Source organism: Actinomadura violacea (genome assembly GCF_017573465.1).
Taxonomy (GTDB): Bacteria; Actinomycetota; Actinomycetes; order Streptosporangiales; family Streptosporangiaceae; genus Spirillospora; species Spirillospora violacea.
On the sequence record NZ_JAGEPF010000011.1, the window covers coordinates 227,551 to 284,446 of the forward strand.

Annotated in this window: 50 protein-coding genes (2 of these 50 running past the window's edge); 24 read left to right on the top strand and 26 right to left on the bottom strand. The window is 72.7% G+C overall.

Annotated features, from left to right (window positions below):
- The 4 genes from J4709_RS19210 to J4709_RS19225 form a co-directional block, all read left to right on the top strand.
- On the top strand, window positions 1-129 hold the 3' end of the coding sequence (locus tag J4709_RS19210) for an FAD-linked oxidase C-terminal domain-containing protein (protein ID WP_208242602.1). 1,320 nt of this gene lie to the left of the window's left edge; only the last 129 of its 1,449 coding nucleotides appear in the window; the start codon falls outside the window, past its left edge; the stop codon is at window positions 127-129.
- Window positions 129-1,334, top strand: coding sequence for an FAD-binding oxidoreductase (locus J4709_RS19215; RefSeq protein ID WP_208242604.1), 1,206 nt, complete (start codon window positions 129-131; stop codon window positions 1,332-1,334). Before J4709_RS19210 ends, J4709_RS19215 begins: the two co-directional genes overlap by 1 nt.
- Window positions 1,334-2,620, top strand: a complete 1,287-nt coding sequence (locus J4709_RS19220) for a (Fe-S)-binding protein (protein ID WP_208242605.1) — start codon at window positions 1,334-1,336, stop codon at window positions 2,618-2,620. Before J4709_RS19215 ends, J4709_RS19220 begins: the two co-directional genes overlap by 1 nt.
- A 141-nt stretch (window positions 2,621-2,761) precedes the next feature.
- Complete coding sequence (locus J4709_RS19225) at window positions 2,762-3,469, top strand: hypothetical protein (RefSeq protein WP_208242607.1); 708 nt, start codon at window positions 2,762-2,764, stop codon at window positions 3,467-3,469.
- A gap of 14 nt (window positions 3,470-3,483) precedes the next feature.
- On the opposite strand, the gene J4709_RS19230 is transcribed toward J4709_RS19225, so the two are convergent.
- The 4 genes from J4709_RS19230 to J4709_RS19245 are packed head-to-tail and all read right to left on the bottom strand — an operon-like array spanning window position 3,484 to window position 9,180.
- Window positions 3,484-5,166: an ABC transporter family substrate-binding protein gene (locus tag J4709_RS19230; protein WP_307801363.1), complete on the bottom strand. Its 1,683-nt coding sequence runs from the start codon at window positions 5,164-5,166 to the stop codon at window positions 3,484-3,486.
- A complete protein-coding gene (locus J4709_RS19235) occupies window positions 5,163-7,283 on the bottom strand; it encodes a dipeptide ABC transporter ATP-binding protein (RefSeq protein WP_208242611.1) in 2,121 nt (706 codons plus the stop codon). Before J4709_RS19235 ends, J4709_RS19230 begins: the two co-directional genes overlap by 4 nt.
- On the bottom strand, window positions 7,280-8,182 hold the full coding sequence (locus tag J4709_RS19240; RefSeq protein ID WP_208242613.1) for an ABC transporter permease: 903 nt from the start codon (window positions 8,180-8,182) through the stop codon (window positions 7,280-7,282). Before J4709_RS19240 ends, J4709_RS19235 begins: the two co-directional genes overlap by 4 nt.
- Window positions 8,179-9,180, bottom strand: coding sequence for an ABC transporter permease (locus tag J4709_RS19245; RefSeq protein ID WP_208242616.1), 1,002 nt, complete (start codon window positions 9,178-9,180; stop codon window positions 8,179-8,181). Before J4709_RS19245 ends, J4709_RS19240 begins: the two co-directional genes overlap by 4 nt.
- A 340-nt stretch (window positions 9,181-9,520) precedes the next feature.
- Between J4709_RS19245 and J4709_RS19250 the strand changes: the two genes are divergently transcribed.
- Window positions 9,521-11,485, top strand: a complete 1,965-nt coding sequence (locus J4709_RS19250) for a sensor histidine kinase (protein ID WP_208242618.1) — start codon at window positions 9,521-9,523, stop codon at window positions 11,483-11,485.
- A gap of 247 nt (window positions 11,486-11,732) precedes the next feature.
- On the opposite strand, the gene dapF is transcribed toward J4709_RS19250, so the two are convergent.
- On the bottom strand, window positions 11,733-12,545 hold the full coding sequence (dapF, locus tag J4709_RS19255) for a diaminopimelate epimerase (protein WP_208242619.1): 813 nt from the start codon (window positions 12,543-12,545) through the stop codon (window positions 11,733-11,735).
- Window positions 12,546-12,575: 30 nt separating this feature from the next.
- Window positions 12,576-13,466, bottom strand: coding sequence for a tRNA (adenosine(37)-N6)-dimethylallyltransferase MiaA (gene miaA / locus J4709_RS19260; RefSeq protein ID WP_208242776.1), 891 nt, complete (start codon window positions 13,464-13,466; stop codon window positions 12,576-12,578).
- Between the two features lie 135 nt (window positions 13,467-13,601).
- On the opposite strand from miaA, the gene J4709_RS19265 reads away from it, so the two are divergent.
- On the top strand, window positions 13,602-13,811 hold the full coding sequence (locus J4709_RS19265) for an antitoxin (protein ID WP_208242620.1): 210 nt from the start codon (window positions 13,602-13,604) through the stop codon (window positions 13,809-13,811).
- On the opposite strand, the gene J4709_RS19270 is transcribed toward J4709_RS19265, so the two are convergent.
- Window positions 13,808-14,566: a class III extradiol ring-cleavage dioxygenase family protein gene (locus J4709_RS19270; protein WP_208242621.1), complete on the bottom strand. Its 759-nt coding sequence runs from the start codon at window positions 14,564-14,566 to the stop codon at window positions 13,808-13,810. The genes J4709_RS19265 and J4709_RS19270 overlap by 4 nt on opposite strands.
- Window positions 14,563-16,098 (bottom strand): tRNA (N6-isopentenyl adenosine(37)-C2)-methylthiotransferase MiaB, encoded by a 1,536-nt coding sequence (gene miaB, locus J4709_RS19275; protein WP_232383712.1) that lies wholly within the window; start codon window positions 16,096-16,098, stop codon window positions 14,563-14,565. Before miaB ends, J4709_RS19270 begins: the two co-directional genes overlap by 4 nt.
- Before the next feature lie 261 nt (window positions 16,099-16,359).
- On the opposite strand from miaB, the gene J4709_RS19280 reads away from it, so the two are divergent.
- The 5 genes from J4709_RS19280 to J4709_RS19300 all read left to right on the top strand — a co-directional run bounded on the left by J4709_RS19280 (window position 16,360) and on the right by J4709_RS19300 (window position 21,942).
- Complete coding sequence (locus J4709_RS19280) at window positions 16,360-17,082, top strand: amino acid ABC transporter ATP-binding protein (RefSeq protein WP_443608458.1); 723 nt, start codon at window positions 16,360-16,362, stop codon at window positions 17,080-17,082.
- A gap of 39 nt (window positions 17,083-17,121) precedes the next feature.
- Entirely contained in the window at window positions 17,122-17,991 is an 870-nt protein-coding gene (locus tag J4709_RS19285; protein WP_208242624.1) for a glutamate ABC transporter substrate-binding protein, read from the top strand.
- A gap of 105 nt (window positions 17,992-18,096) precedes the next feature.
- Window positions 18,097-18,780 carry an amino acid ABC transporter permease gene (locus J4709_RS19290; protein ID WP_208242625.1) on the top strand — a complete coding sequence of 228 codons (684 nt, stop codon included), beginning with the start codon at window positions 18,097-18,099 and terminating at the stop codon, window positions 18,778-18,780.
- Window positions 18,777-19,784 (top strand): amino acid ABC transporter permease, encoded by a 1,008-nt coding sequence (locus J4709_RS19295; RefSeq protein WP_208242627.1) that lies wholly within the window; start codon window positions 18,777-18,779, stop codon window positions 19,782-19,784. The genes J4709_RS19290 and J4709_RS19295 overlap by 4 nt, the downstream gene beginning before the upstream one ends.
- Window positions 19,785-19,950: 166 nt before the next feature.
- Entirely contained in the window at window positions 19,951-21,942 is a 1,992-nt protein-coding gene (locus tag J4709_RS19300) for a S9 family peptidase (RefSeq protein WP_208242629.1), read from the top strand.
- Window positions 21,943-22,027: 85 nt separating this feature from the next.
- On the opposite strand, the gene J4709_RS19305 is transcribed toward J4709_RS19300, so the two are convergent.
- From J4709_RS19305 to recA, 4 genes are all read right to left on the bottom strand, one after another.
- Window positions 22,028-22,966 (bottom strand): trypsin-like serine peptidase, encoded by a 939-nt coding sequence (locus J4709_RS19305; protein ID WP_208242631.1) that lies wholly within the window; start codon window positions 22,964-22,966, stop codon window positions 22,028-22,030.
- A gap of 53 nt (window positions 22,967-23,019) precedes the next feature.
- Window positions 23,020-24,591: a ribonuclease Y gene (rny, locus tag J4709_RS19310; RefSeq protein ID WP_208242633.1), complete on the bottom strand. Its 1,572-nt coding sequence runs from the start codon at window positions 24,589-24,591 to the stop codon at window positions 23,020-23,022.
- 440 nt (window positions 24,592-25,031) lie between these two features.
- Window positions 25,032-25,637, bottom strand: coding sequence for a regulatory protein RecX (locus J4709_RS19315; protein WP_307801364.1), 606 nt, complete (start codon window positions 25,635-25,637; stop codon window positions 25,032-25,034).
- A 405-nt stretch (window positions 25,638-26,042) separates the two neighbouring features.
- A complete protein-coding gene (recA, locus tag J4709_RS19320; protein WP_208242635.1) occupies window positions 26,043-27,185 on the bottom strand; it encodes a recombinase RecA in 1,143 nt (380 codons plus the stop codon).
- A gap of 245 nt (window positions 27,186-27,430) precedes the next feature.
- Between recA and J4709_RS19325 the strand changes: the two genes are divergently transcribed.
- From J4709_RS19325 to J4709_RS19335, 3 genes are all read left to right on the top strand, one after another.
- The gene (locus tag J4709_RS19325) at window positions 27,431-28,300 is read left to right on the top strand and encodes an ATP-grasp domain-containing protein (protein ID WP_208242637.1); all 870 of its coding nucleotides are present in this window, start codon (window positions 27,431-27,433) and stop codon (window positions 28,298-28,300) included.
- Between the two features lie 169 nt (window positions 28,301-28,469).
- On the top strand, window positions 28,470-28,787 hold the full coding sequence (locus J4709_RS19330; protein ID WP_208242638.1) for a hypothetical protein: 318 nt from the start codon (window positions 28,470-28,472) through the stop codon (window positions 28,785-28,787).
- A gap of 2 nt (window positions 28,788-28,789) precedes the next feature.
- Complete coding sequence (locus J4709_RS19335; RefSeq protein WP_208242639.1) at window positions 28,790-29,947, top strand: glutathionylspermidine synthase family protein; 1,158 nt, start codon at window positions 28,790-28,792, stop codon at window positions 29,945-29,947.
- A 30-nt stretch (window positions 29,948-29,977) separates the two neighbouring features.
- Here the strand turns inward: J4709_RS19335 and J4709_RS19340 are convergent, their stop codons facing one another.
- Together J4709_RS19340 and J4709_RS19345 are read right to left on the bottom strand one after the other, a co-directional pair.
- A complete protein-coding gene (locus J4709_RS19340; RefSeq protein WP_208242640.1) occupies window positions 29,978-30,172 on the bottom strand; it encodes a DUF3046 domain-containing protein in 195 nt (64 codons plus the stop codon).
- A gap of 9 nt (window positions 30,173-30,181) precedes the next feature.
- Window positions 30,182-31,459, bottom strand: coding sequence for an alpha/beta hydrolase (locus tag J4709_RS19345; protein WP_208242641.1), 1,278 nt, complete (start codon window positions 31,457-31,459; stop codon window positions 30,182-30,184).
- A 120-nt stretch (window positions 31,460-31,579) separates the two neighbouring features.
- Here J4709_RS19345 and J4709_RS19350 point away from each other — a divergent pair, with 120 nt between their 5' ends.
- Window positions 31,580-36,376, top strand: a complete 4,797-nt coding sequence (locus J4709_RS19350; protein WP_208242642.1) for an Lhr family helicase — start codon at window positions 31,580-31,582, stop codon at window positions 36,374-36,376.
- 6 nt (window positions 36,377-36,382) lie between these two features.
- Here J4709_RS19350 and secA2 read toward each other — a convergent pair whose 3' ends face one another.
- Window positions 36,383-38,719, bottom strand: a complete 2,337-nt coding sequence (gene secA2, locus J4709_RS19355) for an accessory Sec system translocase SecA2 (protein ID WP_208242643.1) — start codon at window positions 38,717-38,719, stop codon at window positions 36,383-36,385.
- Window positions 38,720-38,953: 234 nt separating this feature from the next.
- On the opposite strand from secA2, the gene J4709_RS54780 reads away from it, so the two are divergent.
- On the top strand, window positions 38,954-39,088 hold the full coding sequence (locus tag J4709_RS54780) for a hypothetical protein (protein WP_269757346.1): 135 nt from the start codon (window positions 38,954-38,956) through the stop codon (window positions 39,086-39,088).
- 85 nt (window positions 39,089-39,173) lie between these two features.
- On the opposite strand, the gene J4709_RS19360 is transcribed toward J4709_RS54780, so the two are convergent.
- Window positions 39,174-40,397 (bottom strand): ROK family transcriptional regulator, encoded by a 1,224-nt coding sequence (locus tag J4709_RS19360; protein WP_208242644.1) that lies wholly within the window; start codon window positions 40,395-40,397, stop codon window positions 39,174-39,176.
- Window positions 40,398-40,649: 252 nt separating this feature from the next.
- Here J4709_RS19360 and J4709_RS19365 point away from each other — a divergent pair, with 252 nt between their 5' ends.
- From J4709_RS19365 to J4709_RS55635, 6 genes are all read left to right on the top strand, one after another.
- Entirely contained in the window at window positions 40,650-41,921 is a 1,272-nt protein-coding gene (locus J4709_RS19365) for an extracellular solute-binding protein (protein WP_208242649.1), read from the top strand.
- A 157-nt stretch (window positions 41,922-42,078) separates the two neighbouring features.
- Window positions 42,079-43,050 (top strand): carbohydrate ABC transporter permease, encoded by a 972-nt coding sequence (locus J4709_RS19370; RefSeq protein WP_208242651.1) that lies wholly within the window; start codon window positions 42,079-42,081, stop codon window positions 43,048-43,050.
- Complete coding sequence (locus J4709_RS19375; protein ID WP_208242653.1) at window positions 43,047-43,937, top strand: carbohydrate ABC transporter permease; 891 nt, start codon at window positions 43,047-43,049, stop codon at window positions 43,935-43,937. The genes J4709_RS19370 and J4709_RS19375 overlap by 4 nt, the downstream gene beginning before the upstream one ends.
- Window positions 43,934-45,400 carry a glycoside hydrolase family 3 protein gene (locus tag J4709_RS19380; protein WP_307801367.1) on the top strand — a complete coding sequence of 489 codons (1,467 nt, stop codon included), beginning with the start codon at window positions 43,934-43,936 and terminating at the stop codon, window positions 45,398-45,400. The genes J4709_RS19375 and J4709_RS19380 overlap by 4 nt, the downstream gene beginning before the upstream one ends.
- Window positions 45,401-45,529: 129 nt before the next feature.
- Complete coding sequence (locus J4709_RS19385; RefSeq protein WP_208242655.1) at window positions 45,530-45,994, top strand: RrF2 family transcriptional regulator; 465 nt, start codon at window positions 45,530-45,532, stop codon at window positions 45,992-45,994.
- Between the two features lie 16 nt (window positions 45,995-46,010).
- Window positions 46,011-46,844 carry a DNA-formamidopyrimidine glycosylase family protein gene (locus J4709_RS55635; protein ID WP_208242657.1) on the top strand — a complete coding sequence of 278 codons (834 nt, stop codon included), beginning with the start codon at window positions 46,011-46,013 and terminating at the stop codon, window positions 46,842-46,844.
- On the opposite strand, the gene J4709_RS19395 is transcribed toward J4709_RS55635, so the two are convergent.
- Together J4709_RS19395 and J4709_RS19400 are read right to left on the bottom strand one after the other, a co-directional pair.
- Window positions 46,841-47,422 (bottom strand): hypothetical protein, encoded by a 582-nt coding sequence (locus J4709_RS19395; protein ID WP_208242659.1) that lies wholly within the window; start codon window positions 47,420-47,422, stop codon window positions 46,841-46,843. The genes J4709_RS55635 and J4709_RS19395 overlap by 4 nt on opposite strands.
- Complete coding sequence (locus J4709_RS19400) at window positions 47,419-47,997, bottom strand: TetR/AcrR family transcriptional regulator (RefSeq protein WP_208242661.1); 579 nt, start codon at window positions 47,995-47,997, stop codon at window positions 47,419-47,421. Before J4709_RS19400 ends, J4709_RS19395 begins: the two co-directional genes overlap by 4 nt.
- 201 nt (window positions 47,998-48,198) lie before the next feature.
- Here J4709_RS19400 and J4709_RS19405 point away from each other — a divergent pair, with 201 nt between their 5' ends.
- Entirely contained in the window at window positions 48,199-49,083 is an 885-nt protein-coding gene (locus tag J4709_RS19405; RefSeq protein ID WP_208242663.1) for a LysR family transcriptional regulator, read from the top strand.
- A 133-nt stretch (window positions 49,084-49,216) separates the two neighbouring features.
- Here the strand turns inward: J4709_RS19405 and J4709_RS19410 are convergent, their stop codons facing one another.
- The 4 genes from J4709_RS19410 to J4709_RS19425 all read right to left on the bottom strand — a co-directional run bounded on the left by J4709_RS19410 (window position 49,217) and on the right by J4709_RS19425 (window position 52,704).
- A complete protein-coding gene (locus J4709_RS19410) occupies window positions 49,217-49,684 on the bottom strand; it encodes a Dps family protein (protein ID WP_208242665.1) in 468 nt (155 codons plus the stop codon).
- Window positions 49,685-49,882: 198 nt separating this feature from the next.
- Complete coding sequence (locus J4709_RS19415; RefSeq protein ID WP_151538353.1) at window positions 49,883-50,236, bottom strand: helix-turn-helix domain-containing protein; 354 nt, start codon at window positions 50,234-50,236, stop codon at window positions 49,883-49,885.
- Between the two features lie 111 nt (window positions 50,237-50,347).
- On the bottom strand, window positions 50,348-51,643 hold the full coding sequence (locus tag J4709_RS19420; protein ID WP_208242667.1) for a CinA family nicotinamide mononucleotide deamidase-related protein: 1,296 nt from the start codon (window positions 51,641-51,643) through the stop codon (window positions 50,348-50,350).
- 548 nt (window positions 51,644-52,191) lie between these two features.
- Complete coding sequence (locus J4709_RS19425) at window positions 52,192-52,704, bottom strand: DUF1990 domain-containing protein (RefSeq protein WP_208242669.1); 513 nt, start codon at window positions 52,702-52,704, stop codon at window positions 52,192-52,194.
- Between the two features lie 87 nt (window positions 52,705-52,791).
- Here J4709_RS19425 and J4709_RS19430 point away from each other — a divergent pair, with 87 nt between their 5' ends.
- Complete coding sequence (locus J4709_RS19430; protein ID WP_208242671.1) at window positions 52,792-53,577, top strand: MOSC domain-containing protein; 786 nt, start codon at window positions 52,792-52,794, stop codon at window positions 53,575-53,577.
- Between the two features lie 13 nt (window positions 53,578-53,590).
- On the opposite strand, the gene J4709_RS19435 is transcribed toward J4709_RS19430, so the two are convergent.
- From J4709_RS19435 to J4709_RS19450, 4 genes are all read right to left on the bottom strand, one after another.
- Window positions 53,591-54,178: a CDP-alcohol phosphatidyltransferase family protein gene (locus J4709_RS19435; protein ID WP_208242673.1), complete on the bottom strand. Its 588-nt coding sequence runs from the start codon at window positions 54,176-54,178 to the stop codon at window positions 53,591-53,593.
- A complete protein-coding gene (gene rimO / locus J4709_RS19440; RefSeq protein WP_208242675.1) occupies window positions 54,175-55,590 on the bottom strand; it encodes a 30S ribosomal protein S12 methylthiotransferase RimO in 1,416 nt (471 codons plus the stop codon). Before rimO ends, J4709_RS19435 begins: the two co-directional genes overlap by 4 nt.
- A 98-nt stretch (window positions 55,591-55,688) precedes the next feature.
- The gene (locus tag J4709_RS19445; protein ID WP_208242677.1) at window positions 55,689-56,444 is read right to left on the bottom strand and encodes a helix-turn-helix domain-containing protein; all 756 of its coding nucleotides are present in this window, start codon (window positions 56,442-56,444) and stop codon (window positions 55,689-55,691) included.
- 218 nt (window positions 56,445-56,662) lie between these two features.
- Window positions 56,663-56,896, bottom strand: the 3' portion of a protein-coding gene (locus tag J4709_RS19450) for an FtsK/SpoIIIE family DNA translocase (protein ID WP_208242684.1). It continues 2,454 nt past the right edge of the window; only the last 234 of its 2,688 coding nucleotides appear in the window; its start codon lies beyond the right edge, outside the window — the gene reads right to left on this strand; its stop codon occupies window positions 56,663-56,665.

Genomic DNA, 56,896 nt, shown 5'->3' on the forward strand with positions numbered 1-56,896 from the left:
CGCTGCGGGTTCGATCCCGCGGGATTGTGCAACCCCGGGAAGGTCTTCCCTACACCGCGGTTGTGCGGCGAGGTCCCGGGCGTGCGGAAGGGCCCGCACCCGTATGAGGGAAAGGCGGACATCTTCTGATGCAGCCGTTGGACGCCCTGGCGAAGGTCTGCGGCGACGTCCGTACAGGTGAGCCCGCGGAGGGCGTGCTGGGCGTGCAGCCCGCGCTCGTCGCGGCGCCCGCGTCCGCGGCGGAGGCCGCGGAGGTGATGCGCGTCGCCGCCGAGCACGGCCTGTCCGTGGTGCCCCGCGGCGCCGAGACGCGACTCGACTGGGGGACGCCTCCAGACCGCTGCGACCTCCTGGTGGACACCCACCGGCTGAACAGGCTGGTCGAGCACGCCTCCGGCGACCTCGTCGCCACGGCGGAGGCGGGGCTGCCGCTCGAAACGCTCGCCGACAGGCTCGCGGAGAAGGGCCAACGGCTGTCCCTGGACGTTCCACTGCCCGGTTCCACGGTCGGCGGGACGATCGCCACCGCGGCCTCCGGCCCGCTCCGGACGCTGTACGGGACGCCGCGCAACCTCGTCATCGGGCTCACGGTCGTCCGGGCGGACGGGAAGATCGCGCGGTCCGGCGGGAAGGTCGTCAAGAACGTCGCGGGGTATGACCTGGGGCGGCTGTTCTCCGGCTCGTACGGCACCCTCGGGCTCATCGTGGAGGCGACGTTCCGCCTCCATCCGGTGCCCGCCGCGACCGCGTGGGTCACCTGCCCGGTCAGCGGGCCGGAGGAGGCGCACGAGGCCGTTCAGACGGTCCTGCACTCCCCCGTGGCGCCCAGCGCCCTCGAATTCATCGGTCCGGGGACGGTCGCGGCGCTGCTGGAGGGCGTTCCGGACGGTGTCGCCGCGCGCGCTGGGCAGTTGGTAAAGCTGCTCGGTGACGAGGCCGAGATCACCGAGCAGGCACCGGACGACTGGGGCCGCTATCCGGACGGCACCACGCTCATCGACGTCGCCGCACCACCGCCTTCACTCCGCGAACTGATCGGCGTCGTCAACGGCATACAGCACGGCGTGGCGATGACATGGAGCGGCAGCGGACACGGACAGATCGGTCTCCCCTCCGGCCTGACCGCCGAGGAGGTCTCCGCGGCCCTCGGTGCGCTACGCGACGTCCTAGGCCGTCACAAGGGCGGCGCCGTCGTCCGCTATGCGCCGGAAGAAGTGCGCAATGAGATCGACCTGTGGGGGCCGGTGCCGGCCCTCGCGCTGATGCGCCGGGTCAAGGACCAGTTCGATCCCGATCACCGGCTGTCCCCCGGCCGCTTCGTGGGAGGAGTTTGATGAGCGCCCAGGACGACCTCCCCAAGCTCCTCGGCGACTGCGTGCACTGCGGTTTCTGCCTGCCGACATGCCCCACCTATGTCCTGTGGGGCGAGGAGATGGACTCCCCGCGCGGCCGTATCCACCTCATGCAGCAGCATGCGGAGGGCGCTCCGCTCAACGCCCCGATGGTGCAGCACTTCGACCAGTGCCTCGGATGCATGGCGTGCGTGACGGCGTGCCCGTCCGGTGTGCAGTACGACCGGCTCATCGAGACGACCCGCGCGCAGGTGGAACGCGAGCATCCCCGCTCGCTCAAGGAGCGGGCCGTGCGCGAGGCGATTTTCCGCCTGTTTCCGTACAGGCGTCGTCTCCGCGCGCTGCGCGGCCCACTGCGCGCGTACCAGAAGTCAGGTCTGGACCGGCTGGTGCGGCGCAGCGGCGTACTGGAACGCATCTCGCCGTCGATCGCGGCGATGGAACGTCTCGCGCCGCCCCTCGGCAAGGCGCCGCGCCTGCCCGAGTTCGTCGCCGCGCGCGGGAAGCGCCGCGCGACGGTCGGGATGCTGACGGGCTGCGTGCAGGGCGAGTTCTTCCCCGGCGTCAACGCGGCCACGGCGCGCGTCCTGGCGCTCGAAGGCTGCGACGTGGCCATCCCGAAGGGGCAGGGCTGCTGCGGGGCGCTGTCGCTGCACTCCGGCCGCGAGGACGAGGCGCGCGCCTTCGCCCGCCGGACGGTCGAGACCTTCGAGTCCGCCGACGTCATCGTGGTGAACTCGGCGGGCTGCGGCTCGGCGATGAAGGAGTACCGGACGCTGCTCGCGGACGACCCCGCGTGGGCCGCGCGCGCGGAGGCGCTGTCGGCCAAGACCAGGGACCTCGCCGAGTTCCTCGTGGAACTCGGGCCCCAGTCGGAACGGCGGCCACTTCCGGTCACCCTCGCCTACCACGACGCCTGCCATCTGTCCCACGCGCAGGGCGTCCGCTCCCAGCCGCGCGCCCTGCTGGACGGCATCCCGGAACTGACCGTCCGGGAGATCGCCGAACCCGATCTCTGCTGCGGGTCCGCCGGCACCTACAATCTCCTCCAGCCGGAGGCCGCCTCCGAGTTGGGCGACCGCAAGGCGGTGAACGTGGACGCCACCGGAGCCGAACTCCTCGTCGCCGCCAACCCCGGCTGCTCCATGCAGATCGCCACCGCGCTGCAACGCCGCGGCGCCCACATCGCGGTCGCGCACACCGCGCAGGTGCTGGACGCCTCGCTGCGGGGGCTCGGCCGCGACGCCCTTGTCGGACGCACTTCGTAAGGCCCTGACCAGGTCGTTCCGCCGCTTCCCCGGCAGGGGAGGCCCGGCCGCCGTGGTTCCGGTCGTCCTGTATCGTGTCTGGCCCCTGCAGGCAGGACGCGCTTACTGGGCCCGGAGCAGGCCCGAGGGAGCACGAGAAACGTGTCGAACAGCTACAACTCACACCGCCGAAGAAAGAAGCGCGGCGCGGGCCGGCTCGGCCTCGCCGGCGCCGTCACGGGCGTCGTCGGCATCGCCGCCGTCGCCGCCGGGATCGTCTACTTCCGCCCGGACGGCGACGCGGGCGGCGGCACCGGCCGGCCCTCGCTCGCCAGCCAGGGCGAGACGGGGGCGCAGAGCAGCGCCCCGCTGCCGAAGACCGGGGCGCCCGTCAACTTCACCACCCCCGAGGGCTACGGCTACGGCCTCGCCGCGGTGAAGGCCGGGACGGACCGGCAGCCTCTCGGCGCGACGGAGGCGCCGCCGTCCGGGACGACGTACGCCTACGCCGACTACGTCCTCACCAACAGCCAGCGCAGGCCCGTCCTGCTGGACTTCCCGGCCGACCTGTTCATGCCGAAGTCGCAGGTCCCGGCGGACGCCCAGGACCGCTGCATGCCGCAGCCGGGCATCCCCGACGACCTGTGCACGCTGCCCAACCACAGCAAGATCACCGCCCGTCTCGGCGGGTCGAAGGCGCCGGTCAACGACGACGGCGACCAGATGATGCCCGCGGGCGCCACCTACCTGGTGCGGATCGCGACCGATCTGCCGGTGAAGGACGGCCTGTCCGCCGGCGACCTGAAGATGTACGTGTGGAACGCCCGCTACACCAGCGACCGCAAGGGCGTCGAGATCGCCTTCCCGTAGCAGGGCGCTCGGGATCACCCCGGGCTCGTGAAGCCGATGTCCTGGTAGCCCGGCTCGTAGAAGCCGCGGGCGCCGATGTTGGCCAGGTCAGCGCGGACCGCCACGAGCTGCGGACGCTGGTACAGGGGCAGGACGACGGCCTCCTGCCAGACGAGCCGGTCCGCCTCGTTCACAAGGACGTGAATCCTCGCAGGATCGATCTCCGCGATCGCGCGGTCCATGGCCGCGTCGATGGCGGACGTTCCCGTGCGCGAATAGTTCTGCTGCACGCGGTCGCCGTGGGGTTGGGCGAAGACGGCCTGCATGGGCGACACCGGGAACGAGGTGCCGAGCCACGAGAAGGGGATGATGTCGAAGTTCCCTGGGGTGACGTAGTGGTCGAACACGTCGTCGGCGGGGACCGCGTCGATGTCGACGCGGACGCCGATGCGCCGCAGTAGCGCGCGCGTGAGCTCCCCTTCCTGCTCGCTGATCGGGACACCGGCGGGGATGACGAACCGCAGCGCGAGCGTCCGGCCGCCCTTCTCGCGGTACCTCCCGTGCAGGGCCCACCCGGCCTGGTCCAGGATCCGGCGCGCGGCGGCGGGGTCGTAGCCGCCCAGTTCCGCGGAGTCGTCCTGGTACCCGTCCTGGGTGTTGACGTAGAAGTGGTTGCCGAGGGTCTGGATCGGCACTCCGAGTCCGGACAGGTCGGAGCGCGCGATGGCGCGGCGGTCGATGCCGAGCATGACGGCGCGCCGAACCCGCAGGTCGGACAGGATCGGACCCGCGGCGTTGAACGTGAAGTGCCGCCAGTCGGGGCCGCCCGCCCTGCGGACGACGGCTCCGGGGACGGCCTCGGCGCGGTGCAGGGCGCCCGCGTCCATGCCGACGTCCATCAGGTCGATCTCGTTGCTGGCGAACGCGCCGGGCATCGCGCTGGTGTCCATCGCCCGGTAGACGATCCGGTCGAGCTTGGCGGGCGGGCCCCACCAGCCGGGGTCGCGCACCATCGTGACGGTCTTCGCCGTCTGGTCGATCTTCTGGAGCTTGAACGGGCCGGCGGTGACCGGCATACGGTCGACCCAGCCGGTGTTGAACTGCTTAGGCGTCGAGTACGCCACTGCCGGATAGAGCGGGCTGAAGAGGCTCCGCCAGTCCGCGTACGTGTCCGCGAAGGTCACCTTGACGGTGTGGACGTCCGCGCCTTGCTCGATGCTCCGGATCTGCTTGTATCCGGTGACGGTCGAGACCTCGTAGCGCGGGTCGCTGCCGGACAGCGCGCGCGCCTGCGCGGCGAAGTCGCGGTAGCTGATCGGCCTTCCGTCGGACCAGTGCGCCTCCGGGTTGAGCCGGTACGTGACGACCTGGCCATGGCCGCTGCGTTGCAGATCGGCCGAGCGGAGGTACTCGGGCACCGGGTGCGGGACGGCCTTCTCGTCGGCGCGCATGAGATGCGGCAGCGCGCCCTGCATCACCTGCTCGACCGACCCCTTCGTCCCGTTGACGTCGTTGAAGTTCCACTGCGAAGGGAACTCCGGGAGAGGCCAGCGGAGCGTGCCGCCGTTGCGGACGTGGTCGCGCGGGGTCGGGTTGACGTCCGAGGCCGGCAGCCCACCGGCCGCCCGGGTCGTCGCCTCGCCCGGCCCCGGGCCGCCGCATCCACCGGCGACCGTGGTCGCGGAAACGAGGAGAAGGGCACCCAGCAGGCGCTTCACAGGACGGCTCGGGCTTCGGCGAGGGGATGATGGCAGGCGGCCCATTGGTCGCTTTCTCGGTCGGTGCTCATGGGACGGGGCATGGGGTCGTGCTCTTGGCATCGGCGGGCCTCCACCGCGCCCAGTTCGGCGTACCGGGGGCAGCGCGAACGGAAGCGGCAGCCCGGTGGAGGGGCCGTGGGGTCGGGAAGGTCCCCGCGCAGGGGGACGCGACGGCGACGGCGTTCCAGGCGGGGATCCGGTAGCGGCACCGCGTCCAGCAGCGCGCGCGTGTAGGGGTGGGCGGGATGGCCGTACACCTCGTCCACGGAGCCGATCTCCACGATGCGGCCCATGTACATGACGGCGACGCGGTCGGCGATGCGGTGGACGACCGCCAGATCGTGCGCGACGAACAGGTACGCGATGCCGAGCCGGGCGCGCAGACCTTCGAGCAGGTCCATGACGCCGGCCTGCACGGACACGTCGAGCGCGGCCACGGGCTCGTCCAGCAGCAGGAGCCGCGGCTCCAGCGCGAGCGCCCGGGCGATGCCGACGCGCTGCCGCTGCCCGCCCGACAGCCCGTGCGGATACCGCGCGGCATGCACGGGCTCCAGCCCGACCAGGTCGAGCAGTTCCCGGACGCGGCCGCCCGGCGCGCGCACGCCGTGCGCGGCGAGCGGCTCGGCGATGATGTCCGCGACCCGCATCCGGGGGTCGAGCGAGGTGAACGGGTCCTGGAAGACGACCTGGACGTCGCGCCGCAGCGCCTTGCGGCGCGACCGGCGCAGTGCGGCGGTGTCCTGCCCGAGCACGGCGACGCGCCCGCGCTGCGGGCGGGCCAGCCGCAGGATCTCCATCAGCGCCGTCGTCTTGCCGCAGCCCGACTCGCCCACGAGCGCGAGCGTCTCGGCCTCCCGGACGTCGAACCCGATGCCGTCCACGGCGTGCACGGTGCCCGCGCGCCGCCGGAACAGCGTCCCGCGGTAGAGCGGATGGTGCCGGACCAGGCCGTCGACCTCCAGGACGGCGGGGCGCTCGCGGCGCGGCGGGCGGACGGGCGGGAGCACCGGGTCCGGCAGCGGGAAGACCTCGTCGGGGTCGGCCGTCGCCTCGGTGTTGACGCACGCGGCGGTGTGCCTGGCCGGCCCGACCAGGGCCGGCTCCGGGTCGCCGTCGGCGCAGGCGTCCACCGCGACCGGGCAGCGCGCCCGGAACGCGCACCCGCCGCCGGGCGCGGACGCGACGACCGGCCCTGCTCCCTCGACCGCCGCGAGCGGTGCTCCCTCGACCGCCGCGAGCGGTGCTCCCTCGACCGCCGCGAGCGGTGCCCCGTCGATCGGCGCGGGACGGGCGCCCCCGGCCACGCCCATCCGCGGCAGCGACTGCAGCAGCCCGATCGTGTACGGCATCCGCGGGCGCCGGTAGACCTCCTCCACCGGCCCCGACTCCACCGCCCGGCCCGCGTACATCACCATGATCCGGTCGGCGAACCCGGCGACGACCCCGAGGTCGTGGGTGATCAGCACGATGGCGGCGCCGGTCGCCTCCTTCGCCGCCCTCAGCACGTCGAGGACCTGCGCCTGCACGGTGACGTCCAGCGCCGTCGTCGGCTCGTCCGCGACGATCGCGACCGGGTCGTTCGCGATCGCCATCGCGATCATCACGCGCTGCCGCATCCCGCCGGAGAACTCGTGCGGGTGGGCGCGAGCCCGCCGCGCCGCCCCGGGGATGCCGACGAGGTCCAGCAGTTCCACGGCCCGCGCGCGCGCTGCCGGCCACGTAGCGCCCGAGTGGATCCGGACCGCCTCCGCGATCTGGTCGCCGACCGGGTGGACGGGCGTCAGCGCGGACAGCGGATCCTGGAACACCATCGCCAGGTCCTTGCCGCGGACCCGCGACAGCTCGGCGTCGGACCGTCCCAGCAGTTCCTCGCCGCGCAGCCGCACCGAGCCCGTCACCCGCGCGTCCGGCGGCAGCAGCCCCATCATCGCCAGCGCCAGCGCGGTCTTGCCCGACCCCGACTCGCCGACGACCCCGAGCACCTCCCCCGCGCCGACGTCGAAGCCGACCCCGCGCACGGCGTCCACGCCCGGCGCGTACCGGACCGTCAGGTCCCGGACCGCGAGAACGGTCACCGGCCACCCCGCCGCGGCCCGGACTCCGGGTCCAGCACGTCGCGCAGGCCGTCCCCGAGCAGGTTCACCGCCAGGACGATCAGGACGAGCATCCCCGCGGCCGCCGCGAACGGCCACGGACAGGCGGTCGCGGCGCCCTGCCCGTCGGCGACCAGCGTGCCCAGCGAGACGTCCGGCGGCCGGACGCCGAACCCGAGGTAGGACAGCCCGCTCTCGGCGACGACCGCGACGCTGACGTTCACGCTCGCGTCCACGACCAGCAGCGACGCCAGCTGCGGCAGCACGTGCCGGACGATCGTGCGGACCGGGCCGGCGCCGAGGAACCGGGCGGCCAGCACGTACTCGCGCTCGCGCAGCGACGCCGCCATGCCGCGCACCGCCCGCGCGGTGATCATCCAGAGCACCGCCGCGAGCAGCGGCACCAGCGCACCGCCGCCGAGCAGCGGCACCAGCACGGCGACGAGCAGGAACGAGGGCAGGACCAGCAGCAGGTCGGTCCCCCACATCAGGATCCGGTCGAGCCGGCCGCCGGCGAACCCGGCGACGGTGCCGACCAGCCCCGCGAGCCCGGTGGACAGCACGGCGACGGACAGGCCGATGACCAGCGACCGCCGCGTCCCGCGCAGGGTGAGGGCGAGCACGTCGCGGCCGCTCTGCGTGGTGCCGAGCCAGTGCTGCGCGGACGGGCCCTGCCGGAACGCGGCGAAGTCGGTGTCGTCCCAGCCCCAGCGGGACAGCAGCGGCCCGGCGAACGCGGCCGTGAACAGTCCCGCGAGCAGGATCAGCCCGGCGACGGCCCGCTTGCTGCGGGCCACGCGCCGCGGCAGCCGGGGCGCGGCGGGAGCCGGTAGGCCAGGCGCGTGCTCGGCCGCGGTCCGGGCGATCAGTCCGGTGGTCATGCGGCCGCCCCGGACCGTACGCGGGGGTCGAGGAACCCGTGCAGGACGTCCGATACGAGCCCCGCCGACAGGACCCCGCACGCCGCGAGGAAGCTGATCGCCGCGACGACGTTGACGTCGCCGCGCGAGATCGCCTCGACCAGCCATTCGCCCATCCCGTGCCAGCCGAAGGCCTGCTCGCAGAACATGCCGCCCAGCAGCAGGAACCCGAACGAGTAGGCGAAGTAGGTCGTCATCGGTATCAGCGCGGTGCGCAGCCCGTGCCGCAGCAGGGCGGTACGGTGCCGCAGCCCTTTCGCGCGCGCCGTCCGCACGTAGTCGGCGTGCAGGACGTCCAGCATGAGGCCGCGCTGGTAGCGGCTGTAGAAGGCGACCTGGGTCAGGGCGATGGTGACCGTAGGCAGAAGCAGGTGCCGTACGCGATCCGCCAGTCCGCCGAGCGCACCGAACGTCCCGTACGCCGCGCCTGGAGTGGTCTCCCCCACCCAGGCGAACACGTGCATCCCCAACGCGTCGTTGGTCTTGGCCGCGGCGATCTGCAGCAGCACCGCCAGCACGAACACAGGGACGGCCAAGAGCAGGTACGAGCCGAACGTGATGAAACGGTCCGCCGCACGCCCCTGCCTTATCGCCGCGTAGGCGCCCACCAGGATCCCCAGCGCAGATCCCAGGATCGCGCCTGGGGACAGCAGCCGCACGCTCACTCCGAGGCGCCGCCACAGTTCCGCGTTGACGGGCTGGCCCTCCCAGGTGCGGCCGAAGTCGCCGTGCAGGACGCCCGCCGCCCAGGTGCCGTATCGCACCGCCAGGGACGTGCGGTCGTTCAGGTTCAGCCTGGTCAGCTGCGCGTCCACGACCGACTCCGGCGGACGGGGCGCGCGGCCGTCGAAGTTGGCCCGCGGGTCGAGCACGGCCGCGGCGAGGAGGTAGGCCAGGCTCGCGGCCGCCACCGCCAGCACCGCGCAGTTCGCGAACCGGCGCAGCAGGAACGCCGCCATGTCCCTCCTCCCGCCGCACGCACTGATCACAGAATGCTAGGGACCGATCACGCAAAGCACGGGAGAAACGCCGACAGTTCCCGTTTCCGTTGCCCGGATCGCCCGGCGGACGCCGGCGCGGAGCCGCTCCACCGCACCCGCGGACGCCCAGAGTGTCCTGAGCTGGGCGGTCTGTTCTCCGCGCCCGGTTCCGCGGCTACCATCACGGCACGCGCCGCGCCCCCGCGCCACACCTCGGCGCCGCACGGAGGCCGGTGTCCTCAGGCGGACGCCGTCATGGGTGCAGCACGACGACCCGGACGTTTTAACATTCCATTACTTTTGATTCGGGGGAGCGCACATGGACACCGCCGGGCACGGCCGCGGGCACGCGGCACGCGCGGCGGTCCCGCTCGCCCTGGCGGCGGTCCTGGCCGTCGCCGCGTCGCTGCTGATCGGCACCCGGCTGCCCAGCGGCGTGCGGCTCGTCTGGTGGCACCCGGAGATCGTCATCGCGCTCTTCTGGACGCCGGTCGCCGCCGTGCTGCTGCGCCAGCGGGCCGGGCTGCGGGTCGGCTGGCTGATGCTCGGGGCCGGGTTCAGCGCGGCGGTGTACGTCCTGGTGCTCAACCTCGGGCCGTGGTTCACGCTGCACGGCTGGGCCGGGGCCGCGTTCCTGCGGTGGCTCGGGACGTGGCTGTGGGCCGTCGACACCTACGCGCTCACCCTGGTCCTGCCGCTGATCTTCCCGGACGGGCGGGTCGTGACGCGCTGGTTCCGGCCCGTGCTGTGGCTCGCCTGCCTGGTGCCGGTGGTCGTGTGCGTGCACCTGACCATCGACCCGGGCGTCCGGCGGTTCCACAACGGCGTGTCGGTGTACCCGTTCGAGAAGATCCCGGTCGCGATCACCGTCCTGATCCTCGGCACGCTCGCCGGGGGCCTGCTGTCGCTGGTGGTCCGGTTCATCCGGTCGTCGCCCGACGTGCGGCGGCAGATCGCGTGGGTCGTCTACCCCGGCGTGATCGCGCAGGCCGTCATCTTCGTCGGGGAGAACAGCGCGATCGGCGACCCGCTGCGCGACCTCAGCATCGCCGCCGTGCCGATCTGCATCGCGATCGCCATCCGCCGCTACCGGCTGTACGACATCGACCTGGTGGTGAGCCGGACGCTGGTCTACGCCGGGCTGGTCGTGGTGATCACCGGCGTGTACTTCGCGCTGGTCGGGGCGGCCGGCCTGCTCGCGCACGGCTACGGGACGCTGGCCGGCCTCGCGGGCGCGATCGTGGCGGGCGTGGTGTTCGAGCCGGTCCGGCGGCGGCTGCAGCGCGCGGTGGACGGGCTGATCCACGGCGAGCGCGACCCGTACCGGATCGCCGACCGGCTGAACCGGCGGCTGCAGACCGCGGTCGACCCCGCCGCGGCGCTCGCGGTCGCCGCGGAGGTCGCCCGCTCGGCGCTGCACGCCACCGGCGTCGTGATCGAGGTGCTGGACCGCGAGGGCCGCACGGTGTCGGCGGAGGACGGCGTGCTCGGCGACCGCCCGCAGCTCATCCCGCTGGTGTGGCACGGCGAGCCGGTGGGCCGGCTGCTGTTCGGCGTCGTCCGCCCGCCGGACGCCCGGATGTCGGGGATCCTCGCCCGCAACCTCGCCGAGCTGGCGAACGCCGCCCGGCTGACCGCGGACGTGGCGCGCTCCCGCGAGCGCATCCTGCGCACCCGGGAGGAGGAGCGCCGCCGGCTCCGCCGCGACCTGCACGACGGGCTCGGCCCGACGCTCGCCAGCCTCGCGATGACGGTGGACGCGGCGCGCATCACCATGAGGACCGACCCGGAGGCCGCCGACGCGCTGCTGGAGAACCTGCGGACGATGATGGGCCGCACCATCGGCGACATCCGCGAGCTGGTGTACGGGCTGCGCCCGCCGGCGCTGGACGATCTCGGGCTCGCGGGCGCCATCCAGGCGCTCGGCGGCGTCGTCGCGACGGGCGACGGCCCGCGGGTGGACGTCCACGTGGAGGGCGACCTCGAGCGGCTCCCCGCCGCCGCCGAGGTGGCCGCGTACCGGATCGTGCAGGAGGCGCTGACGAACGTGCACCGGCACGCCAAGGCCGACTCCGCGGTGGTGCGGCTGTACCTGAACGGCGATCTGCATGTGACCGTCGGTGACGACGGTGTGGGGCTGCCCCCGCAGATGCGCTCGGGGATCGGCATGTCCTCCATGCGCGAGCGCGCGGCGGAACTCGGCGGATCCTGCACGGTGGGGCCGGGGCCCAAGGGCGGAACGCTGGTCCGCGCCCGGCTGCCCGTCACGGGTGCCAGGGGCTGAGCTTCCAGGAGTCTCCGGGGCCCTCCGGGTGGGAGGGCCGGTGACCGCCCCCCGCCAAGAAGGTCGCCACCGGCCCTCGGGCTCCGTACGGCGCCGGGGCTCCCATCCCGGTCCATACGGGCCATTCACCAGAGGGTGTGCAAGAGAGAAATTACGCGGTGCACGGTCCCGTTGCGGAGGGACACTTGTCCCGATCGATCCGGGACCGTGCCGGACGCACCGTCTGCCCTGGTCAGTACGGGGTTCGTCAGATCCAGCCGGGCCGGGTCTCGCCCTCGGCGACCAGGACCGCGGGGCCGCGCAGGTGGCTGGTCCTGCCGTCGAGGGTGACGGTGAGCCGCCCGCCGGGGACGTCCACGGTCCACTCGCCAGGGCCCGCCGTGCCGGCCGCGGCGGCGGCCACCGCGACCGTCCCGGTGCCGCAGGAGCGGGTCTCGCCGGAGCCGCGCTCGAACACGCGCATCTCCAGGTGCCGGTCCCCGACGGGGCGGTAGAACTCGACGTTCACGCCCTCCGGGAAGACCACGGGATCGAAGTCGGGGCCGCGCGTCAGGTCCAGCACGGAGACGGGCTCGTCGACACGGCACGCCAGGTGCGGGTTGCCCATGGACACCCGCTCGCCGCGGAAGACGGCGCCCCCGAGGGACGCCTCACCGGGCCCGAGCGCCACCGGGGCGCCCATGTCGACGCTGACGTCCCCGGACGCCCCGAGCGACACGCGCTTGAGGCCGGCCCGGGTGGCGATGTCCCACTCGCCCGGCGCGGCGAGGCCGGCGTCGACGAGGTAGCGGGCGAACACGCGGGTGCCGTTGCCGCACATCTCGGCGATGCCGCCGTCGGCGTTGCGGTAGTCCATGAACCACTCCGCGCCGTCGACCCCGTCGGCGTCCGCGGCGTCCATGGCCTTGGTCCGGACGACCCGCAGGACGCCGTCCGCCCCGATGCCGGCGCGCCGGTCGCACAGCCGCGCCACCGCCTCCGCCGTGAGGTCGAGCGCGCCGTCCGGGTCGGGCAGGATCACGAAGTCGTTCTCGGTGCCGTGCCCCTTAACAAACCGCATCATTCGATCGTAGGGCCTCGGCGGGGCCGTTCATCCGAGCAGGTCGAGGGCCTGCTCCAGCAGGTCGGGGGCGTCGTGGGGAAGCCAGCGGACGCGGGGGTCGCGGCGGAACCAGGACTCCTGGCGGCGCGCGAAGCGCCGCGTCGTCCGGATGGTCTCCTCCTTGGCCCGCTCCTGCGTCCACTCCCCCGCGAGGAACCGGAGGACCTGCGCGTAGCCGAGGGCGCGTCCGGCGGTCAGGCCGTCGCGCAGCCCGTGCTTCTCCAGGGCGCGGACCTCGTCGACGAGCCCGGCGTCCCACATCCGCTGCACGCGCAGCGCGATCCGCTCGTCCAGCCGCTCGCGCGGGACGCTCAGCCCGACCTGCACGACGGAGTCGTAGCGGTAGACGTGCTCGGGGAGCGTGGCCGTGAACGGGCGGCCGGAGATCTCGATGACCTCCAGGGCACGGACGATCCGGCGGCCGTTGCTCGGCAGGATCGCCTCCGCCGCCGCCGGGTCCTGTTCACGGAGGCGGTCATGGAGGACGGCGCTTCCCTCCTGCTCCAGCTCACCTTCCAGGCGCGCGCGCACGGCAGGGTCCGTGCCGGGGAACTCCAGCCGGTCCAGCGCGGCACGGACGTAGAGGCCCGACCCACCGACCAGCACGGGGACGTGCCCGCGCGCGCGGACGGCGGCTATCGTGTCGGCGCTGAGCCGCTGGTACTCGGCGACGCTCGCCGTCTCGGTGACGTCCCAGACGTCCAGCAGGTGGTGCGGGACACCGCGCATCTCGGCCGCCGTCAGCTTCGCCGTGCCGATGTCCATGCCGCGGTAGAGCTGCATCGAGTCGGCGTTGACGGCCTCCCCGCCGAGGCTGAGCGCCAGGTCCACGGCGAGGTCGGACTTGCCCGCGGCCGTCGCTCCCACGACCGCGATCACATCTGGAGAGGTCACGCCTGCAATTGTGGCAACAGATTGGGTATGGCCTTGCTTGTACGGGCTCCCCGCGCGGCCGGTCGAGGCCGGTCGAGCCCGCCGGGAGCCGCCGACCTCGAGGGATCCGGGGGGAACGCGATGTCCTTCGTCGACAAGGTCAAGGAAATGCTCGGCCAGCACTCCGACCAGGCCAAGAAGGGCGTGGACAAGGCCGGGGACATGTTCGACCAGAAGACCGGCGGCAAGTACGCCGACAAGGTCGACAAGGCCCAGGAGAAGGGGAGCGACTATATCGACCGCAGCCATGAGGGCGGCGGCGGCGAGGCCGGCCCGAACGAGCCCCGCTAGAGCGTCCCGCCCTCCAGGGCCCAGCTCGCCACGAAGTAGCCGACCCCATAGGGCGCCTCGTCCGCCAGGAGAGCGGCCGTGGGCTCCGCCTCGGCCGCCCTGGCGGCCGGGGCGCCCTTGCGGCCCTCGGCTCGCGCGGCGCCGGCGAGAACCTGCCATGCCGCTCGCCCGGCGACCTGCAGTTCCGCTGAGAGCCCGGGGTCGAGCGCGGCGAGGGCGGCGGCGTCCGCCTTACCGAGGGCCTGCGCGACGCGCTCGTCGTAGCCTTGGGCGCGTTCGTCGAGGTATCCGGGCGCCTTCTCCGTCCGGCACGCGGAACCGTCGCCCATCACCAGGAGCGCGACGCGGGCCGCCGAACCGGCGAGCTCGGCGCCCAGCCGCAGGCAGGCGTCCGGATCCGCGTCGAACGCGACCGACTGGTAGCGCGCCTGCGCCGCCATGCCGTGCCGTTCGAGAAGCCAGTAGCCGATGGTGAGGGACAGCGGCAGGGCCTCGCCGCCGTACCCGTCGGCTGGGACGACGGGGCTCGTCCAGTCCAGCCCGTACGGGCGGAGCGTTGCATAGGCGCCCGCGCCGTAGGCGCGCGTTTCCGGAGCCCCGCCGACGACGATCAGCGCGTCCACGTCGTGTGCGGCGAGCCGGCGGACGGCGTCGTCGCAGGCCGCGCGAAGGCCGTCGAGTTCCGGCGCGGCCCCCGCCGCCAGGGCGGGGACGAGGATCGGCGGATGCGGGCACACCGCCGCCGAGACGATCATGCGCCGGTCGAGGTGGGAGCGGCGCACCCGGAGGCGGCCGCCGGGACCTGCGCCGGGCGGCCGATCGTCGGCATGCCCAGCGCGACGCCCTTCGGGCCCTCCGCCAGCCGCGCCTCCCATGCGTCGCCCGCCCGCGTACGGCGGACGGCCTGGACCGGCTTGTCCGCCACGAGGTGGTGGGGCGCCGCATAGGTCACCTCTACGGTGACCATGTCGCCGGGACGGACGGGCTCGTCCGGCACCTGGAAGTGGACCAGCCGGTTGTCCGGCGCGCGGCCCGACAGGCGGCGGGTGGCCTCGTCCTTACGCCCCTCCCCTTCGGCCACGAGGACCTCAAGGGTGCGGCCCAGCTGCTTCTTGTTCTCCGCCCAGGAGATCTCCTCCTGCAGGGCGACGAGCCGCTCGTACCGCTCCTGCACGACCTCCTTGGGCAGCTGCCCGTCCATGGTGGCCGCCGGCGTACCCGGGCGCTTGGAGTACTGGAACGTGAACGCCGAGGAGAACCGCGCCTCCCGCACCACGTGCAGGGTCTGCTCGAAGTCCGCCTCGGTCTCGCCCGGGAAGCCCACGATGATGTCGGTGGTGATCGCCGCGTCCGGGATGGCGGCCCGCACCTTCTCGATGATGCCGAGATAGCGCTCCTGCCGGTAGGACCGGCGCATCGCCTTCAGCACCGCGTCCGACCCGGACTGCAGCGGCATGTGCAGCGACGGCATCACGTTCGGCGTCTCCGCCATCGCCGCGATCACGTCGTCGGTGAAGTCCTTGGGGTGCGGCGAGGTGAACCGGACCCGCTCCAGGCCGTCCACGGTCCCGCACGCGCGCAGGAGGCCGGCGAAGGCGGACGAGCCGTCCGCCGTCATCGCGCGCACCTCGTCCGGCGCGGCCGACAGCGCGCCGAAGCCCGAGCCATAGGCGTTGACGTTCTGCCCCAGCAGCGTGATCTCCAGGGCGCCCTCGCCGACCAGCGCCTCGACCTCGGCGAGGATCTCGCCGGGACGGCGGTCCTTCTCCTTGCCGCGCAGCGACGGGACGATGCAGAACGTGCACGTGTTGTTGCAGCCGACGGAGATCGACACCCAGGCGGCGTACGGCGACTCGCGGCGCGTCGGCAGCGTCGAGGGGAAGGTCACCAGCGACTCTTCGATCTCGACCTGCGCCTCGCTCTGCACCCGCGAGCGCTCCAGCAGCGCCGGCAGCGACCCGATGTTGTGGGTGCCGAACACGACGTCCACCCAGGGGGCGCGCTTGACGATCGTGTCGCGGTCCTTCTGCGCCAGGCAGCCGCCCACGGCGATCTGCATGCCCGGACGGCCGTCCTTGACCGGCCGCAGATGGCCCAGGTTGCCGTAGAGCCGGTTGTCGGCGTTCTCCCGCACCGCGCAGGTGTTGAACACGACCACGTCGGGCTCCGCCTCGCCCGCGCGCACGTAGCCGGCCGCTTCCAGCAGGCCGGACAGCCGCTCGGAGTCGTGGACGTTCATCTGGCACCCGTAGGTACGGATCTCGTACGTGCGGGGGCTCGTCTCCATAGGCGCACTCATGACAGTCCCCAAGCGTACGCGCCGGAGGGTGCGCGCCGGGCACGGACGATCACGCTGCGGTGCCCGATCCACCCGCCGACGTGCGGATTCGTGATCGGATCGGTACCGCCGCGGAACCCCCGCGTACTTGGCGATGACGTAAAGTCCCACCGCATGACGGACAGCGAAGGCGGGCCCGACCTGACCAAGGGCACCGGGCCGGAGGACGCCATCACGCAGGCCGCCGCAACCGGCACGGGACCGCTCGTCGTGGTCGAGCACGTCCACAAGCACTTCGGCGAGCTGCACGTGCTCAAGGACATCAACCTCACCGTGGACCGCGGCGAGGTCGTCGTCGTCATCGGCCCCTCGGGCGGCGGGAAGTCGACCCTGTGCCGGTCGATCAACCGGCTGGAGCCCGTCGACGGCGGCCGGATCCTCGTCGACGGCAAGGAGCTGCCCAAGGAGGGCAAGGAGCTGGCGCGCCTGCGGGCGGACGTCGGCATGGTGTTCCAGTCGTTCAACCTGTTCGCCCACAAGACGATCCTCGAGAACGTCACGCTCGGGCCGATGAAGGTCCGCAAGCAGGGCAAGCAGGAGTCGGAGAAGCACGCGATGGAGCTTCTCGAGCGCGTCGGCATCGCCAACCAGGCGGGCAAGTACCCCGCCCAGCTCTCCGGCGGCCAGCAGCAGCGCGCCGCGATCGCCCGCTCCCTGGCGATGCGGCCGAAGGTGATGCTCTTCGACGAGCCCACCTCGGCGCTCGACCCCGAGATGGTCAACGAGGTCCTCGACGTCATGACCGGCCTGGCCAGGGAGGGCATGACGATGATCGTGGTGACCCACGAGATGGGCTTCGCCCGCCGGGCCGCGCAGAAGGTCGTGTTCATGGCGGACGGGCAGATCGTCGAGGAGAACACCCCCGACGAGTTCTTCACCAACGCGCGAACCGACCGCGCGAAGGACTTCCTTTCCAAGATCCTCACGCACTGAGCCGCGGGGCTCCTCAGAGAAGCAGAGGTGTGACGAGTAATGCGATTCAAGCGTTTCGGCGCTCTGATCGGCGCGGGCCTTGCCCTGTCGCTGGCCGCCACGGCCTGCGGTAGCGACAAGGAGAAGACCGAGGCCAAGACGGTCGTCCAGAAGGCCAAGGAAGACAAGAAGCTGACGATCGGCATCAAGTTCGACCAGCCCTCGCTCGGGCTGAAGAAGCCGGACGGCACGTTCGCCGGCTTCGACGTCGACGTCGCCCGGTACATCGCCAAGCAGCTCGGCGTCCCCGAGAGCGGCATCACCTTCAAGGAGACGACCTCCGCGAACCGCGAGTCGTTCCTCGGCGGCGGGCAGGTCGACCTGGTGGTGGCGACCTACTCCATCACCGACGCGCGCAAGCAGCAGATCACCTTCGGCGGGCCCTACTACGTCGCGCACCAGGACACGATGGTCCAGGCCAAGAACAGCAGCATCAAGAAGGCCCAGGACCTCAAGGGCAAGAAGCTGTGCCGCGCGGCCGGGTCGAACTCCTTCCGCCGCGTCACCGAGCCGCCGCCGGACGGCAAGCTCGACATCAAGGGCGTCACGCTGGTCGACGCCAACAGCTACTCCGACTGCGTGAGCAAGCTGAAGTCGGGCGCCCTGGACGCGGTGAGCACCGACGACCTGATCCTCGCGGGCTTCGCCGCGCAGCAGCCCGGCCAGTTCAAGGTCATCAACGACCCCTTCACCGACGAGAAGTACGGCGTCGGCATCAAGAAGGGCGACAAGGAGACCTGCGAGGCGGTCAACTCCGCCATCCAGAAGATGTACCAGGACGGCAGCGCCAAGACCTACCTGGAGAAGAACTTCACGGGCACGGGTCTGAAGCTCAACACGACCGTCCCGCAGATGGAAGGCTGCGCCTGATCCCAGGCTGAGGCTCCCCCTCGGCCGGTGCCTCCCCGGAGACGCGTCTCCGGGGAGGCACCGGTGTGGACTCGACCGGCTGGAACGCTATGGAACAGCTAAGCAATGTTTGACTTCGGCCCCTTCTTCGACAACTTCCACGAGATCCTCGAAGGGTTCTGGGCGACGATCCGCCTGGCCGCGGCGTCGGCGGTCCTGTCGCTCATCATCGGCACGCTGCTGGCGAGCTTCCGGGTCTCCCCGGTCCCGGTGCTGCGCTCCTTCGGCACGGGCTACGTCAACATCGTCCGCAACACCCCTTTGACCCTGCTGCTGCTGCTCTGCGCCCAGGGCCTCAACGACACGCTGCATCTGACGTTCTCCGAGAGCTCGTCGACGACCTACTACTGGTGGGCGGTCCTCGGGCTGTCGGGCTACACCGGCGCGTTCGTCTGCGAGACGCTGCGGTCGGGCATCAACACGGTGCCGCTCGGCCAGGCCGAGGCGGCGCGCTCGATCGGGCTGACGTTCAGCCAGTCGCTGCGGATGATCATCCTGCCGCAGGCGTTCCGCTCGGTGATCGCGCCGATGGGCAGCATCCTGATCGCGATGATCAAGAACACCACGGTGGCCGCGGCGGCGAGCTACGCGGAGGTCGCGCTGATCAGCAAGACCCTGCTGGACAAGCCGAGCTTCGCCAGCGGCGCGATCCCGCTGTTCATCGGGGTCGCCATCGGCTTCATGATCCTGACACTGCCGACCGGGTTCTTCTTCGGCTGGCTGGCCAAGCGGATGGCGGTGGCGCGATGAACAAGGAAGCGACGGTCCTCTTCGACGCGCCCGGCCCGCGGGCCCGCGCGCGCAACCGGATGATGACCATCGTCTCGTCGGTGGTCCTGCTGGCGATCCTCGCGGCCTTCATCTGGCGCTTCGACGACAAGGGCCAGTTCGCGGGCCAGTACTGGAGCCCGTTCCTGAAGTGGACGGTCTGGAAGGAGATGATCCTTCCGGGCCTCGGCAGCACGCTGAAGGCGGCGGCGGTCGCGTCCGTGCTGGCCATGCTGTTCGGGATCGTGTTCGGCCTCGGGCGCCTCTCGGACCACTGGTGGGTCCGGATCCCGGCGGGCGCGGTGGTCGAGTTCTTCCGGGCGATCCCACTGCTGATCCTGATCTTCCTGGCGTTCTTCGTCCCGAACAAGATCAGCCCGACGATCGCCGAGTCCCAGTTCGGCACCCTGCAGCGGGTGCTGGTGGAGAACTTCTTCTCGCTGTTCGGCGTGCAGATCAACGCCGGGACCGTCGTCGTGCCGGCCTTCGCCGCGGTCGTGTTCGGCCTGGTGCTGTACAACGGCTCGGTGCTGGCCGAGGTCGTGCGGGCGGGCGTGCTGTCCATCCCCAAGGGGCAGGCGGAGGCCGCCTACTCCATCGGGCTGCGCAAGAACGGCGTGATGCGGCTGGTGCTGCTGCCGCAGGCCGTCCGCGTGATGATGCCGGCGATCGTGAGCCAGCTCGTCGTCCTGCTCAAGGACACCGCGCTCGGGTTCATCATCGCCTACAGCGAGCTGCTCAACGCGGGGTTCAACCTCGTCCCGGCCAACTACCACAACAACAAGATCCAGGCCGGGATCGTCATCGCGGTCATCTACATCGCGATCAACATGTCGGTGAGCCGGTTCGCGACGTGGCTGGAGGGCCGCAGCCGCCGCAGCCGCAAGACCTCCGGCAAGACCCTCGGCACGGGGACCGGCGCTCCCCCGGCCCCGGGCATGATCGTCGGCGGAGCCACCGGCGCGACGGGCGGCGCCGTCGTCTGACGCCCCCTTCCGCCGTGCAGGGCGCCGCCGGTCTCCGGCGGCGCCCTCCGCTTTACCCGGCGGGGTGCCGCGCGTTGCCGATCACCCGTGACCGGCACATATCTTTCCGAAGTCAAAGCGCCCGTCATGGCCCCAACCGATCCCCGTATGCGGGACGATTCCTGGTATGACCGCTCGTGCGACCCTCCCCTACGGCTCCTGGCCTTCCCCCATCTCCGCGGCCGACGTGGCCCGCGCCCGGCTTCGCCTCAGTTTCCCCACCGCCTCCGGTGACGACGTGTGGTGGCAGGAGACCCGTCCCGAGGAGGGCGGGCGCACGACGGTCATCCATCTCAACGGCGGTCACCGCACCGAGCTGCTCCAGGCGCCCTGGGACGCCCGTACGCGCGTTCATGAGTACGGCGGGCGGTCATACCTGCCGGTCCGTACCTCCGAGGGCGTGTCGCTGGTGTTCTCCAACTACGAGGACCAGCGGCTCCACCGGCTGGACGAGGGCGACCCCAAGCCGTACCCGCTCACCCCGGAACCGGCCGTCCAGGCGGGGCTGCGCTACGCCGACTACGTGCTGTCCCCCGACGGCACGGAGATCTGGTGCGTGTGCGAGGGCCACATCGCCGAGCCGGCCGAGGGCGGGGACGGCACCGCCGGCATCCGCCGCGCGATCGTCGCCGTCCCGCTGGACGGCAGCGCCGCCGACGACGCGGGCGCCATCCGCGAGCTCGTGACGGGCGCGCACTTCTACGCCTCGCCGGCGCCGTCGCCGGGCGGCGGGCACCTCGCCTGGGTGCAGTGGAACCACCCCCGCATGCCGTGGGACGGCACGGAGCTGCGCGTGGCGGCCATCGAGAACGGCACCACGGTCGCGCCCCGCACCGTCAAGGGCGGCCTCACCGAGTCCGCGGTGGCGCCGCTGTGGCGCGACGACGAGTCGCTGTACGTCATCTCCGACTGGCCCGGCTGGTGGAACATCTACCAGGTCGGCCTGCACGGCGAGTCCCCGCAGGCGCTGTACCCGGCCGAGGAGGAGTTCACCGGGGCGCTCTGGCAGCTCGGCGGCATGCCGTACGCGCTGCTGGACGACGGGCGCCTCGCCGTCCTGCACGGCGAGGGCGACATGCGGCTCGGCATCTACGACCCCGAGACCCTCGACCTGGTCGACGTGGAGGTGCCCTACGAGGACTGGCACCCGCAGCTGTCGGCCGACGGCACGACGATCGTCGGCATCGCGGGCGGCCCGGACCTGCCGACGTCGGTGGTGCGGGTGGACACCACGACGGGCCGCGTCGAGGGGCTCCGCCGCGAGCTCCCCGAACTGCCCGACGTCGCGTACCTGTCGAAGCCCCGCACCGAGCGCCTCGAAGGCCCGTTCGGGCGCCCCGTCCACGCCTACGTGTTCCCGCCGACCAACCCGGAGGCCGCCGCCCCTGAGGGCGAGCTGCCGCCCTACGTGGTGTTCGTGCACGGCGGTCCGACCGGGCGCGTCTCCAAGGACCTCGACCTGGAGCGGTGCTACTTCACCAGCCGCGGTATCGGCGTCATCGACGTCAACTACGGCGGGTCCACCGGCTATGGGCGCGCCTACCGCGAGCGGCTGCGCCGCCAGTGGGGCGTGGTGGACGTGGAGGACGCCATAGCCGCCGCGCAGGCGCTCGTCGACGGCGGCATAGCGGACCCGGCCCGGCTGGCCATCCGCGGCGGCTCCGCGGGCGGCTGGACGACGCTCGCCGCCGCCACCCAGACCGACCTGTTCAAGGCCGCCACGTCCTACTTCGGGATCAGCGACCTGCAGAGCTTCGCCGAGGCCACGCACGACTTCGAGTCGCACTACCTGTTCGGGCTCATCGGCCCGCTGCCCGGCTTCGAGCGGGCCTACGAGGAGCGCTCGCCGCTCAACCGGGCCGACCGGACGGCGTGCCCCGTGCTACTCCTGCAGGGCCTCAACGACCCGGTCGTGCCGCCGGACCAGTCCGAGCGGTTCGCGGTCGCGCTGGCCGCCAAGAAGATGCCGTACGCCTACCTGACGTTCGAGGGCGAGTCGCACGGCTTCCGCCGCGCCGACACCGTCATCGCGTGCCTGGAGGCCGAGCTGGCGTTCTACGGGCAGACCCTCGGATTCGAGCCGCGGGGCGTCGACCCCATCGACCTGACGGTGGCCTGAGCCCTCCGTCCCGTCCGCCGGCGGCCGCCACGGCCCTCGGCGGACGGACCCGGCCGCGCGGCGGGCCGCGGGGCCGGGGCAGGGGTCAGGCGGCGCGCTTGTCGGCGGCGGCGCGCAGGTTCGAGACGTCCTTGTCGAAGTACGCCGAGTACGACCGGGACGCCGTGTTGCCGCCGCCCTGGTAGCCGCCGATGACGCCGTTGATGTCGCCCCGCTGCGTCGTGTAGCTGTAGTTCAGCAGCCACGGGCTGCCGCTCGTGCCGCCGTAGAAGCCCGTGCAGTCCATCCGGATCTGGTACTTGGCCTGCTTCGCGGTCTTGGTGCGGCAGTAGATGGGGCGGTCGCGCGAGTCGAAGGTGATCTTCGGGTAGCCGGCCACGTTCACCGTCCTGCCGACGCCCTGGTTCACCGCGAGCCTGTTGTAGCCGACCGCCTTCTGGATCCTCTTGCCGCCGCGGTCGTTCAGGGCGATGAACCCGAAGTCGAGGTCGCGGTCGGTGCTGCTCACCCACCGCTGGTCGACCAGCAGCATCTTGGCCGTCCACGTGCCGTACGGGCGCTTCCCCCGGTCGTACTTCGGGACGAACGCCACCTTCGACGCGTACTTCTTGCCCTTGCCGCCGTGGATGCAGTGCGCCGCGGTGATCAGCAGCCGCTGCGACGAGCTCTGCACGACGCTCGCGGTGCAGAAGTGGTCGCCCTGGCCGTTGTTGAAGAACAGCGCGCCGATCGTCGGCACGCCGCCGAACGCCTTCGACTTGGTGATCGACTGCGCCGACAGCGTCCGCCCCGCCGCGCCGCCGTTCACCCGGTCGATGGGGGTCGCCGCGGCCATCCGCTTCGCCGTCCAGTAGCGGGACGCGTCACCGGCGTCCGCCGCACTGATCCGCATGCTCGCGGACGTGTCCGCCACCGTGCGTCCCTGGGCGTCGCCCGAGGTGTACCAGACCGTCCCGGCCCCCGCAGCGACGATGCCGGCGCAGGCACCGCCCGCGGCCGTCCACCGCATCCACCGATTGCGCATCGCGCAAAAGTACCGATCCCGCCGCTCCCGCACAACGGGAACGATCACACTCCTCAGCGCGCGAACTCGATCGCCCGGGACTCGCGCACCACGGTGACCCGGATCTGCCCCGGATAGGTCAGTTCGTCCTCGACCTGCTTGGCGATGTCGCGCGCGATGACCTGCGCCTGGATGTCGTCCACCGAGTCCGGCTTCACCATCACCCGGATCTCCCGGCCCGCCTGCATCGCGAAGACCTTCTCCACGCCCTCGTGCTTCTCCCGGGCGATCTCCTCCAGCCGCTCGAGCCGCTTGACGTAGGCCTCCAGCGACTCCCTGCGCGCCCCCGGGCGGCTGCCGCTCACCGCGTCCGCCGCCTGCGTGAGCACCGCCTCCACCGTGCGGACCTCGACCTCGTTGTGGTGCGCCTCGATCGCGTGCACCACGTCCTCGTCCTCGCCGTACCGGCGCGCGATCTCCGCCCCGATCAGCGCGTGGCTGCCCTCCACCTCGTGCGTGAGCGCCTTGCCGATGTCGTGCAGCAGCGTGCACCGCTTCGCGACCTCCGCCGGCAGCCGCAGCTCGCTCGCCATGATCCCGGCGATGTGCGCGGACTCGATGAGGTGCTTCAGCACGTTCTGCCCGTAGGACGTCCGGTACCGCAGCCGGCCGAGCAGCGCGATCAGCTCCGGGTGCATGTCGGCGATGCCGACCTCCACGAGCGCGTCCTCGCCGGCCCGCACGCACCGCTGCTCGACGTCGCTGCGGCTGCGGTCGTAGACCTCCTCGATCCGCTGCGGATGGATCCGCCCGTCCAGCACGAGCTTCTCCAGGGTCAGCCGGCCGACCTCGCGGCGCACCGGGTCGAAGCAGCTCAGCAGCACCGCCTCCGGCGTGTCGTCGATGATCAGGTTCACCCCGGTGGTGGTCTCGAACGCGCGGATGTTGCGGCCCTCGCGGCCGATGATCCGGCCCTTCATCTCATCGCTCGGCAGGTGCAGCACCGACACGACCGACTCGGCGGTCTGCTCGCTGGCCACCCGCTGGATCGCCAGCGTCACGATCTTGCGGGCGCGCTTGTCGCCCTCCGCCCGCGCCGCGTTCTCGATCTCCCGGGTGATCGGGATGGCCTCCCGCTTGGCCTGGTTCTCGATCGCCGCGACCAGCTCGCCCTTGGCCTGCTCGGCGGTCAGCCCGGCCGACCGCTCCAGGACCTTGCGGCGCTCCTCCTCGACGCCGGCCAGCTCCTTCTTGCGCGTCTCCAGCGTCCGCTTGGTCTCCGCGAGCCGGTCCGCCCACTCCTGGAGCCGCCGCATCTCGCCGTCTAGGCGCTGCTCGCGCTCGGCCAGCCGGGTCTCGCGGCGCTCCAGATCCTCCCTGGCCGTCCGGAGATCGTCGCGGAGGGCCCGGGCCTCCTCCTCGGCGTCCGCGCGCGCCGTCGCGGCGATCCGCTCCGCCTGCGCCTCGGCCTGCTCGCGCGACTCCCGCGCCTCCTGCTTGGCCCGGCCGCGGATCCCGTCCGCCTCGCTCTGCGCGCGGGCCATCTCCGCCGCCGCCTTCCCGGGCATGCCGGGACGCCACAGCATGACGATGACGAGAGCGACCAGGGTCACCAGCAGCGCTGCACCCAGCAGGACGCTCTCCATGAGGCAGATCCTTCCTCGCCGTTGGGCCCGCCCGGGATCGGGGCCCTGACTAGCGAGGATTCACTCGCGCCGGGCGGACGGCCGGGTACACGGCACCGCCGGGCCGCGCGTCGCGCCCCGGGCGTTCCGGCCGGTTCCGGTCGTCGAACGTGTCCTGTACGCCTCTCAGCTGCTGGAACGTGCTCGGTCGTATGACAATCCGCGAGACGCGGAGTAACTCCTCACTGCCGTAACGGTAAGCGGCATGGAGGTAATGAGCAAGCAAACGCCGGGCATTCCGGACTAACCGAACGCGGGCGTGAGTCCTTCCTTACCGCCGCCCCTGACCGCCCGCACCCCTCGCCACCTGCCCGATCACCCGGAGCCGGAGTCAGGGCGTGACCGCCGGGCGGTCAGCCCGCCCGTCATCCCCGGCGTGTCGCCCGCGACCGGAACACGGGTCAGTCGAGCGGATCCGGATCGTCGGGGAGGTCGTCCGGGTCGGCGCCCTCGTCCGCGAGGGCCTCCTTGACGACCCGGAAGGCCAGGCCCGGCGGGTAGCCCTTGCGGGCGAGCATGCCGACGAGGCGGCGCATGCGCTTGGCCGGGTCGACTCCCCTGGTGCCGCGGAGCTTGCGGTCGACCAGGGCGCGCGCGGTGCGCTCCTCCTGGTCCGGTTCGAGGGCCTCGACCGCGTCGTTGACGGTCTCGTCCGCGACGCCGCGGCGGCGCAGTTCGACGGCGAGCGCGCGCCGGGCGAGGCCCCGCCCGGCATGCCGGGACTGCACCCACGCCCGCGCGAACGCCTCGTCGTCGATGAGCCCGACGTCGGTGAACCGTCCGAGCACCTGCTCGGCCACGTCGTCGGGTACGTCCTTGCGCCGCAGCGCGTCCGCGAGCTGCGCACGGGTGCGCGGCGAGGACGCCAGCAGCCGCAGGCACACCTCCCGTGCCGTCGCCTCCGGATCGTCCGGCACCCGCCGAGCGGACTCCCCGCCGGCCTTCTCCCCGGCACCGCCCCGCCGCCGCCCGCTCCGCCCCGTCATCCCCGCCTCCAACTCACTCACTCCCCGCAGGCTACGGGCCCGATTCCGCGGCACCTCGCCTTTCCGCGGGCACGAGCCGACGGGAATCACCCACCGCCACCGGCCGCAGGGTTTGTGCCCAGCCACGCAGCGACCTGGCCCGTCGCGATCGCGAGCGAAGCCAAGTTCGAGCTTGCGAGAACTTGATCGCGCAGCGAGGCCCCCAGGGCCGAGTCGAAGCGATGCAGCGATCGCACGCATTGCCCGCCGAAGGGAAGGCGCTCCAGCGCCTGACCGCCAAGGGCAATGCAAATTAACTAGAGCGACGGCGCCGTTGGGGAAGGTTCCCCGCGCCGGCGCGCCGGTGCGGGGTGGGGCGCCGTCGCCCTGCATACGAGATCATCGCTCACTCTTCGTCAAGAGTCACCCGGAACGGGGGATTCGCCGTCAGGAATCACCCGCGGCCTTGGCGGTCTTGGTCTTCTTCGCGGCGGCGGCCCGGCCGGTGGCGGGCGCCGGGGCGGCGGAGACGGGGGCCGGGGACGGGGCGGCGCCGTCGACGGGCGCGGCGGCCGGCTCGGCTTCCTTGTCGACCTTCGGCCCGATGCCGAGCTTCTCCTTGATCTTCTTCTCGATCCCGTCGGCCATGTCCGGGTTGGCCTTGAGGAAGTTGCGGGCGTTCTCCTTGCCCTGGCCGAGCTGGTCGCCGTCGTAGGTGTACCAGGCGCCGGACTTGCGGACGAAGCCGTGCTCGACGCCGAGGTCGATCAGGCCGCCTTCGCGGCTGATGCCGAGGCCGTAGAGCAGGTCGAAGTCGGCGACCCGGAACGGCGGGGCCATCTTGTTCTTGACGACCTTGACGCGGACCCGGTTGCCGACGGCCTCGGTGCCGTCCTTGAGGGTCTCGATGCGGCGGACGTCCAGCCGGACGGAGGCGTAGAACTTCAGCGCGCGGCCGCCGGTGGTGGTCTCCGGGGAGCCGAACATGACGCCGACCTTCTCGCGCAGCTGGTTGATGAAGATCGCGGTGGTCTTGGTCTGGTTGATCGCGCCGGTGAGCTTGCGCAGCGCCTGCGACATCAGCCGGGCCTGCAGGCCGACGTGGCTGTCGCCCATCTCGCCCTCGATCTCGGCGCGCGGGACGAGCGCGGCGACGGAGTCGATCACGACGACGTCGATCGCGCCGGAGCGGATCAGCATGTCGGTGATCTCCAGGGCCTGCTCGCCGGTGTCGGGCTGGGAGACCAGCAGGGCGTCGATGTCGACGCCGAGCTTGCTCGCGTACTCGGGGTCGAGGGCGTGCTCGGCGTCGACGAACGCGGCGATGCCGCCCTGCTTCTGCACGCTGGCGACCGCGTGCAGGGCGATGGAGGTCTTGCCGGAGCCCTCGGGGCCGTACACCTCGACGACCCGGCCGCGGGGCAGGCCGCCGATGCCGAGCGCGATGTCGAGGGAGATGGCGCCGGTCGGGATGATCTCGACGGGGGCGCGCGCCTCCTCGCCCATCCGCATGACCGAGCCCTTGCCGAACTGCCGCTCGATCTGGGCGAGTGCGGTCTCGAGAGCCTTCTCCCGGTCGTTCGCTGCCATGTGAGATGTCCTTCTCGTTGTGACTTGTCGGCTCTCGGCCGCTGGTTGCGATGTCGAGGGCGACGTTACGGCGGGCCACCGACACTTTTCGAGATGCGGGCGCGGTTGTGGACGACGACGCCGGCCGGGGCCAGCTTACCGAACACTCGTTCGATCATCGTCCCGTGTGCCGATTCGGGCGGGAATCACCGTGCGCGCCGTGGTCCGGACCCCGTACGCTGGCGCCGTCAACGGAGGGTTCCATCATGACGCTGACCGTCCTCTTCTGCGTCGATCCGATCCACCCCCGGCGCGTTGACCCCCACTATGCACGCGAGGCCGCGGCCGTGCGGGACCACTACGGCGAGACGGCGCTGCTCGACCATGACGCGCTGCGGCGCGGGGACGCGGAGGCCGCGGTGCGCGCGGTGCCCGCGGACCTCGGCCCCGTCTGGTACCGCGGCTGGATGGTCACCGGACCCCAGTACGCCGCGATGGCCGACGTGCTGAAACGGCGCGGGACGGTGCTGCTGACGCATCCCGACGACTACACGCGCGCGCACGAGCTGCCCGGCTGGCACGACACGTTCGCCGGGCTGACGCCGCAGAGCGTGTGGCGCCCCCTCTCCCCCGGGCAGGACCCTGGGGATCTGAACGCGCTCGCCGAGCTCGTCCGGCCGCTGCGCCCCGGCCCGGGCGTGGTCAAGGACTACGTGAAGTCGCGCAAGCACGAGTGGGACGAGGCGTGCTTCGTCCCGGACGTGAAGAACCTCGCGCAGCTGCGCGGCATCGCCGCCAAGATGATCGCCCTGCAGGAGGAGTACCTGGCGGGCGGCCTGGTGGTGCGCGAGTTCGAGTCCTACGAGGGCGACGGCGAGGCGCGCGTGTGGTGGGTGGACGGGGAGCCCGCGCTGGTGGGGCCGCATCCGGACACGCCGGGCGTGGAGCCCGACCCGGCCCTGGACGCGGTCGCGCACGCGGTCCGGTCGCTGGGCTGCCGCTTCATCACGACCGACCTCGCTCGCCGCGCCGACGGCGAATGGCGCGTCGTGGAGGTCGGCGACGGCCAGGTGAGCGATCTGCCCGCATCGGTGGACGCGATGGACCTGTACGCGCACCTGCCCGTCCCGGACTGACGTACGGCTGGTGTCCGGCGCGTGACGGAACCGGTATATGCCCTCTTCCGTCCCATATTGGGCCGCCCCTAGGCTGTGGCCGCTGTTCGGCAATCTCGTGAAGGACGTGTTCTCCTTGCCCCCACAGGAGCCCGGTCGCCGGCTCAGTTCCCGCACCGTCAAAGTAGGAATGGTGAGCGCGCTGTCGCTGACCCTGGTCGCCTGCGGCTCCAGTTCCACCACCGCGCGGTGCGTGGACCGCAACGCGCCAGCGGGCAAGGGCGGCTACAGGGTGGTCCCCGACAACTACTGCAACGTCGACGACATCGACAACGGCGGCACCAGCCCCTACGGCCGGTACTTCTGGTACTACGGCGGCAAGCGCGGCTCCGGCGGCGTCGTCTCGGGCGGCAGCCAGTACCGGCCGAGCGACGGGAAGATCAAGTCGGGCAGCGGGAAGACGCTGAGCCGTGGTGGTTTCGGCGGCAGCGGCAAGGGCGGGAGCTGACCGTGCGCCGCATGCGTTCGACGCCGAGGGACGGCTGGGCGGAGAAGGTCGAGGCGCACGGGCTGGCGTTCCACCGGACCGCGCACCCCGAGCATCTGACCCGGCCCTACTGGGACGAGTCCGTGCACTACGTCTTCGACATGGACGAGGTGCTGGCGCTCGAGGCGACGGTCGAGGAACTGCACCGGATGTGCCTGGAGGTGGTGGAGCACGTCGTCACGACGGGCCGCTACAACGTGCTCGGCATACCCGACTGGGTGGCGCCCCTCATCGAGGAGTCGTGGCGGCGGCGCGACCCGCACCTGTACGGGCGGTTCGACCTCCGCTACGACGGCCATGGTCCCGCCAAGCTGCTGGAGTACAACGCCGATACGCCGACCGCGCTCGTCGAGAGTTCGGTGGTGCAGTGGTACTGGCTGCAGGACGTATATCCCAACGACGACCAGTGGAACTCCATCCACGAGCGGATGGTCGCCCGGTGGAAGGACCTCGTGCCCCGGCTCGGCGGCGGGCCCGTGCACTTCGCGTGGACGACCGCCGACGAGACCGGTGAGGAGGTCATGACGATCGCCTACATGCAGGAGACCGCCGAGGAGGCGGGCCTGCCGGGCGTGGCGATCGCCATGGAGGACGTCGGCTGGGATCCGGCGCGGCGCAGGTTCGTCGACATGGACGAGCGGGAGATCGGCACGCTCTGCAAGCTCTACCCGTGGGAATGGATCGTGGCGGAGCCGTTCGGCCGGGAGATCCCTGCCGCGCCGACGTCCTGGATAGAGCCGATCTGGAAGATGGTGCTGTCGAACAAGGCACTGCTCGTGCTGCTGTGGGAGCTGTTCCCCGGGCACCCGAACCTGCTGCCGACGTACCTGAACACGCCGTCGGGCCTGACCTCGTACGTCCAGAAGCCGCTGCTCGGGCGGGAGGGTGCGAGCATGCGGATCGTCGCGCCGGACGGCAGCGAGCAGCGCACCCAGGGCGATTACGGCGAGGAGGGGTTCGTCTTCCAGGAGTTCTGCGTGCTGCCGGATTTCGACGGTGAGCATCCCGTGCTCGGCGCGTGGGTGATCGAGGACGGGTCGGCGGGCGTGGGCATCCGCGAGACGTCGGGCCTCATCACCGATGACACGTCGTCGTTCGTCCCGCACCGCATCGCGCTGTAGCGGGGGCGGGGCGCAGACCGGAGCGCGGCGCTACTGGAGCCTGGAGGGGACGTCGAAGGTGGCGACGACGGCCTGCCAGACGCGCTTGGCGGGCTCTCCTTCCGCCAGGGCCTGCTCGACGGTGCGTCCGCCCAGTTCGGCCATGACGTAGTCCTTGGCCACGCTCTGGGCGTAGGCCTCACCGAACTGCTGGTTCATCCGATCCCAGAAGACTGTTAGACGCACACGTCCACGCTATCCGACGGGCGGGCCGTCCAAGGACCGCGTGACCTCGTCCGGTACGGCGGGGCCGGTCCCTTGGCGGTGCTGGCGGTGCAGGCCGGTCAGATAGCGTTCGACGCCTTCGACGACGCGGGCCGTCCGGTAGGAGGGGAAGACGTCGAAGGCGTGCTGGCCGCCCATCATCTCGGCGTAGATGACCGGCGCCTCGGAGACGCCGCGCAGCCGTTCGACGAAGCGGCGGGCCTCGGGGACGGGGATGAGCGAGTCGTGGCTGCCGTGGATGACGAAGAAGGGCGGGGCGTCCTTGCGGACGTAGGTGACGGGCGAGGCTTTGGCGTACGCCTCGCGGTTCTCCTCGAACGGCAGCTTGAGGACCATCTTCTCCACCAGCCTGGTGGATCCCATGGGGACCGGCCAGGGGCCGGCGTCCACGAAGTTGTAGACGCCGTAGAAGGGGACGGCGCCTTGGACGGTCGTGTCCACGTCCTCGAAGCCGGGCTGGAAGTCGGGCACGTTCGCAGTGAGCGCCACCATCGCGGTGAGGTGGCCTCCTGCCGAGCCACCCGTCACGCATAGGAAGTCGGGGTCGGCGCCGTACTCGTGCGCGTGCTCCTTGTACCAGGCCAGGAAGCGCTTGAGGTCGATCAGGTGCTCCGGCCAGGTGGCGCGCGGACTGAGCCGGTAGTTGACGTTGAACCCCACCCACCCTTGGACGGCCATGTGGTTGAGCAGGGGCAGCCCTTGTTCGCGCTTGTCGCCGATGACCCATGCGCCGCCGTGGATCTGCATGAGCCCGGGACGTAGCCCGTCCGCAGGGGCGTCCCCGGCGGGGCTGTAGACGTCGAGCTTCAGGCGCAGCCGCCCGTCCTGGTGGTAGACGACGTTCCGCCGCACCTTCACGCCTTTGCGCGGGATGAGGCACAGCGGCGGGACGAACAGGGGTGCCAGCGGGAAGCGCGGTGCGCCTTCCGGGTCGAGGTCGAGGGGCGCTCCGCTCTCGCGCAGCGTGACGACGGTACGGCGGGACGCCAGGATGATCGCGACCGTCCCCGCCGCGCCGAGGACGCCGAGGACGAGGCCCGCCCAGCCGGCCCAGCCGTCCAGTCCCCCGTAGGCGGCGGTGAGGGCGAGCGCGACGATCTCGGTGACGAGCAGGTGCGGGGCCATCTCGATGGCGAGCCAGCCGGAGAAGAAGCTCGGCACCAGCAGGAGGGCGCTGCGGCGCGGGGCGTGCGCGTTGGCCGCCAGCAGGGCGAACAGGATCCCGAGGGCGAGCAGCAGGTAGGGCATCGCGACTCCTTGGCGGCAGCTGTCCTACCGGTAGACCATGCCCATACAAGTGCTTGCTTACAACGTGACGCGCGCCACGTCGCGGCGCATTCTGTCGGACCCGCGAGGCAGTATGGCGCCATGGGCGGTGACGTGCTCGAACGCTTCTCCCCGGCGACCCGCGCCTGGTTCGCCGGGGCCTTCGCCGCGCCCACCCCCGCGCAGTCCGGGGCGTGGGAGTCGATCGCGGGCGGCGACAACACCCTGGTCGTGGCGCCGACCGGGTCGGGCAAGACGCTCGCCGCGTTCCTGTGGTCGCTCGACCGCCTCGCGGCGAGCCCGCCGGACGGCGATCCCGGCACCGGCCCGGGCAAGAGCGACCCGCTGCGCCGCTGCCGCGTGCTGTACGTCTCGCCGCTGAAGGCCCTCGCCGTGGACGTCGAGCGCAACCTGCGCGCGCCGCTCACCGGCATCCGGCACGCCGCCCGGCGGCTCGGCCTGCCCGAGCCGGACGTCCGGGTCGGGATGCGGTCCGGCGACACCCCGGCCGACGAGCGCCGCCGGCTCGCGGTGAAGCCGCCCGACATCCTGATCACCACGCCGGAGTCGCTGTTCCTGATGCTCACCTCGCGCGCCCGCGAGTCGCTGCGCGGCGTCGAGACGGTGATCGTGGACGAGGTGCACGCGGTGGCGGGCACCAAGCGCGGCGCCCATCTGGCGCTGTCCCTGGAGCGCCTCGACGCCCTGCTGGAGCGGCCCGCGCAGCGGATCGGCCTGTCGGCGACCGTGCGCCCGCCGGAGGAGGTCGCGGCGTTCCTCGGCGGGACACGGCCCGCGTCGGTCGTGCAGCCGGGCTCGGACAAGGTGTTCGATCTCGACATCGTCGTCCCGGTCGAGGACATGGGCGAGGTGGGGCAGTTCGTCGGGGAGTCCGGTACCGCCGACCCGCGTCAGCGCAGCATCTGGCCCCATGTGGAGGACCGCCTCCTCGACCTGATCCAGGCGCATCGCTCCACGCTGGTGTTCGCCAACTCGCGCCGCCTGGCCGAACGCCTCTGCGGGCGGCTCAACGAACTCGCCTACGAGCGCGCCACAGGCGAGCCCCTCCCGGAGGACCACTCCCCCGCGGCGACGATGGCGCAGGCGGGCGCCGCCAAGGGCGCCGTCACGGAGATCGCGCGCGCGCACCACGGGTCCGTGTCCAAGGAGGAGCGGGCCGGGATCGAGAACGCGCTGAAGGAGGGCCGCCTCCCGGCGGTCGTCGCCACCTCCAGCCTGGAGCTGGGCATCGACATGGGCGCGGTCGACCTGGTCGTCCAGGTGGAGTCGCCGCCATCGGTGGCCAGCGGCCTGCAGCGCGTCGGCCGCGCCGGGCACCAGGTCGGGGCGGTGTCGAAGGGCGTCATCTTCCCCAAGTACCGCGGCGACCTCGTCCAGACGGCGGTGGTGGCCGAGCGGATGCGCGGCGGCGAGATCGAGGAGCTGCACTACCCGCGCAACCCCCTGGACGTGCTGGCGCAGCAGATCGTCGCGATGGTCTCGATGGACGAATGGACCGTCGACGACCTCGAATCGCTCGTCAAGCGCGCCGCCCCCTACGCGACGCTGCCGCGGTCGGCGCTCGAGGCGACCCTCGACATGCTCGCCGGGCGCTACCCCAGCGACGAGTTCGGCGAACTGCGCCCGCGGCTCGTCTGGGACCGCGTCACCGGCGTCCTGCACGACCGTCCCGGTGCGCAGCGCCTCGCCGTCACCAGCGGCGGCACGATCCCCGACCGCGGCCTGTTCGGGGTGTTCCTCGTGGGCGAGAAGTCGTCCCGCGTCGGGGAGCTCGACGAGGAGATGGTCTACGAGTCGCGCGTGGGCGACGTGTTCGTCCTGGGCGCCAGCTCGTGGCGGATCGAGGACATCACGCCCGACCGCGTCCTGGTCTCGCCCGCCCCCGGCCAGCCCGGCAAGCTGCCGTTCTGGCACGGCGACGCGCTCGGCCGCCCCGCCGAACTGGGGCGCGCGCTGGGCGCGTTCACCCGCGAGCTGGCCGGGCTGCCCGCCGAGGCGGCCCACGAGCGCGTCACGTCCGCCGGCCTGGACGCCTGGGCCGCCGGGAACCTCGTCTCCTACCTGGGCGAGCAGCGCGACGCCACCGGGCACGTCCCCGACGACCGGACGATGGTCGTCGAGCGGTTCCGCGACGAGCTCGGCGACTGGCGGATGGTCGTCCACTCGCCCCTGGGCGCGCGCGTGCACGCCCCGTGGGCGCTGGCCATCGCGGGACGGCTCCGCGAACGCTACGGCGTCGACGCGCAGGCCATGCACGCCGACGACGGCATCGTCATCCGCATCCCCGACATGGACGAGCCGCCGAGCCTCGACCTCGCCGTCTTCGACGCCGACGACATCGAGCGCATCGTGGTGGACGAGCTGGGCGGCTCGGCGCTGTTCGCGGCGCGGTTCCGCGAGTGCGCGGCGCGTTCCCTCCTGCTGCCGCGCCGCCGTCCCGACAAGCGGATGCCGCTGTGGCAGCAGCGCCAGCGCGCCGCGCAGCTGCTGGCGGTCGCGAGCAAGTACCCGTCGTTCCCGATCGTCCTGGAGACGATGCGCGAGTGCCTGCAGGACGTGTTCGACGTCCCCGGCCTCGTCCAGCTCATGCGCGACATGTCCGGCCGCAAGGTCCGCCTCGTCGAGGTGGAGACGCCCGAGCCGTCGCCCTATGCGCGCTCCCTGCTGTTCCACTACGTCGGCGCGTTCATGTACGAGGGCGACTCGCCGCTGGCGGAGCGCCGCGCCCAGGCCCTCGCGCTCGACTCGGCCCTGCTCGCCGAACTGCTCGGCCAGGCCGACCTGCGCGAGCTGCTCGACCCGGACGCCGTCGCCGACATCGAGCGCGAGCTGCAGCGCCTCGCCCCGGACCGCCGCGCCCGCGACCTCGAAGGCGTCGCCGATCTCCTGCGCACGCTCGGCCCGCTCACCACCATGGAGGTCGCGCTCCGGACGACCCTGGCGCGCGACTCCGCGGCGCCCGTCGATCCGCGCGCCGCCGACGATGCCGCCGCACGGCCCGGGATCGGCTCTGAGCAGGAACCCGGCGCTCTCGAAAGCGAAGCATCCGGGGCCGCAGGCGACGATGGTCTCGACTCCGCCGAAGGCGCGGCGAGGGCGGACGCCAACGCGATGGAAGCGGCGCAGGACGGCTCCCCGGCGCGGGACGTCCTCGTGGCGGCGTCGCGATGGCTGGAAGAGCTGGAGGCGACGCGGCGGGCGATCCGCGTCCGCGTCGCCGGCGAGGAGCGATGGGCCGCGATCGAGGACGCCGCGCGGCTCCGCGACGCGCTCGGCGCGCCGCTGCCCGTCGGCATCCCCGAGGCGTTCCTCGAACCGGTGGACGACCCGCTCGGCGACCTGGTGTCCCGCCACGCGCGCACGCACGGGCCGTTCCGGACCGGGGACGCCGCCGCCAGGTTCGGCCTCGGCTCCGCCGTGGTCGCCGAGACGCTGCGGCGGCTGGCGGGCGCGGGACGGGTCGTCGAGGGCGAGTTCCTGCCCGTCGAGGCGGTCTCCGGGCCGCTGACCAGCGAGTGGTGCGACGCCGGGGTGCTGCGGACGCTGCGGCGCCGGTCGCTGGCGCGGCTGCGCGCCGAGGTCGAGCCGTCCCCGCCGGAGGCGCTCGGCCGGTTCCTGCCCGTCTGGCACGGCATCGCGGGCGGGTCCCGGCTGCGCGGCATCGACGCGCTGGTCCAGGCGATCGAGCAGCTGCAGGGCGCCGCGGTGCCCGCGTCGGCGCTGGAGTCGCTGGTCCTGCCGTCGCGGGTCGCGGGCTACTCCCCCGCCATGCTGGACGAGCTGACGTCCGCCGGCGAGGTGGTCTGGGCGGGCCAGGGCGGGCTGCCCGGCGGCGACGGCTGGGTCGCGCTGTACCTGGCCGACACCGCGCCGCTGCTCATGCCGGAGCCCGCGGAGATCACCCTCACGCCCGCGCACCAGGCCGTCCTCGAAGCCCTCGACGGCGGCGGCGCGCTGTTCTTCCGCACCCTCTCCGACCGAGTGAACGCGCAGGTCACCACCACCGACGCCGATCTCGCCACGGCCGTGTGGGACCTCGTCTGGGCGGGGCACCTGACCAACGACACGCTCGCCCCGCTGCGCGCCGCGCTCGGTTCGGGCCGGCCGACGCACCGGTCGCGGACGACCCGGCGCGGCCGCCCCGTGCTGCCGTCCAGGACGGGCCCGCCGACGGTCGCGGGCCGCTGGTGGCCGCTGCCGGGCCGCGAGACCGCCGCGACGCTGCGCTCGCACGCGCTCGCGGAGGCGCTGCTGGAGCGGTACGGCATCGTCATCCGCGGCGCGGTGGCGGCCGAGCGCACGCCCGGCGGGTTCTCGGCGGTCTACCCGGTGCTGCGCGCGTTCGAGGAGAGCGGCCGGTGCCGCCGCGGGTACTTCGTCGAGGGCCTCGGCGCGGCGCAGTTCGCGCTGCCGGGCGCGGTCGACCGGCTCCGCGCGCTGCGCCCCTCGGCCGCTGCGCCCGACGACATCGCGGCGCTGTGGGAGACGCCCCGCAAACCGGACGTCCGCGCGCTCGTCCTCGCCGCCGCCGACCCCGCGAACCCGTACGGCGCCGCGCTGTCGTGGCCCGGCCGCGACGACGAGGTCGCGAGCGGCCACAAGCCGGGCCGCAAGGCGGGAGCCCTCGTCGTGCTGGTGGAGGGACGCCTCGTCCTCTACGTGGAGCGCGGCGGCAAGACACTCCTGACCTGGGACGACGACCCGGGCGTGCTGCAGCCGGCGGTCGACGCGCTCGCCCTCGCGGTCCGCGAGGGGGCGCTCGGCAAGCTGACCGTCGAGCGCGCCGACGGCGCCGCGATCAACGACTCGCCGCTCGCCGCCGCCCTGGAGTCGGCCGGCTTCCACCCCACCCCGCGCGGCCTGCGCCTGAGAGCGTGACGGGGGTCAGCGGCGGCGGCCCTTGAACATGGAGATCAGGCCGCGGAGGGCGCGCTCGTCGAGGGAGCCGAACGGGTTGTCGTGGACGAGGTACGTCCACGTCGCGGACGGCCGCTGGAGGCCGGCGGCGTCGAGGTCGATACCGCCCTCCTCGGTCGCGGTGAGGTCCTCGAACGCGGCCGCCGACCGGCGGCGCGCGTCGCCGAGGAGGCGCTTGCCCGCCGGGACGGCCTCGCGGTTGAACTCGACGAGCGGGTCCAGGCCGCGGCCGAGGGAGCGCAGGTGGATGCCCTCGCGCAGGTCGGTGAGGAAGGCCAGGTGCTCGGCCCAGCACCGGTCCAGCTGGTACAGGACGATCTGCCGGGCCGCGTCCGCGACCGCCTCCGCACCGGCGGTCTTCGCCAGCTCGGCGTGCTTGGCGGCGGCGTCGGCGGCCATGGCCCGGTCGGCGGCGTCGCCGGTCAGGACGGCGTCGCGTTCGGCGAGGACCTCGCGGCGCTGCAGCCCGATCAGCTGGTTGTAGCGCCAGGTGTTGCGGTGCAGTTCGAGGTCGACGCCCTCGGCGACCCGCTGCGCGTGGCCGACGATCCAGTGCGCGCCCTTGTCCTCGACGCGGCCCTCGTCTCCGGTCGGGCCCTTGTAGTCCTCGTCGGGCGCGTAGCGGGTGACGAGGTCGTCCTGGAGGCTGGTGAAGAACACCGACCCGCCGGGGTCGCCCTGCCGTCCGGCGCGGCCGCGGAGCTGGTCGTCCAGGCGGCTGCTGTGGTAGCGGCCGGTTCCGATCACCAGCAGGCCGCCCGCGGCGGCGACCTGGTCGTGCAGCGATCCGTCCTGGTCGGCGGGGGCGGTGCCGGGGACGGGCGCGCCGGGGCCGCCGCCGAGCCGGATGTCGGTGCCGCGGCCCGCCATCTGCGTGGAGACGGTCACCGCGCCGGGCGCGCCGGCCTCGGCGATGATCGCGGCCTCCTCGGCGTCGTTCTTGGCGTTGAGCACGACGGGCTCGACGCCCGCGCGGACGAGCCGGCGGGCGAGCCGCTCGGACTCGGCGACGTCGCCGGTGCCGACGAGGACGGGCCGCCCGGCGGCGTGCGCCGCGGCGATCTCCTCGACGACCGCGACGTCCTTGTCGGCGGTGGTGGCGTAGAGCCGGTCCGGCTCGTCGTCGCGGACGCAGGGCCGGTTCGGCGGGACGACGGCGATCTGCAGGGAGTAGAACTCGGTGAGCTGCCCGGCGACGGCCATCGCGGTGCCGGTCATCCCGCAGCGCACCGGGTAGCGGCCGATCAGCTCCTGCACGGTGATCGAGTCGAGGATCTCGCCGGACGGCGACGCCGCCAGCTCCTCCTTCGCCTCGACGGCCGCCTGCAGGCCGTCCGGCCAGCGCTGCAGGAGCGCGACCCGGCCGCGCGACCCGCTGATCAGCTTCACCGCGCCGTCCCGGACGATGTAGTCGACGTCGCGGTGCAGCAGCACCTCGGCGTGCAGCGCGACGTTCACCGCGGTCAGCGTCGCGAGGTTCTCGGGTGCGTACAGGTCGAGGCCGAGGACGCGCTCGACCTCGCGGGCGCCCGCCGCGGTGAGCTGGACGTTGCGGGCCTCCTCGTCGGTGCCGTAGTGCAGGCCGGGCCGCAGCCGCCGGACGAGGTCGGCGTACCGGGGGTCGGCGGGGTCGAGGTCGGCGGCGCCGGCGAGCACGAGCGGCACCATCGCCTCGTCCACCAGCACCGAATCGGCCTCGTCGATCAGCGCGACGGTCGCCTCCCGCTGGACGGCGTCGGCGGGGTCGGTGACGAGCCGGTCGCGCAGCAGGTCGAAGCCGATCTCGCTGACCGGTGCGTACACGACGTCGGCGCGGTAGGCCGCGCGCCGCTCGTCGGGCGTGGACGACTGCCCGATCGAGGCGGCCGACACTCCGAGCAGCGCGTACAGCGGGCCCATCCAGTCGGCGTCGCGGCGGGCGAGGTAGTCGTTCACGGACATGACGTGGACGCGTTCGCCGCGCAGCGCGTACCCGGCGGCGGCGAGGGCGCCGGCCAGGGTCTTGCCCTCGCCGGTGGCCATCTCGGCGACGTGCCCGGACAGCAGCGCCAGGGTGCCGGTGAGCTGGACGTCGAAGGGCCGCTCGCCGATCGCGCGGCGGGCGGCCTCGCGGCCGATCGCGCAGAACTCCGCCAGGTCGGCGGGCAGGTCCGGGGCGGACGCGGCGGCGGTCAGCTCCGCGTCGGTCAGCCCCCGCACGCGCTCCTCGCGCCGTCCGGCCTCCTCGGCGACGGCGCGGAAGGGCGCGATGTCGATGCTCCCGGGCTTCTGGACCAGCCGCCGGAAACGGTCACGCAGCGCCATAACGCCCCCTCGATGGCTCGGTCACGGTCCCCCCAACGGCCGGGTCGGTTCCCTCGTTCCCACATGATCACCGGGGAAGGTCTCCGGGAGATCTCCGGGAGGTCTCCGCACGAGGTCCGACCCCGAATTCATCCCCAAGATGGATCCCCGCGAGCCCCTGGTTTGAGACCATGGAGGCATTACGGGGTTGCGGTGACCATCGGGGAGAGCGTCACCGCGGAACGGGGTTTCACCATGACACCTACGGCACGGTGGGCCGCCGCGCAGCGGCGCAAGCGCCAGATCATCAGCCAGACGGTCATCGACCGCGCGCTCAACGACCCGCGGCGCCATGACCGGCCCGTGCCCGTCGCGGCGCAGGCGAAGTAACCGAACGACCGGTACTCACCCGAAGCGCCCCCGCCGTCGGCGGGGGCGCTTCGGCATGTCCCGCACGGGCCCGAGGGCCGGCGGGTCAGTTCTCGCCGGCCGAGAAGACCTCGTCGCGGGCCTGCTCCAGGGCGGCGTGCAGGGCGCCGCGCAGCACGGGGTTGCCGTCCACTTCCGTCACAGCGACGGTGGGGCGGGTCGGGCTGATCCGCCCGACGGCCCGCTCGATGCGCCCGGCGAGGGGTGCCCCGCCGGCCCGGCCGAGGCTGCCCGACAGGACGACCAGGCCCGGGTCCAGGACGATGTTGACCGAGGTCACGCCGTAGGAGAACCGGTTGGCGAGCTCGTCCAGGAACGCGCCGCCGCGGGACTCGTCGGCGGCGGCCGCGCGGACGCACTCCACCGCGGTCGGCTCGGTGATGCCGTGCTCGTGGGCGAGGGCGCGGACCCCGTCCGCGCCGACGAGGGCGCCGTAGCCGCCGGCGAGGGTCGGGATCCCCCACGAGGTCGACTCGGTGACGCCGCCCTCCTCCTCAGGGACGCGCCGGGCGGTGCTGAGGGGCAGCGGCGCCCCGGGGACGGGCAGGTACCCGATCTCGCCCGCGCCGCCGGAGCGGCCGCGGTGCAGCCGGCCGCCGAGCATGACCGACAGGCCCATGCCGCGGTCGAACCACATCAGCGCGAAGTCCTCGGCGTCGCGGGCGGCGCCGTAGGCGCGCTCGGCGACGGCGGCGAGGTTGACGTCGTTCTCGATCGTGACCGGGCGGCGCAGGTCGGTGCGCAGGGCGGCGAGCACGCCCTCGTGCCAGGCGGGCAGGTCGAAGGAGAACTGGACGTCGCCGGAGCGCGGGTCGACGACGCCGGGGGTGCCGATGACGAAGGCGCTCAGCCGGTCGACCGCGACCTTGGCGGAGCGGCACGCCTTGACAACCGCGTTGTGGACCAGTTTGACGGGCTCGTCAGCACCGTTCGGATCGACGGTAACCTGGGCGACCATACGTCCGGTGATGTCGGCGACGCCCGCGGTGACACCGTCCGGGCCCACCTCCAGACCCGCGACGTAGGCGCTCGACGGCACCACGGCGTACAGGGCGGCGTTCGGCCCGCGGCCGCCGGCCTGCTCCCCGACGACCGCGACGAGGCCGCGCTCCTCGAGCCTCGACAGCAACTGGGAGGCGGTGACCTTGGAGAGCCCGGTGTGCTCGCCGATCTGGGCGCGGGTCAGCGGGCCGTGCTCGACGAGCAGGTCCAGCGCCGCGCGGTCGTTCAGCTCGCGCAGGAGCCGCGGCGTTCCCGGGCGTCTGGCCATGCTGGTACCCCTCGATGTCTCAATCCGCTAACGGGCGGTTTTGTTTAGGAAAGTTTCTTGTTAGTTTACCCGCAAGCGCCGACCGACCCCTCATCCGGGGAGGGGCGTGCAGAGCGCCGACTGGCGAGCAGGGCGCCCGCGAGCGACGCGACGGCGAGCGGGGCATGTCCCGGACCCTAAAGGGTCGGGGCGCGCTCCACTCGCATCGCGGGCCACCAGGCCTCGCGAGGCGATGCCGGAAAGGAACCCCCAGTGAAGTACATCAAGGTTGTGGCCACGGCGGCCGCGATCGCCCTGGCCGCCTCGGCCTGCGGCGGCGGAGACAAGAAGAAGGACGACTCCGGCGCGGGCAAGGACCCGGCGCAGCTCAAGGTCTGGATGATGGGCGACGGGACCACCGAGCAGACGAACTTCCTCAAGGGCGTCGAGACCGAGTTCAAGCAGAAGCACCCGAACACGGCCGTCCAGATCAAGTACGTCCCCTGGCCGCAGGTCGCCACGACGTTCCAGAAGGCCGCGGCCGGCGGCGAGGGCCCGGACGTGACCGAGCTCGGCAACACCGACGTCCAGTCGCACATCGAGCAGGGCAACCTCGCCGAGGTCACCGACGAGATGAAGGGCTGGGCGGACAACAAGACGCTGAACAAGACCGCCCTGCAGAACGACCAGTCGGACGGCAAGACCTACGCCGTGCCGTGGTACGGCGGCGTCCGCGCCATCTGGTACCGCAAGGACTGGTTCGACGAGCTGAAGATCCAGCCGCCGGCGAACTGGGCCGACCTGGTCTCGGCCGCCAAGAAGGTCCAGGACGCCAAGAAGGTCCCGGGCATCGGCGCGCCGAGCGACCAGACCAACGCGCTCGTCAGCTTCATCTGGGGCAACGGCGGCGAGGTCGCCGTCAAGGACGCCGGCAAGTGGACCGGCAAGCTGGACCAGCCGCAGGCGATCGAGGCGGTGAACTTCTACGCCGGCCTGGTCAACAAGGACAAGGTCGCGCCGGAGAAGTACGTCGGCAAGAACGAGCTGGACGGCCCGCAGCGCGACTTCGCGCTCGGCAAGCTCGGCATGTACATCGACGGCAGCTGGGCGCTGGCGCAGATGAAGAAGATCTCCCCGAAGAACGCCGACAAGTGGGCGGTCTTCCCGATCCCGGCCAAGAACGGCGGGAACGCGCCGGTCATGGCGGGCGGCTCCGACCTGGCGGTGTGGAAGGACAGCAAGGCCAAGAAGGTCGCGTTCGACTACATCACCATCCTCAACAACGCCCAGAACGCCAAGAAGTGGGCCGACATCAGCGGCTTCTCCTCGATGCGCTCGGACGTCCAGTTCTCCGACCCGGCGCTCGCGCCCTTCACGCAGATCGCGACCAACACCAAGTTCACCCCGATCAGCGCCGGCTGGGGCGACTTCGAGCAGTCCAAGAAGGTGCTGCCGAACGCGGTGAAGGCGATCATGCAGGGCAAGTCGGCCGACGAGGAGATGAAGAAGGCCAACGAGCAGGCCAACGAGCTGCTCAACCAGTAGCCCGGCCGCTCGGCGCACCGCACCGAGCATCCGGCGGGCCCGTGCCGCACGTCCCCCGCGGGCCCGCCGGATCCCGCTCCGCCGCGCCTCGTCCCACCCCACGCGGCGCGCCCCGCACTTCGCAAGGCCACCCAGTCCCCGCTGATCGGAAGCGTTCATGCTCGACACCGCTCCCGCGGTGCGCAGGCCGCCGGGCCGGAGACCGTCCGGCCGCGGGCGCCCGCGCCGCCGGCCCCGCTTCGGGCCTTACCTGCTGATCGCGCCGACCGTCGTCGTGATCGCCGTGCTGATGTTCTGGCCGATGATCCAGATCGGCATCATGTCGTTCCAGAAGGTCGGCAACCGCCAGCTGCGCGGCGAGCCGGCCGAGCAGGTCGGCACCCAGAACTTCGACACCATCCTCAAGGACCCGCTCTTCTGGGCGGCCTTCCGGCACACCGTGCTGTTCGCCGTCGTCGCGGTCTCCCTGACCATGGTGATCGGGACGCTGGTCGGGCTGCTGCTCAACAAGCTCGGCAAGCGGATGTCGAGCTTCGTCTCCGGCGGCGTCATGGTCGCCTGGGCGACCCCGCCGGTCACCGCGGCGATCATCTTCAGCTGGCTGTTCGGCTCGACCGGCGGCCTGGTCAACTGGACGCTGGACAAGCTGCCGGACGCCCTCGTCGGCGGCGGCTGGAACGACTACAACTGGTTCGCGACGCCGCTGTCCACCTACACGGTGCTGACGGTCTGCGTGGTGTGGCAGGCGTGCCCGTTCGTCGCGGTGTCGGTGCTGGCCGGCCTGAAGAGCGTCCCGAGCGAGCTGTACGAGGCGGCGCGGGTGGACGGCTCGGGCCCGTGGCGGACGTTCTGGAGCCTCACCTACCCGATGCTCAAGCCGATCTTCCTCGTCGTCCTGGTGATGTCGATCATCTGGGACTTCAAGGTGTTCACCCAGCTGTTCATCATGTCCGGGATGGCCAACCGCGACGCGTTCAACCTGTCGCTGTACGGCTACTCCGAGGCGTTCGGCGCGCTCAACCCCAAGCTCGGGATGGGCTCGGCGATCGCGGCGGTGCTCACGCTGATCCTGCTCGTCGTCACCGCGCTGTACGTGCGGGTCATGGTGCGTCAGGGGGAGACCCGATGACCCAGGCAACCCTCAAGGCGGGACGGCCCGGACGCGGCCGCCCGGCCGCGCGCAGGCGGGCCCGCAAGATCGGCCTCAACGGCCTCGGCGTGCTGGTGTTCGTGCTGGCGGTGTTCCCCGTCTTCTGGATGGCGTCCACCGCGTTCAAGCCGAACAGCGAGATCTTCAGCACCACGCCGAAGCCGCTGCCGACGCACCCGACGCTGACGCACTTCGACTTCGTCCTCAACGGCGGCATCGCGCAGGTGTCGTTCTGGACCTACTTCCGCAACAGCATCCTGCTGGCCCTGATCACCGTCGTGGTGTCGAGCCTGCTGGCGCTGCTGGCCGCATTGGCGGTGGCCCGGTTCCGGTTCCGGTTCCGCACCACCTTCCTGATCATGCTGCTGGTCGTGCAGATGGTGCCGTGCGAGTCGCTGGTCATCCCGCTGTTCCTGGACCTCAAGAAGCTCGACATGCTGAACACGCTGCCGGGCCTCGCGGTCGTCTACATCGGGTTCGCGGTGCCGTTCGCGATCTGGATGCTGCGCGGCTTCGTCGCGGCCGTCCCGAAGGAGCTGGAGGAGGCCGCCGCGATCGACGGCGCCGGCCCGATCCGCACCTTCTTCACCGTCATGCTCCCGCTCGTCGCGCCCGGCCTGGTCGCGACCAGCATCTTCTCGTTCATCACCGCGTGGAACGAGTTCATCTTCGCCTTCACGTTCCTGGACGACCAGGACAAGTACACCCTGCCGATCATGCTGCAGTTCTTCTTCGGCCGCAGCAGCACCGCCTGGGGGCCCATCATGGCAGCGTCCACGCTGCTCACCATTCCCGTCATCGCCTTCTTCCTGCTCGTACAGCGCCGCATGGTGTCCGGGCTGACCGCCGGGGCGGTGAAGGGGTGACCGCCGACGACATCGCGACCACCGGCGAGATCGCCCGGCTGGCGCGGGGCACCCTGCTGCCCTCCTTCCCCGGCGCGTCCGCGCCCCGCTGGGTGCTGGACGAGCTGGAGGCGGGCCTCGGCGGCGTCACGCTGTTCGCGCTGACCGGCAACGTGCCGAGCCCGGAGTCGCTGGCCGCGCTGACCGCGCAGATGCGCAAGGCGGGCGACCCGTTCGTCACGATCGACGAGGAGGGCGGCGACGTCACCCGGCTCGGCGGGCACGCCACCGGCAGCCCGTACCCGGGCAACGCCGCGCTCGGCGCGGTCGACGACCCGGAGCTGACCCGGCGGGTGTACCGCTCGCTCGGCGCCGAGCTGGCCGAGGTCGGCGTGAACCTCAACTTCGCGCCGTCGGTGGACGTCAACACCGCCGACGACAACCCGGTGATCGGGACGCGCTCGTTCGGGCCGGACCCGGACCTGGTCGCCCGGCACGCGGCGGCGGCCGTCACCGGCACGCAGGAGGCGGGGGTCGCCGCCTGCTGCAAGCACTTCCCCGGTCACGGCGCGACCGTGGAGGACTCCCATCTCGGCGTCCCGATCGTCGACGCCGGCCTGGAGCTGCTGGACCGCCGCGAGCTGGTCCCGTTCCGGGCGGCGATCGCGGCCGGCACCCAGGCGGTGATGACCGGGCACCTCAACCTTCCCGCGATCACCCGCGGGGTGCCCGCGACCCTGTCCCGCGCCGCGATCACCGGCCTGCTGCGCGAGCACCTCGGCTACGAGGGCGTGATCGTCACCGACGCGCTGGACATGCAGGGCGCGAGCGGCGCGATCGGCATCCCGGAGGCATCGGTGCGGTCCCTGATCGCCGGCGCGGACCTGCTGTGCCTCGGCCCGAACGAGCACGCCGAGACGCTCCGCGCGACCCTGGACGCGATCGAGGAGGCGGTGCGGACCGGGCGGCTGCCCGCCGCCCGGCTGCACGACGCGGCGGAGCGGACGCGGCGGCTGCGCACGTGGCTCGCCGGCAGCAGTCCCGCCGCGGTGGACCGCGCCGCGGGGCTGGAGGGGGCCCGCCGGGCCGTCCGGGTGACCGGCGCGCTGCCCGGCTGGAACGGGGCGCCGCTGGTCGTCGAGGCGGAGGCGACCGGCAACATCGCGGTCGGCCCGACGCCCTGGGGCCTGCACCCCTGGGCGCCCGACGCCGTCCGGGCCGCGGGGGCGCCCGGAGAGGCGGAAGGCGTCCTGGAACGTGCCAGGGGGCGCGGGCTGGTGGTCGTGCTGCGGGACGCCCACCGGCACGCGGCTCAGCGGGCGCTCGCCACCGCGCTGCTGACCGCCCGCCCGGACACCGTGGTCGTGGAGATGGGCCTGCCGGTCTGGCGTCCCGGCGCCGCCGTCTACCTGGCCACCTACGGCGCCGCCGCCGCCAACGCCCAGGCCGCCGCGGAATTCTTGGGGCTGGTCTCCGCCGCCTGATCGCGGCCCGCGAGCCGTGGCGTGCCCGCCGGTCGAACAGCCCGGTACCGGCGGGCGCGTCACGCCATGTCCCGGCCGTGTGATCGCTGGTAAGCCAGACCAGTCCGATCGGCAAGGGATAATACCTACATGCGATTGTCCGCCAGGGTCGATTACGCGCTGCGCGCCGCCGCGGAGCTGGCGGTGGCCGGGAGTCACCCGGTGACCGCCGTCCAGCTCGCCGAAGCCCAGCAGATCCCGCCCAAGTTCCTGGAGAACATCCTCGGCCAGCTGCGCCGCTCCGGACTCGTCCGCAGCCAGCGCGGTCCGGAGGGCGGCTACTGGCTGGCGCGCCCCGCCGAGCAGATCGCCCTCGCCGACATCATCCGCGCCATCGACGGGCCGCTGCTCGGCGTGCGGGGCGAGCGGCCCGAGCACGTCGGCTACGAGGGTCCCGCCCGGTCGCTGCAGGAGGTGTGGATCGCGCTGCGCGCCAGCGAGCGGGCCATCCTCGAGCGGGTGTCCCTCGCGCACATCGCCGCGGGCGAGCTGCCCGAGGACGTCCGCAAGCTCACCGAGGACCCGTCCGCCTGGGAGAGCCCCTCCCTGATCTAGCGGCGGGGTCGGGACCGTGCCGGAAGGCGACGTCGTCTGGCTGACCGCCCGGCGCCTGCACGAGGCGCTCGCCGGACGGCCGCTGACGCATGCCCAGTTCCGGGTGCCTCGCTTCGCCACGGCCGACCTGCGAGGACGGACGGTCCTGGAGGTGGTGCCGCGCGGCAAGCACCTGCTCATCCGCGTCGAGGGCGGGCTGACCATCCACACGCACCTGCTCATGGAGGGCCGCTGGCAGATCCGGCCCGCGGGGCCGCCGCCGCGCGACCACCGGGTGCGGCTGGTGCTGGCGAACGCCGAGAACCAGGCGGTCGGCCAGTCGCTCGGGCTGGTCGAGCTGCTGCGCACCGCCGAGGAGGACGCGGCCGTCGGGCATCTCGGCCCCGACCTCCTCGACCCGGGCTGGGACGGCGCTCTCGCCGCGCAGGCCGTCGCGCGCCTGGAGGAGCAGCCGGACCGCGCGATCGGCGAGGCGCTGCTCGACCAGACCCGGCTCGCCGGGATCGGCAACGTCTACAAGGCCGAGATCCTGTTCCTGCGCGGCGTGAACCCCTGGACGCCCGTGGCCGGCGTCCCCGATCTGCCCGGCCTGGTGGAGCTCGCTCACCGGCTGCTCGACGCGAACAAGGCGCGGCACGGCCACGTGACCACGGGGAACCTGGGTCGCGGTCAGGAGCACTGGGTGTACGGACGCGCCGGACGTCCCTGCCGCCGCTGCGGCACCCGCGTCGAGCGCGCGCCGCAGTCCTCGGCGCGGCCCGCCGCGGCAGGCCCCCGGACCGCCCGGACACCGTCCGACGCCGGCGACCGGACGACGTTCTGGTGCCCCCGCTGCCAGCCGGCCCGCTAGGCCGCCCGCTCGGCGCGGCGGGCGACGGCGCCGAGGATCTCCAGCCGGACGAACCCGGCTCCACCCGCGCGGATGAGCAGCCAGTACGGCGCGAAGACCCGGCGTGCGAACGCGTCCGTGCCGCGCACCCGCGTCTCGAACGCCAGGAGCGAGCCCGGGCCGTCGGGCACCACGCGCAGCGACATCGCGACCTTCGCCCAGCCGGGCTCCTCGAAGCGGGCGAACGCGCCGGACTCGCCCGGCTCCACGGGCGCCGTCTCCGGGCGGACCCGCCAGAACTTGGCGATCTTGCCCTTGACCAGCTCGGTGCCCTCGTCCCGGACCAGGGTCGGGGTCGGGAACGTCTCGATGAGGGGGCCGCTGAGCCGGGTCCGCCCGGCGGAGCGGAGCGCCATGAGGCGGCGCGACACGGGCAGGTCCTCGGCGGTCAGGCCCATCAGGGCGTCCCACACGGCCGCGGGCTCGGCCCGGACGCGGCGGGTGTAGCGGGAACGGAAGTCGGCCTCGGGCAGCACCCGGTCGAGCAGCAGCGGGGGCCGGGCGGACGCGGGCGGGACGGGCGGGATCGGGCGCTTCACGGGCTCTCCTTCGTGCCGAGCGCGGCGACCGCCGTGCCCGCCAGCCGGTCGGCGAGGCCGGGCGGCACTTCGCCGCCCGCCAGGAACAGGTAGGTGTAGATCGGGCCGAGCAGCAGCGCGTGCACGAACGCGGCGTCGTCGCCCGCCTCCTCGCCGCGCGCGCGGGCCCGGTCGAGGATCTCGGCGACGAGCGCGCGCTCGGCGTCGATGACCCCGGCCTGGAACCGCGCGGCGAGCGCCGGGTCGGCGGACAGGTCGGCCGTGAGACCCGGCAGGACGAGCCGCGCGTACGGGCCGGACAGCAGGCCGATGATGCGCTCGGCGAGCGCGGCCAGGTCGGCGCGCAGCGACCCGGAGTCGGCGGGCGCGACGGGATGCGGGCCGTGCACCACGACGGCGAAGACCATCTCGGCCTTGGACCGCCAGCGGCGGTAGATCCCCGCCTTGCCGACCCCGGCCCGCGCGGCGACGCCGTCGATGCTCAGCGCCTGGTAGCCGGCCTCCGCCAGCAGCGCGCGGACCGCGTCCGCGACGGCCTCGTCCACATGCCCGGACCGCGGGCGCCCTCGGTTCATGCTCCGAGCATAAACGAAACGGATCGATCCGTAAATGAATTCAGGACGGTCGGCGCCCGTGCCGCGCCTCGAGGTCGCGGACGGGTCGCCGCCGGAAGCGGGTCGCCGGATCCTGCGCCCGCAGAAGCATCCTCCGATTGCGAACGTTCCAAGTCAATTCTCGGGTTTCCTTATCGATCTCCCAGGTCTACCTTGGGGCGAATGACCCTCGACGACCTCCGCGTGTTCGTGGCCGTCTGCGCCGCCGGCAACCTGAGCGCGGTCGCACGCGACCTGTCGTGCAGCCAGTCCGCGGTAAGCCAGCACGTCAAGCGGCTCGAGCGGGAGACCGGGCTGGTGCTGCTGGAGCGGCGCCCGCGCGGCGTGCTGCCCACCCGCGCCGGCCGGATCCTGCACCAAGCCGCCACCGAGGGCATCGCCGGGCTGGACGCCGCCCTGCGGCACCTGGACGACCTGCGCCGCGGCGTCGGCGGGACGGTCCGGATCGCGACGGGCGCCACGACCGTCCGGCACTTCATGGCCGCCGGGGTGGCCGCGTTCCGGGCCCGCCATCCCGAGGCGGCGCTGCAGTTCGAGACCGCCGGGTCCAGCCGCCGCTGCCTGGAGGCCGTGCGCGCGCACACGGCCGACCTGGCGTGGGTGACGGTCGGGCCGCCGCTGGAGGGCGTCGAGCAGCACGCGTCCTGCGAGCTGCCCTGGGTGCTGGCCGTGCACACCGGCGACCCGCTGGCGGACCGCGCGTCGATCGCGCTCGACGACCTGGCGGCCATCCGGCACATCGAACTGCCCGCGCACTCCACCTCCCGCGTCCACCTGGAGATGCACCTCGAACGGCACGGGGTGCGGCTGACGTCGACCACCAGCGTCGCCGACTGGGACACCGCGCTGCTGCTCGCCGAGCTGGGCCTCGGCCACGCGATCCTGCCGGCGCTGCCCGGCTGGGGCGGCGGCCGGGGCGAGGTGCGGCTGATCCCGATCCCGGAGCTGCCTCCGCTCACGGCCGGATGGGCGGCCCGGCGCTGGGACGCGCTGAGCCCGCTGGCCGTCGAGTTCGCCGACACCGTCCTGGAGCACCTGCGCCGCTGACGCGCCCGAGCCGGAGGGGCGCCGCTCGGAACGCGGGAAGGCCCGGCCCCACAAGAGGGGCCGGGCCTTCCCGTTCGGATCCGTTGCGCACCGAGGATCGCGGCGGCGCGGGGATCCGGGATCTCTATGGTCCTCAGGTCTGCGCCTGGAACATCCAGTGCTGCTTCTCCAGCTCCGCCGCGATGCCGATGAGCAGGTCCTGGGTCACCGGGTCGGGCTCGTCGGTCGCCGCGATGCGCTCGCGGAACCGCGCGATGATCTGCGCCAGCACGTCGGTGATCGCGGCGACGACCTTGTCGTCGGCCAGGTAGCCGGCCTCCAGCTGCGGGATCTCGGTGCGGTCGGCCACCGTGCGGGCACGGCCGTCGGGGTTCACCCCGATCGCGACGGCGCGCTCGGCGACGTCGTCCTGCCCGGTGCGGGCGAGGTCCACGACCTCGTCCAGGTGTTCGTGCACGACCTTGAAGTTGCGCCCGGTGAGGTTCCAGTGCGCCTGCTTGGCCACGAGCGAAAGATCGATGAGGTCCACGAGGGCGCCCTGCAGGGCCTGCCCGGTGACCTTCAGTGCCTCGTCGGAGAGCGGGCTCTTGACGGCCGCCATGATTCGGGCTCCTTCCGCGTCGTTACGGTTGTCCGCTACAACGGGAAAGGATCCCCGCATATGCCGAGCTCATGCGTGAGGCCGCGCACACCCGCGGCCCCGGTCAGGGCATGAGCCCGGCGCCGCGGTGCGCACCGCGGCCGGTGCCGGTGACACCGCGGAACCGGTGCCGGTGACACCGCGGCCCGGGCGCGGCGGCTAGGCGGCGACCATGTCGCCGCGGAACTCGCCCGTGATCTCCTCGGGGGTCTCCGGAATGCGCTCGGCGGGGATCCGCTCGTGCTCGGGCGCGCCCGCCATGACCGGCTCGTGCTGCAGCTCGGCGAGGGCCAGCGAGTCGGCCACCTCCCTGAGCACGTGCGACAGCGGAACGCCCAGCGCCTTGCAGATCGAGGAGAGCAGCTCGGAGGATGCCTCCTTCTGCCCGCGTTCGACCTCGGACAGGTAGCCGAGGGAAACCCGCGCGGCCGCGGACACCTCACGGAGGGTGCGTCCCTGGCGCAGCCGCAGCTGCCGCAGTACGTCACCGAGCAGCTGGCGAAGCAGGACCATCGTCTCGCTCCCTCCCTCAGTTCGGACCATCTGCCGGTTCCACCGTACCCGGCTTGACGGTGGCCATGGCAGACCGTTGATTTCGTGTTCGCTCGGAACGTAACGCTGTAATCAGTCCCGAACTTCCCGATCTTCCCGAGCGTCCCCGGTCGCGACCTCGGCGTCAAGCCCCAGCAGGACGCGTCTCAGCAGCTCAAGCGCGTGCACGACGGTCATCCTGCGGAGCACCGCGCGGATCTCCGCGCCGGTGCCGGGCACGGGGAGTTTCGGCCTGACCACGGTGCGCGTATCCCCGGGTCCGGTCACGCCGATATAGACCGTTCCCACCGGGCGGCCGTCCTGCGGCTCGGGGCCCGCGACGCCCGTCACCGCGAGCCCGTAGGTCGCGCCGAGCCGGTCCCGGACGCCCGCGGCCATCGCCGCCGCCACGTCCGGGTGGACGGCGCCCTGCTCGGCGAGCAGCGCCTCCGGGACGCCGAGCAGCCGGTGCTTCAGCTCCGTCGCGTACGCGACCACCCCGCCCGCGTACGTCGCCGACGAGCCGGGCATCGCGGTCAGCTCCGCGCCGACGAGCCCGCCGGTCAGCGATTCGGCGACCGCGACGGTCGCGGAGCGCTCGGCGAGCAGCCGGTGGACGACGCGGTCGAGCGTGTCGCCCTCCACCCCGTAGACGACCGGGCCGAGCAGCTCGCGGACGCGCGCCTCCACGCCGGCGAGCCGGGCCTCGGCGTCCGCGCCGGCCACGGTCATGCGGATCTTGACCTCGGCCGGGTCGGGCAGGTAGGCGAGCTTCACCCCGTCCATGGCCTCGACCTCGGCGAGCCGGGTCGCGACGACCGACTCCCAGATCCCGGCGGTGCGCAGCGTCCGGCGGGCGACCGCGGGCAGGCCGGCGATCGCGGCCAGCTCGGGCAGCACCACCTCGTCCATGATCGTGCGCATCTCGAACGGGACGCCGGGCAGCGCGTAGACGATGCCGCCGTCCAGCTCGACGCGCAGGCCGGGCGCGGTGCCGGCGGAGTTGCGCAGCAGGCCGGCGCCCTTGGGGACCTCGGCCATGCGGAACGCCATCGGCTGCAGCTCCCGCCCGGCCGCCTCCGCGCGCTCGTGCAGCCGCAGCTCCAGCGCAGGGTCGCGGACGAGCACGACGCCCGCGGCCTCGGCGAGCGCGTCGCGGGTCACGTCGTCGTAGGTGGGGCCGAGCCCGCCGGTGGTGATCACCGCGTCGGCGCGCTCCAGCGCGGACCGGACCGCCGCGACGATGACGTCCATCTCGTCGCCGACGACGACGCTGCGGGTCACGTCGACGCCGTGCTCGGCGAGCCGCGTGCCGAGCCAGGCCGCGTTCCCGTTGATGGTGTCGCCGAGGAGCAGCTCGTCCCCGACGGTGAGCAGTTCGACCCGCATCGCTTCCGCCTCCCGTCGCCGATCACCCGAATCTACCGGCGGGGTACGACGGCCGCGCGGGGCCGGGCGCGCCGCGGCGGACGAGGCGGGGCAGAAGGGGCGGTGACGGCGGCGGGGCCCGGCCGGTTGACCGCGATCGGCGGCCGAATCAGGACGAACACCTCTTTGCTCGACTAACGGCCACTTGCCCGATCAGTCGCCGCATATCTCATTTCGTTCGCCGGGAAAAACGCGAGCCGTGCATTGTGTCACACACCCGCGCGGCCCCGCACACTGCGCGCGAGTGGGAACGCGACCAGGGCGTGCATCGTCGCACCGCCCCGACCTGCGCCATTGCGAGCGCGGTCCACCATCGGCCAACCGCGCCGTCATTTTGTGAGTCAGAACTCATTTCCCATGTCGCGACCACTCCCCATTCACAGGGATAATTGTCGGTGCGGCCGCCATGAACGGGGCCGCGGGGCACGACCGGGGTGGGCGTGCTCCCGCGGCCCGTCATGGCGGCCGTGCTCATCCCCGCCTCCCGGCCGAGGGCGCGCCGCCTCCGGTCAGGGGCGCGCGAGCCGGCGCAGGACGGCTCCGCACCGGCGCGCGTACGCGTGCTGGAACAGCGGGCCGAGCGGCCCCGCGAGCCGCGCCGCCGCCGTCGCCGGGCGGCTGAACGAGGTGACGGTCAGCCACACCTCGTCCTCGTCGTCCAGATGCACGACGAACGACTCCTCCCCCGACTGCGGATGGCCCGGCAGCGTCCCGTAGGCCCACCCGACGCGGCGGTCCTCCTCGCGCGTCCACACGACCCGGCAGGGCGCGTCCAGCCGGAGCGGGCCGATGCCCATGCTCATCCGCACGCTCACGCCGGGTTCGGCCCGCGGCGCCGACGCCCGTACGCGCGCGGGCAGCGCGCGGTGCATCCAGAACTCCATCAGCGCGTCCGAGGCGTTGCGCATCACGACCGGCCCCGCTCCGACGCGCGTGCGCTCCCGCAGATGCCGGTACCCCGCCGGACGCTCGGCGTCCCACGTCGCGCCGACATCGGGATAGGTGAAGTCCTGCCCGCTCATCGGTGTGCGGCCCCCAAACTGACGAATCGGCGTCAAGTATCGCCGCTTCTTCTGGTCACCCGTGCGGCGCCGCTCTAACGTCGCCTCATGATCGCCGTCATCGCCGCCCTGAACGCCTACCCCGTCAAGAGCGCCGCGGGCGTGCCGCTCGCCGAGGCGGAGATGACACCGGACGGTCTCCGCCACGACCGGGCGTTCATGCTCGTCCGCCCCGACGGGCGGCACCTGTCGCAGCGCGAGGTGCCCGGCCTCGCGCTGATCCGCCCCGCCTACGACGGTGCGAAGCTGTCGGTCTCCTCCCCGCTCGCGGACGCGCCGCTGATCTGCGAAGCGGCCGACGGGCCGGCCCGCGACGTCACCGTGCACCGGCGCCCCTGCCTGGGGATCGACCAGGGCGACGACGCGGCCGGCTGGTTCTCCGACGCCCTCGGGGTAGCCTGCCGCCTCGTCCGCTTCACCGGGACGCGCCCCACGCAGCGCGGCGGCGGGACGCTGACCTACGCCGACGGCTACCCGGTCTCGGTGCTGTCGCAGGAGTCGCTCGACGACCTGAACCGCCGGATGGACGCGCCGCTCCCGATGAACCGGTTCCGCCCCAACATCGTCCTGCGCGGCCTCGGCCGCTACGGCGAGGACGGGGTGACCCGGCTGCGCGGCGCCGCCGCCGAGATCGAGCTGGTCAAGCCGTGCGGCCGCTGCGTGATCGTCAACACCGACCAGGAGACGGCCCGCCGCTCCCCCGCGACCCTGCGCGCGCTCGCCGGCTACCGCACGGAGCGCGTCTTCGGGGACCGAGAGATCGTGTTCGGCCGCCTCGGCGTCCCGCGCGCGCTCGGCACGCTCCGCGTCGGCGACGAGCTGGCCGCGTCCTGAACGGCGGCGGCGGTCAGCCGCGCGGCGCGCGCCGCAGCCGCCACGCCTGCACGACGTAGTCGGCGCCGGTGACCACGGTGACGACCAGCGCGGCGCCCATCGTGGCCCAGCGCAGGTAGTCCAGCGGGCCGGGCAGGATGTAGAAGCCGATCGCGAACACCTGCAGCATCGTCTTCAGCTTGCCGCCCTTGCTGGCCGGGATCACCCCGTACCGGATGACGACCAGCCGCAGCAGCGTGATGCCGACCTCGCGGACCATGATGACGGCCGTCACCCACCACCACAGCTCGCCCAGCACCGACAGGCTGACCAGCGCCGCCCCGGTCAGCGCCTTGTCGGCGATCGGGTCGGCGATCTTGCCGAAGTCGGTGACCAGCCCGCGCGCGCGGGCCAGGTCGCCGTCGATCTTGTCGGTGACGGACGCGGCCGCGAACACCGCGAACGCGCCGATCCGCCAGCCGGTGCCGTCCAGGAACAGCAGCCACACGAACAGCGGGACCAGCGCGATCCGCAGCAGCGTCAGCGCGTTGGCGATGTTGTAGACGCTCGCAGGCGGCGGATCGGGCGAGCCCGCCACCGGTTCGGGCGTGCCCGCGATCACGACACGTCCGCGACGAGGTCGACGCCCTCGCTGCCGGTGACCCGGGCGGCGACGATCTCGCCGAGCGCCAGCCCCTCGCCGCGGACCAGCACCGTCCCGTCCACCTCGGGCGCCTGGTGCGCGGCGCGGCCCTCGAACCCGTCGTCCACCTTCTCCTCCAGCAGCACGTGGATCTGCGTCCCGATGCGGTCCTCGGCGCGCTGCGCGGTCAGCTCCTCGGCGAGGCCCGACAGCTCCTCGACGCGGCGGGCGATCTCGCCGGCGTCGACCTTGCCGCCGAGGTCCGCCGCCTCGGTGCCGTCCTCGTCGGAGTAGCCGAACACCCCGACGGCGTCGAGCCGCGCGGCGGACAGGAACTCCGCCAGCTCCTCGAAGTCGTCCTCGGTCTCGCCGGGGAACCCGACGATGAAGTTCGACCGCACGCCGGCCTCCGGGGCCAGCGCGCGGATCTGGTCGAGCAGCTCCAGGAACCGGACGCGGTCGCCGAACCGCCGCATCGAGCGCAGCACCGGCCCGCTGGCGTGCTGGAACGACAGGTCGAAGTAGGGGGCGACGCCGGGCGTGCCGCAGATCGCCTCGATCAGCCCCGGCCGGGTCTCGGCGGGCTGCAGGTAGCTGACCCGGACGCGCTCGATGCCGTCCACCCCGGCGAGGCCGGGCAGCAGCTTCTCCAGCGCGCGCAGGTCGCCGAGGTCCTTGCCGTAGGAGGTGGAGTTCTCGCTGACCAGCACCAGCTCGCGGACGCCGTGCCCGGCGAGCCAGCGGGCCTCCTCCAGCACCTCCGCCGGGGGGCGCGAGACGTACGCGCCGCGGAACGCCGGGATCGCGCAGAACGTGCAGCGCCGGTCGCAGCCGGACGCCAGCTTGAGCGGCGCGACCGGGCCGCCGCCGAGGCGCCGCCGCAGCACCCGGGGGCCGGACGCGGGCGCCACCCCGTCGGGCAGGTCGCCGGGGCCGCCGTGCCCCGGGATCGCGACGCCGTCCGCGGACGCGGACCGCTCGACCGGGCTGATCGGCAGCAGCGTGCGGCGGTCGCGCGGGTTGTGCGCCTCGCGCGCGCGGCCCTCCATCACGTCGTCGAGCCGCTCGCCGATCGTCAGGTAGTCGTCGAAGCCGATCACCGCGTCGGCCTCCGGCAGCGCCTCCGCGAGCTCCTTGCCGTACCGCTCGGCCATGCACCCGGCCGCGACGACCTTGGCGCCGGAGTCGTGCGCCGCGAGCAGCGTGTCGACGGAGTCCTTCTTGGCCGCCTCGATGAAGCCGCAGGTGTTGACGACCACGACGTCGGCGCCGTCCGCGCCGTCGGCCAGGTCCCAGCCGGCGTCCTCCATGCGCGCGGCGAGCTCCTCGGAGTCCACCTCGTTGCGGGCGCATCCGAGCGTGATGAGCGAGACCTTGCGGCGAGTCGACATGCCCCTAAGGTAATGGGCGCCGGAACCGCGGCGGACCGCCGCCCCGCCCCCGCGGCGCCTCAATGACCGAGCGGTCATGTGCCGCCGGGACCGGCCGCTCAGGCCGCGGCGGGGTCGTTGCGGTCGAAGCTGAGCCGCTGGACCCCCTTGCCCTTCCCGGGCGTGCCGATGTCCTTGCCGTTCACGGTGAGCCGGACGCCGCCGCCGATGCCGATCACCATGCTGATCTTCTTCTTGGCGGTCCACTTCTTCTGGTCGCCGCTGCGCAGCACGCCGGAGTACAGCGCCTCGCCCTTGTCGCCGCGGACGTTGACCCAGACCGTCCGCTTGGCGACGACCGCGACCTCGACCTTGGTGCGCGGCGCCGCCGCCACCGGGTCGGTGCTCTTGGGCGGCGCGGTCGGGCTCGGCTTCGGGGTGCGCGGCGCGGGCGTGCCCGCGACCTGCCGCGCGGTGTGCTGCTCCCGCCCGCCGTCGTGCCGGATCGCCTGGAACACGCCGCCGATGACCACGACGGCGAGGGCGAGCGCCATCGCCGCGCTCCAGTTCGCCGAGCGGCGCTCGCGGAACGGGATCGGGCGCTCCGGCTCGAACGCCGCCGTCGCCGACACCGGCTGCGGCGCGCCGCCGTGCGCGGCGTCGAACTCGCTGACCAGCGGCTCCGGGTCGATGCCGATGACCCGCGCGATGCTGCGGATGTGGCCGCGCGCGTAGAAGTTGCCGCCGCAGGCGGAGAAGTCGTCGGACTCCATGCCGCGGATCACCGTCTCGCGGATCCGCGTCTGGAGACTGACCTGTGTCACCGAGAGACCCGCCTGCCGACGCTCCTTGGCCAAGGTCTCACCGATGCTCACGCCGGGCCTCCTTCGAGCGCGTTCGCGGCTGGTCCCACACTGGTGCGACACCAGTCTAGAAACGGGAATGCCCGCTCGGCGAGCGCCAACACGTTCGAAACAGGGCAAGATTTCGCATCATTCCGCCATGCCCTTCCCGGTGTCCGGTGGCCATATGACGGTGACCGCCCGGACATTCCGTTGTTCCCTCACGGTAAGGGCCGCGGAGTAACGCCCGGTCAGCCGCCGCCGCGCAGTTCCGCGAGGACGCCCGGCAGGTCGTCGGGCTTGGCCAGCACGTCGCGCGCCTTGGAACCCTCGCTCGGCCCGACGATGTCGCGGCTCTCCATCAGGTCCATCAGCCGGCCCGCCTTGGCGAACCCGACGCGCAGCTTGCGCTGCAGCATCGAGGTCGACCCGAACTGCGTCGACACCACCAGCTCGATCGCCTGGACGAGCAGGTCCATGTCGTC

What these genes read in the sequence shown, in the direction of transcription:
- secA2 (WP_208242643.1), bottom strand. Translation starts at nt 38,719, where the DNA reads ATGGCGCTGCGTGACCGTTTCCGGCGGCTGGTCCAGAAGCCCGGGAGC.
- J4709_RS19285 (WP_208242624.1), top strand. Translation starts at nt 17,122, where the DNA reads ATGCGATTCAAGCGTTTCGGCGCTCTGATCGGCGCGGGCCTTGCCCTG.
- rny (WP_208242633.1), bottom strand. Translation starts at nt 24,591, where the DNA reads ATGGAGAGCGTCCTGCTGGGTGCAGCGCTGCTGGTGACCCTGGTCGCT.
- miaB (WP_232383712.1), bottom strand. Translation starts at nt 16,098, where the DNA reads ATGGAGACGAGCCCCCGCACGTACGAGATCCGTACCTACGGGTGCCAG.
- J4709_RS19215 (WP_208242604.1), top strand. Translation starts at nt 129, where the DNA reads ATGCAGCCGTTGGACGCCCTGGCGAAGGTCTGCGGCGACGTCCGTACA.
- J4709_RS19245 (WP_208242616.1), bottom strand. Translation starts at nt 9,180, where the DNA reads ATGGCGGCGTTCCTGCTGCGCCGGTTCGCGAACTGCGCGGTGCTGGCG.
- J4709_RS19410 (WP_208242665.1), bottom strand. Translation starts at nt 49,684, where the DNA reads ATGGCGGCCGTCAAGAGCCCGCTCTCCGACGAGGCACTGAAGGTCACC.
- J4709_RS19425 (WP_208242669.1), bottom strand. Translation starts at nt 52,704, where the DNA reads ATGAGCGGGCAGGACTTCACCTATCCCGATGTCGGCGCGACGTGGGAC.
- J4709_RS19385 (WP_208242655.1), top strand. Translation starts at nt 45,530, where the DNA reads ATGCGATTGTCCGCCAGGGTCGATTACGCGCTGCGCGCCGCCGCGGAG.
- J4709_RS19270 (WP_208242621.1), bottom strand. Translation starts at nt 14,566, where the DNA reads ATGATCGTCTCGGCGGCGGTGTGCCCGCATCCGCCGATCCTCGTCCCC.
- J4709_RS19220 (WP_208242605.1), top strand. Translation starts at nt 1,334, where the DNA reads ATGAGCGCCCAGGACGACCTCCCCAAGCTCCTCGGCGACTGCGTGCAC.
- J4709_RS19350 (WP_208242642.1), top strand. Translation starts at nt 31,580, where the DNA reads ATGGGCGGTGACGTGCTCGAACGCTTCTCCCCGGCGACCCGCGCCTGG.
- J4709_RS19300 (WP_208242629.1), top strand. Translation starts at nt 19,951, where the DNA reads ATGACCGCTCGTGCGACCCTCCCCTACGGCTCCTGGCCTTCCCCCATC.
- J4709_RS19290 (WP_208242625.1), top strand. Translation starts at nt 18,097, where the DNA reads ATGTTTGACTTCGGCCCCTTCTTCGACAACTTCCACGAGATCCTCGAA.
- J4709_RS19250 (WP_208242618.1), top strand. Translation starts at nt 9,521, where the DNA reads ATGGACACCGCCGGGCACGGCCGCGGGCACGCGGCACGCGCGGCGGTC.
- J4709_RS54780 (WP_269757346.1), top strand. Translation starts at nt 38,954, where the DNA reads ATGACACCTACGGCACGGTGGGCCGCCGCGCAGCGGCGCAAGCGCCAG.
- J4709_RS19345 (WP_208242641.1), bottom strand. Translation starts at nt 31,459, where the DNA reads ATGCCCTACCTGCTGCTCGCCCTCGGGATCCTGTTCGCCCTGCTGGCG.
- J4709_RS19370 (WP_208242651.1), top strand. Translation starts at nt 42,079, where the DNA reads ATGCTCGACACCGCTCCCGCGGTGCGCAGGCCGCCGGGCCGGAGACCG.
- J4709_RS19305 (WP_208242631.1), bottom strand. Translation starts at nt 22,966, where the DNA reads ATGCGCAATCGGTGGATGCGGTGGACGGCCGCGGGCGGTGCCTGCGCC.
- J4709_RS19415 (WP_151538353.1), bottom strand. Translation starts at nt 50,236, where the DNA reads ATGGTCCTGCTTCGCCAGCTGCTCGGTGACGTACTGCGGCAGCTGCGG.
- J4709_RS19420 (WP_208242667.1), bottom strand. Translation starts at nt 51,643, where the DNA reads ATGCGGGTCGAACTGCTCACCGTCGGGGACGAGCTGCTCCTCGGCGAC.
- J4709_RS19405 (WP_208242663.1), top strand. Translation starts at nt 48,199, where the DNA reads ATGACCCTCGACGACCTCCGCGTGTTCGTGGCCGTCTGCGCCGCCGGC.
- J4709_RS19325 (WP_208242637.1), top strand. Translation starts at nt 27,431, where the DNA reads ATGACGCTGACCGTCCTCTTCTGCGTCGATCCGATCCACCCCCGGCGC.
- J4709_RS19240 (WP_208242613.1), bottom strand. Translation starts at nt 8,182, where the DNA reads ATGACCACCGGACTGATCGCCCGGACCGCGGCCGAGCACGCGCCTGGC.
- J4709_RS19375 (WP_208242653.1), top strand. Translation starts at nt 43,047, where the DNA reads ATGACCCAGGCAACCCTCAAGGCGGGACGGCCCGGACGCGGCCGCCCG.
- J4709_RS19330 (WP_208242638.1), top strand. Translation starts at nt 28,470, where the DNA reads ATGGTGAGCGCGCTGTCGCTGACCCTGGTCGCCTGCGGCTCCAGTTCC.
- J4709_RS19360 (WP_208242644.1), bottom strand. Translation starts at nt 40,397, where the DNA reads ATGGCCAGACGCCCGGGAACGCCGCGGCTCCTGCGCGAGCTGAACGAC.
- J4709_RS19430 (WP_208242671.1), top strand. Translation starts at nt 52,792, where the DNA reads ATGATCGCCGTCATCGCCGCCCTGAACGCCTACCCCGTCAAGAGCGCC.
- J4709_RS19400 (WP_208242661.1), bottom strand. Translation starts at nt 47,997, where the DNA reads ATGAACCGAGGGCGCCCGCGGTCCGGGCATGTGGACGAGGCCGTCGCG.
- J4709_RS19295 (WP_208242627.1), top strand. Translation starts at nt 18,777, where the DNA reads ATGAACAAGGAAGCGACGGTCCTCTTCGACGCGCCCGGCCCGCGGGCC.
- recA (WP_208242635.1), bottom strand. Translation starts at nt 27,185, where the DNA reads ATGGCAGCGAACGACCGGGAGAAGGCTCTCGAGACCGCACTCGCCCAG.
- J4709_RS19265 (WP_208242620.1), top strand. Translation starts at nt 13,602, where the DNA reads ATGTCCTTCGTCGACAAGGTCAAGGAAATGCTCGGCCAGCACTCCGAC.
- dapF (WP_208242619.1), bottom strand. Translation starts at nt 12,545, where the DNA reads ATGCGGTTTGTTAAGGGGCACGGCACCGAGAACGACTTCGTGATCCTG.
- rimO (WP_208242675.1), bottom strand. Translation starts at nt 55,590, where the DNA reads ATGTCGACTCGCCGCAAGGTCTCGCTCATCACGCTCGGATGCGCCCGC.